General features: G+C 61.4%; 49 protein-coding genes and 7 pseudogenes. 31 read left to right on the top strand and 25 right to left on the bottom strand.

The window, feature by feature from the left end:
* From QN413_RS23170 to QN413_RS23095, 16 genes and pseudogenes are all read left to right on the top strand, one after another.
* Positions 1 to 237: integrase core domain-containing protein (locus tag QN413_RS23170; protein ID WP_323498946.1), on the top strand; the 237-nt coding region annotated here is incomplete at its 5' end.
* Positions 238 to 427: 190 nt separating this feature from the next.
* Positions 428 to 517 (top strand): annotated as a pseudogene (locus tag QN413_RS23165) (Crp/Fnr family transcriptional regulator); the annotation flags it as partial.
* A gap of 185 nt (positions 518 to 702) precedes the next feature.
* A complete protein-coding gene (locus tag QN413_RS23160; protein ID WP_323498945.1) occupies positions 703 to 999 on the top strand; it encodes a hypothetical protein in 297 nt (98 codons plus the stop codon).
* Complete coding sequence (locus QN413_RS23155) at positions 996 to 3,350, top strand: nitric-oxide reductase large subunit (RefSeq protein ID WP_323498944.1); 2,355 nt, start codon at positions 996 to 998, stop codon at positions 3,348 to 3,350. The genes QN413_RS23160 and QN413_RS23155 overlap by 4 nt, the downstream gene beginning before the upstream one ends.
* 72 nt (positions 3,351 to 3,422) lie before the next feature.
* On the top strand, positions 3,423 to 3,860 hold the full coding sequence (locus QN413_RS23150; protein ID WP_323498943.1) for a hypothetical protein: 438 nt from the start codon (positions 3,423 to 3,425) through the stop codon (positions 3,858 to 3,860).
* A 2-nt stretch (positions 3,861 to 3,862) separates the two neighbouring features.
* Positions 3,863 to 4,267 carry a CBS domain-containing protein gene (locus QN413_RS23145; protein ID WP_323498942.1) on the top strand — a complete coding sequence of 135 codons (405 nt, stop codon included), beginning with the start codon at positions 3,863 to 3,865 and terminating at the stop codon, positions 4,265 to 4,267.
* Positions 4,268 to 4,458: 191 nt separating this feature from the next.
* On the top strand, positions 4,459 to 4,668 hold the full coding sequence (locus QN413_RS23140) for an AraC family ligand binding domain-containing protein (RefSeq protein WP_323498941.1): 210 nt from the start codon (positions 4,459 to 4,461) through the stop codon (positions 4,666 to 4,668).
* A gap of 40 nt (positions 4,669 to 4,708) precedes the next feature.
* The gene (sdhC, locus tag QN413_RS23135) at positions 4,709 to 5,086 is read left to right on the top strand and encodes a succinate dehydrogenase, cytochrome b556 subunit (RefSeq protein WP_323498940.1); all 378 of its coding nucleotides are present in this window, start codon (positions 4,709 to 4,711) and stop codon (positions 5,084 to 5,086) included.
* Positions 5,086 to 5,436, top strand: a complete 351-nt coding sequence (sdhD, locus tag QN413_RS23130) for a succinate dehydrogenase, hydrophobic membrane anchor protein (RefSeq protein WP_323498939.1) — start codon at positions 5,086 to 5,088, stop codon at positions 5,434 to 5,436. Before sdhC ends, sdhD begins: the two co-directional genes overlap by 1 nt.
* A gap of 30 nt (positions 5,437 to 5,466) precedes the next feature.
* Positions 5,467 to 6,207, top strand: a complete 741-nt coding sequence (locus QN413_RS23125; RefSeq protein ID WP_323498937.1) for a succinate dehydrogenase iron-sulfur subunit — start codon at positions 5,467 to 5,469, stop codon at positions 6,205 to 6,207.
* Between the two features lie 606 nt (positions 6,208 to 6,813).
* Entirely contained in the window at positions 6,814 to 8,166 is a 1,353-nt protein-coding gene (locus tag QN413_RS23120) for a glucoamylase family protein (protein ID WP_323498936.1), read from the top strand.
* Complete coding sequence (locus tag QN413_RS23115; protein WP_323498934.1) at positions 8,163 to 8,555, top strand: hypothetical protein; 393 nt, start codon at positions 8,163 to 8,165, stop codon at positions 8,553 to 8,555. Before QN413_RS23120 ends, QN413_RS23115 begins: the two co-directional genes overlap by 4 nt.
* A 70-nt stretch (positions 8,556 to 8,625) precedes the next feature.
* Entirely contained in the window at positions 8,626 to 8,979 is a 354-nt protein-coding gene (locus QN413_RS23110; RefSeq protein ID WP_323498933.1) for a heavy-metal-associated domain-containing protein, read from the top strand.
* A complete protein-coding gene (locus tag QN413_RS23105) occupies positions 8,976 to 11,711 on the top strand; it encodes a heavy metal translocating P-type ATPase (protein WP_323498932.1) in 2,736 nt (911 codons plus the stop codon). Before QN413_RS23110 ends, QN413_RS23105 begins: the two co-directional genes overlap by 4 nt.
* Positions 11,712 to 11,865: 154 nt before the next feature.
* Positions 11,866 to 12,114 (top strand): heavy-metal-associated domain-containing protein, encoded by a 249-nt coding sequence (locus QN413_RS23100; RefSeq protein ID WP_323498931.1) that lies wholly within the window; start codon positions 11,866 to 11,868, stop codon positions 12,112 to 12,114.
* A 31-nt stretch (positions 12,115 to 12,145) separates the two neighbouring features.
* Positions 12,146 to 13,432 (top strand): MFS transporter, encoded by a 1,287-nt coding sequence (locus tag QN413_RS23095; protein ID WP_323498930.1) that lies wholly within the window; start codon positions 12,146 to 12,148, stop codon positions 13,430 to 13,432.
* Positions 13,433 to 13,548: 116 nt separating this feature from the next.
* On the opposite strand, the pseudogene QN413_RS23090 reads toward QN413_RS23095, so the two are convergent.
* From QN413_RS23090 to QN413_RS27410, 10 genes and pseudogenes are all read right to left on the bottom strand, one after another.
* A pseudogene (locus tag QN413_RS23090) lies at positions 13,549 to 13,839 on the bottom strand (histidine phosphatase family protein); the annotation flags it as partial.
* A 213-nt stretch (positions 13,840 to 14,052) separates the two neighbouring features.
* A complete protein-coding gene (locus QN413_RS23085; protein WP_323498928.1) occupies positions 14,053 to 14,598 on the bottom strand; it encodes a DUF411 domain-containing protein in 546 nt (181 codons plus the stop codon).
* 85 nt (positions 14,599 to 14,683) lie between these two features.
* Positions 14,684 to 15,133 (bottom strand): DUF305 domain-containing protein, encoded by a 450-nt coding sequence (locus tag QN413_RS23080; RefSeq protein ID WP_323498927.1) that lies wholly within the window; start codon positions 15,131 to 15,133, stop codon positions 14,684 to 14,686.
* A gap of 18 nt (positions 15,134 to 15,151) precedes the next feature.
* Positions 15,152 to 15,880 (bottom strand): cytochrome c, encoded by a 729-nt coding sequence (locus QN413_RS23075; protein ID WP_323498926.1) that lies wholly within the window; start codon positions 15,878 to 15,880, stop codon positions 15,152 to 15,154.
* Between the two features lie 10 nt (positions 15,881 to 15,890).
* Complete coding sequence (locus QN413_RS23070) at positions 15,891 to 16,544, bottom strand: copper resistance protein B (protein WP_323498925.1); 654 nt, start codon at positions 16,542 to 16,544, stop codon at positions 15,891 to 15,893.
* Positions 16,545 to 16,607: 63 nt separating this feature from the next.
* Complete coding sequence (locus QN413_RS23065; protein WP_323498924.1) at positions 16,608 to 17,219, bottom strand: hypothetical protein; 612 nt, start codon at positions 17,217 to 17,219, stop codon at positions 16,608 to 16,610.
* Positions 17,216 to 19,024, bottom strand: a complete 1,809-nt coding sequence (locus QN413_RS23060) for a copper resistance system multicopper oxidase (RefSeq protein ID WP_323498948.1) — start codon at positions 19,022 to 19,024, stop codon at positions 17,216 to 17,218. The genes QN413_RS23065 and QN413_RS23060 overlap by 4 nt, the downstream gene beginning before the upstream one ends.
* 114 nt (positions 19,025 to 19,138) lie before the next feature.
* On the bottom strand, positions 19,139 to 19,672 hold the full coding sequence (locus QN413_RS23055; RefSeq protein WP_323498923.1) for a hypothetical protein: 534 nt from the start codon (positions 19,670 to 19,672) through the stop codon (positions 19,139 to 19,141).
* A gap of 73 nt (positions 19,673 to 19,745) precedes the next feature.
* On the bottom strand, positions 19,746 to 20,450 hold the full coding sequence (locus tag QN413_RS23050) for a MauE/DoxX family redox-associated membrane protein (RefSeq protein WP_416352233.1): 705 nt from the start codon (positions 20,448 to 20,450) through the stop codon (positions 19,746 to 19,748).
* Between the two features lie 112 nt (positions 20,451 to 20,562).
* Entirely contained in the window at positions 20,563 to 20,730 is a 168-nt protein-coding gene (locus tag QN413_RS27410) for a metal-sensing transcriptional repressor (RefSeq protein ID WP_416352229.1), read from the bottom strand.
* 693 nt (positions 20,731 to 21,423) lie between these two features.
* Here QN413_RS27410 and QN413_RS23045 point away from each other — a divergent pair.
* Positions 21,424 to 22,559, top strand: a protein-coding gene (locus tag QN413_RS23045) for an IS3 family transposase (RefSeq protein ID WP_323498921.1) whose coding sequence is annotated in 2 segments (ribosomal slippage) — positions 21,424 to 21,685 and positions 21,685 to 22,559 — 1,137 coding nt in all. Because the reading frame shifts where the segments join, the coding sequence is not laid out codon by codon here.
* 49 nt (positions 22,560 to 22,608) lie between these two features.
* Here the strand turns inward: QN413_RS23045 and QN413_RS23040 are convergent.
* The 10 genes and pseudogenes from QN413_RS23040 to QN413_RS23000 form a co-directional block, all read right to left on the bottom strand.
* Positions 22,609 to 22,902 (bottom strand): annotated as a pseudogene (locus QN413_RS23040) (transposase); the annotation flags it as partial.
* Positions 22,903 to 23,552: 650 nt separating this feature from the next.
* A pseudogene (locus tag QN413_RS23035) lies at positions 23,553 to 25,974 on the bottom strand (heavy metal translocating P-type ATPase).
* Between the two features lie 107 nt (positions 25,975 to 26,081).
* Positions 26,082 to 26,201 (bottom strand): hypothetical protein, encoded by a 120-nt coding sequence (locus QN413_RS27405; RefSeq protein WP_416352232.1) that lies wholly within the window; start codon positions 26,199 to 26,201, stop codon positions 26,082 to 26,084.
* A gap of 241 nt (positions 26,202 to 26,442) precedes the next feature.
* Positions 26,443 to 27,270 (bottom strand): NAD(P)-dependent oxidoreductase, encoded by an 828-nt coding sequence (locus QN413_RS23030; RefSeq protein WP_323498920.1) that lies wholly within the window; start codon positions 27,268 to 27,270, stop codon positions 26,443 to 26,445.
* A gap of 101 nt (positions 27,271 to 27,371) precedes the next feature.
* Positions 27,372 to 27,608 carry an SHOCT domain-containing protein gene (locus QN413_RS23025; RefSeq protein WP_323498919.1) on the bottom strand — a complete coding sequence of 79 codons (237 nt, stop codon included), beginning with the start codon at positions 27,606 to 27,608 and terminating at the stop codon, positions 27,372 to 27,374.
* A 10-nt stretch (positions 27,609 to 27,618) separates the two neighbouring features.
* Complete coding sequence (locus QN413_RS23020; protein ID WP_323498918.1) at positions 27,619 to 28,077, bottom strand: DUF302 domain-containing protein; 459 nt, start codon at positions 28,075 to 28,077, stop codon at positions 27,619 to 27,621.
* A 7-nt stretch (positions 28,078 to 28,084) separates the two neighbouring features.
* Entirely contained in the window at positions 28,085 to 28,519 is a 435-nt protein-coding gene (locus QN413_RS23015; protein WP_323498917.1) for a hypothetical protein, read from the bottom strand.
* A 566-nt stretch (positions 28,520 to 29,085) separates the two neighbouring features.
* A pseudogene (locus tag QN413_RS23010) lies at positions 29,086 to 29,799 on the bottom strand (VIT family protein).
* Positions 29,800 to 29,802: 3 nt separating this feature from the next.
* Complete coding sequence (locus tag QN413_RS23005; RefSeq protein ID WP_323498915.1) at positions 29,803 to 31,632, bottom strand: N-acetylglutaminylglutamine amidotransferase; 1,830 nt, start codon at positions 31,630 to 31,632, stop codon at positions 29,803 to 29,805.
* A gap of 30 nt (positions 31,633 to 31,662) precedes the next feature.
* Positions 31,663 to 33,297: a hypothetical protein gene (locus QN413_RS23000; RefSeq protein ID WP_323498914.1), complete on the bottom strand. Its 1,635-nt coding sequence runs from the start codon at positions 33,295 to 33,297 to the stop codon at positions 31,663 to 31,665.
* 762 nt (positions 33,298 to 34,059) lie between these two features.
* On the opposite strand from QN413_RS23000, the pseudogene QN413_RS22995 reads away from it, so the two are divergent.
* Positions 34,060 to 34,310: pseudogene (locus QN413_RS22995) on the top strand (transposase); the annotation flags it as partial.
* A gap of 34 nt (positions 34,311 to 34,344) precedes the next feature.
* Here QN413_RS22995 and QN413_RS22990 read toward each other — a convergent pair.
* The gene (locus QN413_RS22990; protein WP_323498949.1) at positions 34,345 to 34,530 is read right to left on the bottom strand and encodes a hypothetical protein; all 186 of its coding nucleotides are present in this window, start codon (positions 34,528 to 34,530) and stop codon (positions 34,345 to 34,347) included.
* A gap of 122 nt (positions 34,531 to 34,652) precedes the next feature.
* Between QN413_RS22990 and QN413_RS27400 the strand changes: the two genes are divergently transcribed.
* A complete protein-coding gene (locus tag QN413_RS27400; RefSeq protein ID WP_416352228.1) occupies positions 34,653 to 34,913 on the top strand; it encodes a CBS domain-containing protein in 261 nt (86 codons plus the stop codon).
* A gap of 466 nt (positions 34,914 to 35,379) precedes the next feature.
* On the opposite strand, the gene QN413_RS22985 is transcribed toward QN413_RS27400, so the two are convergent.
* Positions 35,380 to 36,198 carry a PRC-barrel domain-containing protein gene (locus tag QN413_RS22985; RefSeq protein WP_323498913.1) on the bottom strand — a complete coding sequence of 273 codons (819 nt, stop codon included), beginning with the start codon at positions 36,196 to 36,198 and terminating at the stop codon, positions 35,380 to 35,382.
* Between the two features lie 266 nt (positions 36,199 to 36,464).
* Between QN413_RS22985 and QN413_RS22980 the strand changes: the two genes are divergently transcribed.
* Positions 36,465 to 36,665, top strand: coding sequence for a hypothetical protein (locus tag QN413_RS22980; protein ID WP_323498912.1), 201 nt, complete (start codon positions 36,465 to 36,467; stop codon positions 36,663 to 36,665).
* A 426-nt stretch (positions 36,666 to 37,091) separates the two neighbouring features.
* Here the strand turns inward: QN413_RS22980 and QN413_RS22975 are convergent, their stop codons facing one another.
* A complete protein-coding gene (locus QN413_RS22975) occupies positions 37,092 to 37,280 on the bottom strand; it encodes a hypothetical protein (protein ID WP_323498911.1) in 189 nt (62 codons plus the stop codon).
* Between the two features lie 11 nt (positions 37,281 to 37,291).
* On the opposite strand from QN413_RS22975, the gene speC reads away from it, so the two are divergent.
* Genes speC through QN413_RS22955 form a run of 4 tightly spaced genes read left to right on the top strand, consistent with a single transcriptional unit; the run spans position 37,292 to position 44,838 of the window.
* Positions 37,292 to 39,664: an ornithine decarboxylase gene (gene speC / locus QN413_RS22970; protein WP_323498910.1), complete on the top strand. Its 2,373-nt coding sequence runs from the start codon at positions 37,292 to 37,294 to the stop codon at positions 39,662 to 39,664.
* The gene (locus tag QN413_RS22965; protein ID WP_323498909.1) at positions 39,661 to 41,985 is read left to right on the top strand and encodes an Orn/Lys/Arg decarboxylase N-terminal domain-containing protein; all 2,325 of its coding nucleotides are present in this window, start codon (positions 39,661 to 39,663) and stop codon (positions 41,983 to 41,985) included. The genes speC and QN413_RS22965 overlap by 4 nt, the downstream gene beginning before the upstream one ends.
* A gap of 4 nt (positions 41,986 to 41,989) precedes the next feature.
* Entirely contained in the window at positions 41,990 to 43,516 is a 1,527-nt protein-coding gene (locus tag QN413_RS22960; RefSeq protein WP_323498908.1) for a basic amino acid/polyamine antiporter, read from the top strand.
* Between the two features lie 53 nt (positions 43,517 to 43,569).
* Positions 43,570 to 44,838 (top strand): DcaP family trimeric outer membrane transporter, encoded by a 1,269-nt coding sequence (locus QN413_RS22955; RefSeq protein WP_323498906.1) that lies wholly within the window; start codon positions 43,570 to 43,572, stop codon positions 44,836 to 44,838.
* 364 nt (positions 44,839 to 45,202) lie between these two features.
* Here the strand turns inward: QN413_RS22955 and QN413_RS22950 are convergent.
* A pseudogene (locus QN413_RS22950) lies at positions 45,203 to 45,493 on the bottom strand (transposase); the annotation flags it as partial.
* A gap of 789 nt (positions 45,494 to 46,282) precedes the next feature.
* Between QN413_RS22950 and QN413_RS22945 the strand changes: the two are divergent.
* The 7 genes from QN413_RS22945 to QN413_RS22920 all read left to right on the top strand — a co-directional run bounded on the left by QN413_RS22945 (position 46,283) and on the right by QN413_RS22920 (position 51,747).
* Positions 46,283 to 46,771, top strand: a complete 489-nt coding sequence (locus QN413_RS22945; RefSeq protein ID WP_323498905.1) for a hypothetical protein — start codon at positions 46,283 to 46,285, stop codon at positions 46,769 to 46,771.
* 420 nt (positions 46,772 to 47,191) lie between these two features.
* Positions 47,192 to 48,421, top strand: coding sequence for an arginine deiminase (locus tag QN413_RS22940; protein WP_323498904.1), 1,230 nt, complete (start codon positions 47,192 to 47,194; stop codon positions 48,419 to 48,421).
* A 49-nt stretch (positions 48,422 to 48,470) separates the two neighbouring features.
* Positions 48,471 to 49,469, top strand: a complete 999-nt coding sequence (gene argF / locus QN413_RS22935; protein WP_323498903.1) for an ornithine carbamoyltransferase — start codon at positions 48,471 to 48,473, stop codon at positions 49,467 to 49,469.
* Between the two features lie 13 nt (positions 49,470 to 49,482).
* Complete coding sequence (gene arcC, locus QN413_RS22930) at positions 49,483 to 50,406, top strand: carbamate kinase (RefSeq protein ID WP_323498902.1); 924 nt, start codon at positions 49,483 to 49,485, stop codon at positions 50,404 to 50,406.
* A gap of 59 nt (positions 50,407 to 50,465) precedes the next feature.
* A complete protein-coding gene (locus QN413_RS22925) occupies positions 50,466 to 50,843 on the top strand; it encodes a hypothetical protein (RefSeq protein WP_323498901.1) in 378 nt (125 codons plus the stop codon).
* Complete coding sequence (locus tag QN413_RS27395; RefSeq protein ID WP_416352231.1) at positions 50,840 to 51,025, top strand: cation:proton antiporter; 186 nt, start codon at positions 50,840 to 50,842, stop codon at positions 51,023 to 51,025. Before QN413_RS22925 ends, QN413_RS27395 begins: the two co-directional genes overlap by 4 nt.
* A complete protein-coding gene (locus tag QN413_RS22920; protein ID WP_416352230.1) occupies positions 51,022 to 51,747 on the top strand; it encodes a cation:proton antiporter in 726 nt (241 codons plus the stop codon). Before QN413_RS27395 ends, QN413_RS22920 begins: the two co-directional genes overlap by 4 nt.
* A gap of 278 nt (positions 51,748 to 52,025) precedes the next feature.
* On the opposite strand, the gene QN413_RS22915 is transcribed toward QN413_RS22920, so the two are convergent.
* Positions 52,026 to 52,118 (bottom strand): IS3 family transposase (locus QN413_RS22915; RefSeq protein ID WP_323498947.1); only part of this gene is annotated, 93 nt, incomplete at its 5' end.

Below are 52,118 nucleotides of genomic sequence, written 5' to 3'. Positions count from 1 at the left end.
TCGATGGACGGCAAGGGCTGCTGGCGAGACAACGTGTTCATCGAGCGGCTGTGGCGCTCGATCAAGTACGAGGAGGTGTACCTGCACGCCTACGAGAGCGTCGGCCAGGCCCGCACCGGAATCGGCCGGTACATTGAGTTCTACAACACCCGCCGGCCGCACTCGAGCTTGCAAGCCCGCACACCCGATGTGGTGTACTTCGACTCGCTGCCATGGCCTTCGGCCCAGGCAGCCTGACCCCGCAGGATCCACTTAAAAAGATTCGGAATCTGTTCAACCGAATGGGGCCAGCTCTCCCTGGACGCGGATCATCTGAACGACTTGCAGCTTGAAGCTCGCGTCAAAGACTCTTCGGGTTGATTTCGTCACGTTTACTGTCCAACTGATTTCCACCCATCCGAGTGTGCGAATTCATTTGACCAGGACACGGCCTGGGCTTGAAAAGCGCACCTGCGAGGGTTACGCAGTGGTCAAGAAAGAATATGACCGCCTTCTTCCTAAAGAACTGGCGGCATGAGGATGCGGCATAACAAGTGGTCATCCCCACTTGGGGAGGCAGTCCGTATCGGGTAAGGAAAATCGCCGTACGCAGCACTCCAATTCCGCCGATGAGGAAGGACACCTACAACTTCCTGGCTGCGTTCGATAGCGCACAGAAGCCTTCCGTCCTTGAGCGCAGGATGAGATGAGGAGCTTCAAGTCATGGCCATTCACTATTCACTGTCGGGCGAACTAATCGACATTCGGCCCGCTTGGCAGTGCACCCCCTGGCGCCCGCACCACCACGACGCCGGACAAAGCGCTGAATGTGCGGGTGTTTTTCGCGTAACTCTGCTCTCCGGCAAGGGGATACGCCGAGGTAGCAAGCGAATAATGTGCAAAAGCCTGGAGGGCGGCGCGCAGTTATACATCGGGACCGCGCGCGAAGTTGATGCGTTGATGCGGCCCAGCCACGCCCAGCGTCTCAACTGTCTGGCGATGCTGAAGGCGGCGCTGTGACTGATGCGGTCGCGAGCAAGCCTCCGGCCAAAGGCGTCGCCGCGCAGCCCGTCGCCAAGGACGACGGCTCGCTGTCGCCCTGGTGGATACGGGCTGTGCTGATCGTGATGGTGCTTGGCTTTTCGGGCCTGCTGCTAATAACCACCCTCTCGTATCGCAACGCGCCGCCGATTCCGGCACAGGTGGTGAATACACAGGGTGAGCTCCTGTTCACCGCAGAAGATGTCGGCGACGGACAGACCTTGTTTTTGCGCTACGGCCTGATGGCCAACGGCAGCATCTGGGGCCACGGTGCCTATCTCGGGCCCGACTATTCGGCCGCCGCACTGCACCGCATGGGACTGGTCACCGCCCAGGACATTGCGCAGGAGCAGTATGGCAAGCCGCTGGACGCGTTGACTCCAGGTCAGGCGGCAGCGGTCCAGGCCGAGACGAGCGTGTCGTTGAAAACGAACCGTTATGACGCGTCCACCGGGCTGCTGCAGTTCACCATAGGACAGACCGCCGCTTTTAAATCTGAGATCGCGCACTGGACCGATTATTTCCACGACCCGTCGCGCAACGGCGGCCTGAAGGCCGATCTGATCACCGATCCGACTGAGCTGCGCCAGTTCACGGCTTTCGTGACCTGGGCGGCCTGGGCGTCCGTCGCGGCCCGGCCGGGCGAAGTGCACTCCTACACCAACAACTTTCCGTATGACCCAAGCGTCGGAAATGTGCCGATCTCGGGCGCGCTGTTGTGGAGCGCGGTCAGCCTGCTGGTACTGCTCGCCGGCATATCGACCGTGCTGCTGGCCTTCGGCAAATTCGACTACCTCGGCTGGATCACCCGGGGCCACAACGTCAAGCCGCAGATGCTGCCTGGCCGTTCCAGTCCGGGGCAAAACGCGCTTGTGAAGTTCTTCGTCGTGGTTGCCGTGCTGTTTCTGGCACAAACGCTCGTGGGTGCCGCAACGGCCCATTGGCGCGCCGACCCGGGTAGCTTTTACGGTATACAGATAGAGCGCCTCTTCCCCAGCAATTTGACGCGCACCTGGCATCTCCAATTGGCGATCTTTTGGATCGCCACCGCATACGTGGCCGCCGCGTTGTTTCTGGGCAGGTCGCTCCGAACAGAGGAGCCGCGCTGGTTGCCGGCCTGCACCCATGGGCTGTTCGCTGCGTTTGCAGTGGTCATCTTCGGCAGTTTGCTGGGCGAATGGGCTGGCATCGCTCAGATGCTCGGACCCTTGTGGTTCTGGCTCGGCAACCAGGGGTGGGAGTATCTGGAGCTGGGTCGTGTCTGGCAGATATTGCTGGTCGCAGGCCTGTTCGGCTGGTTCGCGCTTCTGTGGTCGCTGGTGCGCCCGCAGACCTTGAGCGATCCTGCCGCAAGGCCAATCGTCAGGATGTTTCTGGTGGCGGCGCTGGCGATTCCCGCGTTCTATATCCCGGCGATGTTCTTCGGCGCGAGGACCAACTTCACCGTGGTCGACACCTGGCGCTTCTGGATCATCCATCTGTGGGTCGAAGGCTTCTTCGAGTTCTTCGCCACGACGATCGTGGCGCTGACCTTCTTCCAGCTCGGGCTGACCCGTCGCAACGTGGCGCTGCGGGTGATCTATCTGGACGCGATCCTGTACTTCCTCGGCGGCTTAATGGGCACCGGACACCATTGGTATTTCACAGGTCAGACCAACGTCAACATGGCGCTGTCGGCGTTGTTCTCGGCGCTGGAGGTGGTGCCGCTGACTTTGCTCACGCTCGACGCCTGGGACTTCGTTCGCACCACGCGCGGGGAGCGCGATGCGAAGGGCAAGCAGATGGTCATCCCGCACAAGTGGGCGTTCTATTTCCTGATGGCTGTGGGCTTCTGGAACTTTGTGGGCGCGGGCATGTTTGGGTTCCTGTTGAACTTGCCGATCGTCAGCTACTACGAAGTGGGCACCATGCTGACCCCAAACCATGCGCATGCGGCCCTGATGGGCGTGTTCGGCATGCTGGCAATTGCGCTGATGGTGTTCGTGCTGCGCCAGACAAGTGACGATGTGCACTGGCCGGGCATCGAGAAGTACTTGCGCTGCGCGTTCTGGGGCACCAACGCCGGCTTGGCCATGATGGTGGCGCTGAGCTTGTTCCCGGGTGGTCTGCTGCAGTTGTGGGACGTGCTGCAAAACGGTTACTGGCATGCGCGCAGCCTGGACTACACGGGCAGCGACCGATCGCACTGGATCGAGTGGATGAGCCTGCCGGGCCATGTCGTCTTGATCGTGTTCGGTGCCGTGCCGCTGGTGATCGCAACGATCAAGTGCTACTTCAACCTGCTTGCAGGGGCAAAGGACGACCAGGTTCGGCGTTTGCGTGCGGCCTGATCACCGGACGCTTTGATTTTGCGAAGCGTCATCTGCGTTATGCCCGCGTATCTTCGAAATTGGCACCATTACATGAACCCATTGTCTGATCAAGCGGCCGATTCACCGGAGCGAAGCCGTCTTCTCAACAAAGCGATCTCGAGGTGGGACAACGAGGGGGGAGCGGGTATCGAAGGAAATTACCCTGCAGCTTCGGTGGAGTTGTTAACCGATGCGCTGCCGTTGACAAATGCCGAGCTCGTACAGTTGCAGATTCGCGTTATCGCCTTGGAGAACATGCTGGCGGTTCTGATGGCCGACGCTTCCGATCGACAGCTGAAGCTCGTGCGGGAGATAGCCGATTGCATCACCCCGCAACCGGGCTTCACACCTCATCCCCTGACGATCCACGCGGCGGCCCGCATGCTGGGCTTCATTGAACGATCGGGTCACCTGCGCACGCTGCAGTTCGAAGATGCGAACGTTGGCGATTCGGCCAATGGTGGACTTGATGTGGGGTGCGCAAATTGAGCATGAATCGCGTCAGCAGCATCGCGGCTGCGACGCGCTCGCGGCTGGTTACGGTCCGATCCAACGCGCCGCTGCGGGAGGCGGCGCAGTTGCTATCGAGTACGCAAATCAGCCTGCTTGTGGTCTGCGATCCAGACGGAACAATGATCGGTGTGATCACCAAGTCGGACATCGTTATGCAGATCGGTCTCTGCCCGGGCATCACCTGCACCAACACGGTCGACAGTGTGATGAGGCGAGACGTGATCGCGTGTCGCTCATCCGATCCTTTGTCCGATGTGTCGTCGATGATGCAGGCGCGCGGACTGGTACATGTTCCGGTCATCGACGCAGAGGGCAAGCCGTCAGGCGTTGTGAATGCACGAGACGCACTGCGTGAGTTGATGCTCGAAGGTCAGTACGAATAGGCTCTGCTGCGCGACTACTTGATGGAGGTGGGCTATCGATGAATTCCGACCAATACACAAACGAGGAAATGGCATGACCTCACCTGTTGCGGAATCCGGCCGATTGATCGGGCTCTACCCGTATGGCGACCAGTTGGCGCAGGCGACATCGTCGACATTGATCAAAACCGAGGCGATACAGGTCATCACGCATGGTGCTGCCCGCAGGCAAGAAGATCCCGCTGCATCAGACGCCGAGTGCGATCACCGTCCAGTGCCTGGAGGGGGCTGTCGAGTTCGAATCTCATGGGCGCGCCCGGCTCATGCGCCCGGGGGTCATGTTGTTTCTGGCACCTGCGGACCCACACGCGCTCGAAGCGCTGGAAGATTCCTCGGTCCTTGTCAGCAAGCTGGCGCGGTGAGCAGCGCTCCTTACGCAGCGTTTAAAACAGAGGTTTTTTCGTGAAACGTTCGGCCCGCCCCGTCTTCTTGAACTTGGCGCAGATTCAAATGCCGGTGGGCGCATTGACTTCGATCGGTCATCGGATCAGCGGCGTCGTTCTCGCGGTAAGCGTTCCTGTGGGTGTCTATCTGTTCGCATTGTCGCTGCGCGACGATGCCGGCTTCGCGCAGGTGATGGCGCTGACCGGGAGTCTCCCTTTTAAAGCGGCGGTAGTGATAACGGTCTGGGCGCTCGCGCATCACCTGCTCGGGGGTGTTCGGCATCTTTTGAGCGACTTCAACATCGGATCGCCGCTGCGCTCGGCGCGGCGCAGCGCCTGGTTCGTCAACATTTCTGGCGTTGTCGTGGCCCTTGTCGCGGCCGCGGTCGTGTCGTGATGAACCCGCAACCGGGCATCCGGTTCACCGGCCTGCGGGCCTGGTGGGTGCAGCGAGTAAGCGCCGTGGGCATGCTGCTCTTCGTCTTTTTCTTGCTCTACTCGTTCCGTGTGCACCCCCCGCAGACCCATTCGCAGTGGCGAGAGTGGGTGGCCCAACCTGCCATTTCGCTGGCTTTCGGGCTCTTTTTCGCGGCCTTGCTGGCGCACATGTGGGTGGGCATTCGCGATGTTCTGCTCGACTATGCGCGGCCCGCCAGCATACGCAGCGCTTGTCTTGCTCTGGTCGCCGTGGGCCTGCTGATTTTGGCAATCTGGCTGCTCCGGGTCCTGCTGCACTTGCAGGCCTGAGCCGAAATCACACCACTGAAAAGCACCACCATGAAATTCTCGATTTCCCGCTTCGATCCCGATCGCGACGAACAGCCCTGGATGCAGGATTTCGACATCGAGCGCATTGCGTCCGACCACATGTTGCTCGACGTGCTGATGCGTCTGAAAGCGATGGATAACTCGCTGTCGTTCCGCAAATCGTGCCGCGAAGGGGTTTGCGGGTCCGACGCGATGAACATCAATGGCCGCAATGGACTGGCTTGCATCACGCCAACAGCCACGCTGCGCGAGCCAGTTGTTATACGGCCTCTACCGGGTTTTCCGATCATTCGCGATCTGATCGTCGACATGACGCAGTTCTTCAAGCAGTACCACTCGATCACGCCATACCTGGTCAACGAGGAGCCGCCGCCTGAGCGTGAGCGCTTGCAGTCGCCGGCCGAGCGTGACAAGCTGAACGGCGCCTACGAATGCATTCTCTGCGCCTGCTGCACGAGCCAGTGTCCATCGTACTGGTGGAACCCTGAGAAGTTCGTCGGCCCGGCCGGGCTGATCCAGGCGTATCGCTTTATCTTTGACAGCCGCGATCGCGCGACGCAGCAGCGACTCTATGATCTCGGCAACGATCCCTACCGGCTCTTCCGATGCCGCACCATCATGAATTGCGCCGAGGTGTGCCCTAAAGGGCTCGAACCGGTGAATGCGATCGAGCAGATCCGCCTGAAGATCGCCGGCATCAGCAAGCATGCCGGCGGACTCGACGTCCATTCGCCGACCAAGCCACGTTAGTGCGCCAGCCGCGGCCTTCGCGTTGGCTCAGCGGCTCATCCCTCGCTCGTGACTCCGCTGCGCCGCCTTCATAGCCCCTCGGCCACCATCAGGCTGAAGCCCAAGCGCGAGTGACCGTCGATCGCCACGTGCGTGCAGAGCCTGCCAACCTAGGAAAGTTGCTACGTTCCAGAGGCATATGGGTGTTTCAGCGGCCAGTGGGAAGCAATGAATTGCAAGAGGCTCGTCGCACCGTGCGCTGCCGCACGGACAGAGTCGTGCGATGTACTTTAGCCTGAACTCGGCAAAGCGAACGCTACCGGCCACAGGTATGGAAACACCAACTCCCCACCTGTTACTTCCTCGAGACGAAGGCTCTCCGCATGCAGCGCGTGGTTTCGCCAGGGCGCGCGTACCGGCTGCATTCGCATCCTTGGCAGGCACGCGCCTGCAGTTGAAAGGTACGCCATTGGTCACAGCAGGCCCCGGTGCGCTGACCATCAGAATGATGAGTGCGACCAACGCTGGGCTTCCCTCTGACTTCAGTTGGGGACCTTTCACCAGCGGGCATGTCACGGGTGACGGGCCAGCCCATTCCCATCAGTCGCTGACACAGGCATCAGCATCATGAAGTTCGCCGTCGATCCAGAGTTGGAAACGCTTCAGCGCCAGACCTTCGGCTACTTCCTGCACGAAACTAATCCTAACAACGGCCTGGTGGTCGACAAGACCGAGCCCGGCTGGCCTGCAAGCATTGCCGCCACCGGCCTGGCACTGGCCTGCTACCCGGTGGCCGTGGAACGCGGCTTCATGTCGCGCGCCGCTGCGGTCGAGCGCACGCTGGCCACGCTGCGATTTTTCTCGCGCAGCCCGCATGGCCCCCAGCCCGACGCCACCGGATACCAGGGGTTTTACTACCACTTTCTGGACATGCAGACTGGACGCCGTGCCTGGCAATGCGAACTGTCCACCGTGGACACGACGTTCCTACTTGCAGGTGCACTGGTTGCGGCCATGTACTTCGACGCCGACAGTGCCGACGAAGCTGAACTTCGCACCCTGGCAGACGCTCTGTACCGCCGTGCCAATTGGCAGTGGGCGCAAGACGGGGGCAGCACCGTGACGCATGGCTGGAAGCCCGAAACCGGTTTTCTACGTTACCGCTGGGAAGGCTACGACGAAGCGCTATTGCTGTACGTGCTCGGCCTGGGTTCGCCGACTTGGCCGCTAACGCAGCAAAGCTATAAAGCGTGGGTCTCTACCTACCGCTGGGAGCACTGCTACGGGCAGGACTATCTGTATGCCGGCTCGCTCTTCACGCACCAGTTGTCGCATGTGTGGATCGACTTTCGCGGCATTCAGGATGCGTTCATGCGCGGCAAAGGCATCGACTATTTCGAGAACAGCCGCCGCGCGACATTGGTGCAGCAACGCTACGCCGTCGACAACCCGCTTGAGTTCAAGAGTTACGGCAGCCATTGCTGGGGCATTACCGCCAGTGAAGGCCCGGGCCCGGGGCGCATCACGGTCAACGGCAATGAACGCGAGTTGTTCGACTACGTGGCGCGCGGTGCGCCCTTTGGGCCCGACGACGGCACGCTCGCACCGTGGGCCGTGGCTGCGTCGCTGCCATTCGCACCCGAGATCGTGTTGCCCACCATCGACTACTGCACTTACCAGGCCAAGCTGACCCAATTCAATTCCTACGGATTCAAGGCGTCCTTCAACCCATCGCATCCGGGCGAGCCCGGCAACCCTTATGGATGGTGGGTCTCGCCGTGGCACTTTGGACTGAACCAGGGGCCGATCGTTTTGATGATCGAAAACCACCGCTCCGGCCTGGTGTGGCGATTGATGCGCGATTGCGTGCCTATCACCACGGGCCTGCTACGAGCCGGTTTCACCGGCGGCTGGCTTCAAGACAAAGTGGCAACTGACCCGGCCACATCCAATGGGTCGCTACGCAGGAGAACTACATGACGGTTATCAGTATTTCAAGAATCAGCGCATCCGGGCTGCCGCCCACGCTGAGAGCCGCCCAGGCCGCCATGCAGATGCCCGAGGTGCAGGACATGCTGCGCAGGCTGTCTACTTTCAAGCTAGGCATCTTCATGCCGCACCAGCATGATGAAGTCACAGGTGAATTTCTGCCATTGCACGGCGACGTGATGCAAGTGGAGTCGGGCCTGGCCGTGAGCTTCCAGCGCCCAGATGAGATCGCAAATCGGGCTGCGTCATTCCTACCCGTCGGTTGGTTCTGGCGCGCCGGTGCGTCGACGGTGGCTGCGGCATGCGAGATGGCGGGCACCGGGGGGCCTGACGGCGAGGCGGAACAGGGCGTCAAGCACAAGATGATTCAGGACAACTGATCGCGGGTTCACCATCCCGCTAACGGGTCGGTGGCGCAGGGATCGGCCGACAGACAACCAAGGAAAGACGATGAAAACGAGTGTGATGGACGTGCGCGACATGCTGTCGGTACTGAGCGTGGTGGGCGTCGAGCAACGGATCGGTGAGGTGCCGGGTGTGGAGAGCGTGACGGTGGACTTTGCGGCAGCCAAGGCCACGGTGCGCTTCGACGAGACGCGGCTGGCCCTGGCCGACATCAAGTCGGATATTCGCCAGCGCGGCTCCGACGCCGACGCCGAGCCCAAAGCGCCGATGCCGGACGGTCACGAAGGCCACGCAGCGCCCGCTGCGCAAAAGGGCGATGCCTCCGAACCGGCGACGCCGAAGATGCCACCGGCCAGCCCCGCAAAGACCGTGGCGGTCAAGCCGGTCGACTCGCCATGAAAACGAGCGTCATTGACGTGCACGACATGCTGTCGGTGCTCAGTGTGCAGGGCGTCGAAGAGCGCATCGGCGAGGTGCCGGGTGTCGAAAGCGTCACCGTCAATCACGCTGCGTCGTCGGCCACTGTGCGCTATGACGAAACACGCCTGCATGTCTCCGATATTAAGTCGGACGTTCGCCAACGTGGGCATGCGCTGGCAAGCGAACCGGCGTCGAAGTTCGACCACGGCACCGGGCCCGAGTCCGAGGAGCAGGCGCCGCCACCTCCATCTCCGGCGCCCTCGGTCGCTCAGAAGGACGCCGAGAACGTAGCCCCAAACGCGCCCCAGAAAGGCTCCCTGCGGGCCGCAGAGCCCACCATCACCGACGCCGCTGCGACGCCGGCGGCCACGTTGATCGCGGGCACTGACAGCCAAGCAGACGGGCCCATCGAGAAGGCCACCGCCTGGGTGCGAGAGGCATTGGCGGGCGACGACAAGGACAAGCCCGGAGCGCCTTCCCCGTCACCAGTAGCCGCTCAGCCCAAGGCATCTTCACCGTCATCTGCGGCCAGCGCGCCTGCCACCGGCCACGCCGATCATCAGGACCATAAAGACCATCAGGGCCACGCCGCACCCGGTGCGGCGCCCGCCATGTCGGACGACATGGCGCATGAAATGGGCCACAGCGGCAGTGACCTGGGCGCGATGGTGCGCGACATGCGCAACCGCTTCTGGATCTGCCTGGCCTTCACGTTGCCGATCCTCGTCTATGCGCCGATGGGCGGCATGTGGAAAGCGCCGACGCCGCCGTTCGGATTGGACGTGAATCTATGGCTGTTCTTTTTCGCCAGCGCGGCCATCGTCTATCCGAGCTGGCCCTTCTTCGTCTCAGCCTGGCGGGCACTCAAAAAAGGCACCTTGGGCATGGCCGCACTCATCGTGCTCAGCGTGGGCACGGGGTACCTTTTCAGTGTTGGTACCACCTTCTTCTTCAAGGGTGACGGGCAATTCTTCGAGGCCGTCGCCATGCTGCTGGTATTCATCCTGCTGGGGCACTGGCTCGAGATGCGTGCGCGTGCCGGCGCATCGTCGGCCATCCAGTCGCTGATGAAGTTGACGCCGACGACGGCCAACGTCATCCGCAACGGCGCCGAGGTCGAGGTTCCGACGGCAGAGGTGCTGGCCGGCGAGATCGTTGTCATACGGCCTGGCAACAAGATTCCGGTGGACGGCACCATCGAGAGCGGCGAATCGCAGGTGGACGAGTCGATGCTGACCGGTGAGTCAATGCCCGTGAAGAAGGGGCCGGGCGCCACCGTTGTGGGCGCCAGCATCAACAAAAGCGGCAGTTTCCGATACAAGGCCACCAAGGTCGGTGCCGACTCCGCGCTGGCGCAGATCGTCAAGCTGGTGCAAGAGGCTCAGAACTCCAAGGCGCCAGCGCAGTTGCTGGCCGACAGGGCCGCGCAATGGTTGGTGTACGCCGCCATCGCGACCGGCCTGATCACCTTCTCGGTGTGGTTCTGGGTCATCGGCGAGCCGCTGCTGCTGGCGGTGACGTTGACCATCACGGTCTTCGTGATCGCCTGCCCGGACGCATTGGGGCTGGCCACGCCGATGGCTGTGATGGTGAGTACGGGGCTCGGCGCTGCGAACGGCATCCTGTTCAAGAACGCTTCGGCCCTGGAGGACGCCACCAAACTCGACGTCATCGTCTTCGACAAGACTGGCACGCTGACCGTGGGCCACCCCGAGGTGGTCGAGATCATCACGGCCGACGGTGTATCCGAGGAGGTGCTGCTGAGGGCTGCCGCGGCCGTGGAGCAGGGCTCGGATCATCCGCTGGCGCAGGCGATCCTGCGCCGTGCGGCCAAGCTCGCGGCCGCTGCGGATGCGGCCGCGCCGACCGGCTTCGAGAGTCTCGACGGCATGGGCGCGCGCGCCGAGACGCCCACCGGCACGGTGTATCTTGGCAACCGCCTGCTAATGGACAAGCAAAAGCTCGCGCTCGGAGCCTTGGAGGCGCCAGCCAAGCGCCTGCAGGGCGAGGGCCGTACGGTGGTCCACGTGGCGCTTGCGGGCAGTGTCATCGGCCTCCTCGCCATCGCCGACGCGATCCGGCCCACGTCTAAGGCGGCCATCGCCAAGCTGCGAGAAAACAAGATCGAAGTGGTGATGCTCACTGGCGACAACTTGGCCACTGCAAAGAGCATTGCAGCCGAACTGGGCATCGCCAAGGTGCTGGCCGACGTGCTGCCCGCTCAGAAGGCCGAGAATGTCAAGGCCTTGCAGGCCACAGGCAAGAAGGTCGGCATGGTCGGCGATGGTGTCAACGACGCGCCGGCGCTGACCCAGGCAGACGTGGGCTTTGCCATCGGCGCCGGCACCGACGTGGCGATGGAGAGCGCCGACGTGGTGCTGATGAAGAGCGACCCCTACGACATCGTCGGCGCGATCGAATTGTCGCGAGCCACCGTGCGCAAGATGCACCAAAACCTGGCATGGGCGGTGGCCTACAACGCCATCGCCTTCCCGCTCGCCGCCGGCGTGCTGTACCCGTTCGTGCTGAGTCCGCAGGTCGCGGCAATTTCCATGTCAGGCAGCACCCTGATCGTCGCGATCAACGCACTGATGTTGAAGCGCACGAAGCTGGCGGGCATCCGCCGGCCTGGCATGGGGGCTGCCAAGCCCGGCGACGCCAGTGCGCCTGCGGCCTCGGGCAGTGCGCAACCCAAGGAGAAGGCCGCGTGACCGATCTGTACTGCACCTCGGATTCGGATGTGTCCGCCGTCACCCCCTTGCGTAATCCTCCGCCGGCCACATCACACCTGAATGACGCAGTCAATTTGTGGACATGCCGACCTCAGCTTCAACGTCATATTCACTCCACCATGAAAGAACGACCATGCAAACAGAAACAATGAACGTCACCGGTATGTCCTGCGGCGGATGCGTCAGCAAGGTGACGCAGGCACTGACAGCGCTACCAGGCGTTGCGCACGTGGACGTATCGCTTCCTGCAAGCGCTCGCGTCGACTTCGACGAAAAGCTGACCTCTCGGGAGCGCCTGCAATCGGCCGTCGAGGGTGCGGGCTTCGGGGTCGCGGGCGAAGACACGACTGCGAGTCGGAGCAAGGGCGGATGCTGCGGCTGAACTGTTGAACGGCGCCGCCCTGTTTGATCCTGTGACAAGAGTCACGCCGAGTGTGCCGATACTGGCGCTGCGACCTTGGCAGCTTGTCTGGCTGGCGGCCGCTATCTTCGTCGTTTCCGCAGGCTATGGGGCGCTGCTGCCGCAATGGCAAGGATGGCTGGCCGTTCTCGACCCGGGTGCGACCGCGACGGCCGTTTCCCGCCACATCGGCTTTATAAGCGGCATGTACACGGCAGGCGTGCTGGTGGGTGCGCCACTGTGGGGAATGCTGGCGGATCGCATCGGTCTGGGTCGCGTTCTGATCATCGGGCTGGTCGGCTATGTGGCCAGTCTGCTGCTGATGCTGGTTCCCGAGTTTGCAACTCTGAGGGCCATCTATGCCTTGCGCGCGGCGACTGGCTTTTTCGTGGCCGCCGTCGTGCCAGTGGTCTCGGCACTGGTCGCGAAGCACACGCCAGAACATCGTCGTGCTCGTCGTTTCGCTTGGTTGGGCGCCATGTCGCTGCTGGGGTTTCTGTTCGGGCCGGCCGTAAACGTCGTCGCCCGATGGGTGGGGCCGTGGGTGGACGGCGGCTCGACCTCTGCTGCCCTCACTGCGCAGGCTGTCATCGTGCTGTCGGCGGTCCTCGGCTCGACGATGATGTTGGGGCTGGCCCGAACACTGCCTGAACGAATCGTCGTATTGGTCGGCGACCCCAAGGTGCCGCCCTCGGTCACGCAGGGTTACATCGCGCTCCTTTGGCTTAGCGCAGCTGTCACCTTCGTGCTGTCGGCCTTCGAGTTGGGCATCGTGCTGCAGGGCCAACTCCATATCGGCACATCGCGGCGCGAAGTGGCGATGATGTTCGCAGAATGCGCGCTTGCAATGTTGATCGTGAACGCTGTGCTCTTCTTCACGGCTCTGCTGGACAAGGTGCCCGCGCGCCGAGTCGTCGTAACCGGCCTGGCATTGGCAGTTATGGGACTGACGGTTCTCGCATTGCATCACTCCGACGCCTGGATGTACGCGGGAATCAGCTTCACTTCAGTCGGCACCGGGCTCATCTTGCCAGTGATCGCCTACCGCGCTGCAGGTGCCTCGCGCAGCAGCCTCGGTACCACCATGGGTGGCTTGGCCGCGGCCGCAGGCCTAGGCCAGACGCTGGGGGCGGCTGCAGGCGGCTGGCTGTTCGGTGCCGTGGCGCAGGCCAGTTTCGCGTGGTTGGCTGCTCCGTTGGTCGGGATTGTCGTCATCCTCCTTGCTCGGCCGGCATGGGGGTCGACCGTTCCGGATGGATCCGGGTCTCGCTCCCTCACGAAGGCGAGCGCGCATGGATAGAAACGTGGGTAGCGCGAATGCTTGGAGGCTACCCGCTGGGCGCCAGCCGCCTGCTCGACGGCGGCCTCAGGCGTTCGTTCCACAGTTCGATGACGTGCCGATCCGGGTGGTGGTCGTCAGTACCCAGCAGGCTGACGGACGCCGGATGCAGGGGGAAAGTGCTGCCCCTCGATCAGCGCAAGTCCGATCCAACTCGCCGCAAGCGCCTCGCCGAACTGGCCGTGCGAGAAAACCGCAATGACACCATTCATCGTCGACAGCCTGGCGATAAGGCGGTCAGCCCTTGTGACGATGTCGGCCGTCGATTCGCCGCCTGGGCAGCCGTCGCGCCAGATGTTCCAGTCCGGCCTGTCCTTGCGAATGTCCACGGAGTGTCGGCCTTCGAACTCGCCATAGTCCTGTCCGCGCCAACAATCAGTCGCCTTGTGCGCTCAACGCTCGTCCCGAGAAGCGCGTGCGCAGCGGCAGGCTGGGATTGGGTGCGGGTAATTGCAGCCACGCGGCGGCGCCGGCCAAACCAGCTCCAGGTGGTGCCATGGCGACATGTCTCGTCCCTGACATCGTGTGAAGGTCAAGCGTTGGCCGAACAAGACCCTTGGTAATGCTGGTCATTCATGCCGTCACCTCGCAGCGGATGGCATGAAGGCGGCGTGCCTGACGGTCCGGCGGCCCGTTGGAGGAAGTAAGCCGTGTGCTTGAAAGACTGTTCCACTTCCATCCTTGCCAATGAGCATCACGGCATACGGATCACGGCGGCCGCCATAAGCCGGACCATCCATTCCTGGGGACCCCACCGGCATGCCGGGCACCGCAAGGCCGATGGCGACAGGGCGCTGCTGCAACAGCCGCTGGATGTCTCCTGCCGGTACGTGGCCCTCAATGGCGTAGCCGTCGATCTTTCCCGTGTGGCAACTCCCGAACTTTTCGGGAATGCCCAACCCAGTTCGCATCGCAGCATTGCCCGTTTCGTAGACCTTGGTCTTGAAGCCGTTGGCTTCGAGGTGGGCGACCCAATCCTTGCAGCAGCCGCATTCCGGACTCTTCCAGATCTCGACCACTCGCTGCTCGGTGCGCGAGAACGCCGTGCGGGACAGGGGCCATGACAGCGCTGCCACCGAAAGTTGCAGCGCCTGTCGGCGTGTCGCTTGGTTCTTGATTACTTGCATAGTGTTCTCAAAAAAATTTGATCGATCCATTGGCTTTGAAGCTGTGCGCCGCTCGCGCGCCAGCGATTCGTCGGTTTCGACCGGGTCACTTCGATTCCAGATCCTTGATCAGCGCCTTCATCTCGCCGATCTCACGACGTTGTGCCTCGATGATCCCGTCAGCGAGCTTGCGCACACGCGAATCGGAAATGTGCGCGCGCTCGCTGGTGAGGATCGCGATCGAGTGGTGCGGGATCATCGCTTTCATCCACGACACCTCGTCCACGGTGGCCTGGCTGCGGACAAGCCAAAGCGCTGCAGCAAACACCACCACACTGCCAATCAGGATCGCCGCGTTGGCGGCGCGATTGGCATACATGCCCAGCATGAAAACCAGCATGATCACGGCCATCGTCGCGCCCATGACCAGTGCCATGTAGGCACGGGTTTCGCTGAAATAGATGTGATCGAGCTGGTACGTGTTGAGGTACATCAGGCCGAACATGACGATCGTCGAGGTGATGGTCATCGCGAAGAACTTTGGGTACTTGCTCATCTTTTGGTCCTGGTTTTGTTAAGGGTGAGAGGCAGGCGCGCCCGCCGAGGCTGGTCGGCTTTGGTTCATCGAAGGGGCTGGGGCGTGGGTGTGCACCTTGCCATTGGCATGCGTCTGGGCCTGGATTGCGGTTCGTGCCTCTTCGGAATGCATTGGCCCTTCCATGACGTGCCCTTCAGTGCCGTGTCCGGCATCCTGGCCGCCCGTTTCATGCCCGCCAGCATGGGAATGCCCGCCGCTGCTGCCGACGGCCTGGTCGTATTGCGGATCGTCCATCTGCGGCAGCTTCTGCAAGAAGGCGACCAGATTCCAGATCGACTCGTCGTCCATGCTCCTGCCCCAGGCCGGCATGCCCGACGCCTTCACGCCGTGCTTGATGACCCAGAACGCATGCGCAGCGTCGACCTTGTCTTTGCTCAGGTTTGGCGGCTGCGGATACAGGCCCCTGCTCAGTTCGCTGCTCTCTGAACCAGGTGCCAGATGGCAACTGGCACACATGGCTGCGTAATTGCCGGCGCCTTGAACGACGCGGCCTGGCTCGCTCAGGTCGGGCACGACGAGCTTGGCGGCACGCGTCTCGATCGATCGTTCGCGCATTGTTTCCAGCGTCGCGCTGACCCACGGAAAATGAGGCTCATCGGCGGCAATGTTGTAGAGGCCGGAAACTGCGAAGAGCCCAGCGCCCGCCGCTGCGGTCAGGCAGACGGCCACGGCGGTTGTTACGGCGATCTTTGTTGTGGAGCTCATGAGTTGTTACTCAGAACCAAACCCGCACACCGGCAACCACCTGCGTCTCGCGCACCGCGTGACCAGCCTCCCTCGCATAGTCGGCGGTCTGGCCGAACTTGCCCTTCCAGACGACGCCGATGTAGGGTGCGAACTTGCGCGAGACCTCGTATCGCAACCTGAGCCCCGCCTCGACTTCCGACAGGCCAGAGCCGATGCCACGCTCGGGGTCATTCCTGCCGTAGAAGCTTGCTTTTACGTTCGGCTGAAGGATCAGCCGCTGCGTGAAGAGGATGTCGTACTCGGCCTCCACTCGCGCCGCGGTTCTGCCACCTTGGCCCACGTAAGCAGTGGCTTGAACGTCGAACCAGTAGGGAGAGAGGCCTTGGACGCCGATGGCGGCCCATGTTCTTCCGGGACCACCGCCGAAATCGTGACGCAAGCCGGTTTGCAGACCCCAGTAAGGCGCAATCGCATGGTTCCAGAGCGCCTCGGTGCGCGTGGCGCCGAGTTTTCCGTTGGAGCGCTCGCCATCCACCTTGAGCCAAAGCTTGTTGAGATCCGTGCCGTACCAGGCCTGCGCATCGAGGGCCTGTCCGTTGCCGTCGTTCGAATGCGTCGCCTCCAGGCGGTCAATCAGCACCTGACCGTACCGGTCGTTGTCCGCCATGTCCATGCCGTTCATGGGACCCATGGACAAGCCGTTCGAATAGGCATCGGGGTCCCGGGCGTCGCTCGGGGGCGAGCCTCACTGCATCGCTCCCATTTGCATCGCTTCCGGCTTCATGCCGGGCATGCTGCCGTGGTCCATGGCAGGCATCTTTGAGTGCTCCATGGGCGCCGCTTCCGGCTTCATGCCAGGCATGCTGCTGTGGTCCATACCGGGCATCTTCGAATGGTCCATGGGCGCCGCTTTCGGCTTGACGCCGGGCATGCTGCCGTGATCCATGCCAGGCATCTTCGAGTGGTCCATGGGCATCGCTTCCGGTTTCATACCGGGCATGCTGCCGCGGTCCATACCGGGCATCTTCGAAGGGTCCATGGGCGCCGCTTTCGGCTTAACGCCGGGCATGCTGCCGTGATCCATGCCAGGCATCTTCGAGTGGTCCATGGGCATCGCTTCCGGCTTCTTACCGGGCATGCTGCCGTGGTCCATGCCGGGCATCTTTGAGTGATCCATGGCTGCCGCTGCCTCGGATTTGTTCGAGTTCGACATCCCTTGTTGATCCGTCGCCGACATGCTTGATTGCGCGAAGGCTGCGACCGGTACGAGCAGAGCAGTCGCCAAGGTCAGCAAGCGGCGCGACGCTCCTGTCTTATCCGCAAAAATGACCCCAAGAGGATTGAGATTTTTGTTCACGACACCACCACCTTTCTGAACATGCCCGCTTCCATGTGATACAGCAGGTGGCAGTGGTAGGCCCAGTTTCCGAGGGCATCTGCATTCACGAGGTAGCTGACGCGCTGAGCAGGCTGGACCATGATGGTGTGCTTGCGCACCTGGAACTTTCCGTCCGGGCTCTCCAACTCGCTCCACAGGCCGTGCAGGTGGATCGGGTGCGGCATCATGGTGTCGTTCACGAGGATGATGCGCAGTCGCTCGCCATGCCTGAAGTGAAGTGGTTTCGAATCTGAGAACTTTTGCCCGTCGAACGACCACATGTATCGTTCCATGTTGCCGGTCAAGTGCAGCTCGATTTCTCGCCCCGGCCCTCGTTTGTCGAGGGGGCCACCGATGGTGTGCAGGTCGGCATAGGTCAGCACGCGGCGGCCGTTGTCGCGCAGCCCGATGCCAGGGTCATCGATGTTGTCGCGTGGCATGTCCACGCGCATGTCGACCCCCGGGCCGTACTCCGTGCGCGCATGTTTCGCCATCCGGGTTGCAGGCATTTTCATGCCCGCTTTGTCTGCGCCCATGGCCATTGGCATCTTCATTGCCCCGTGGCCCATGGCGCCGTGATCCATCGTCCCGTGGTCCATACCGGCCATGTCGCCGCCCATCGCCATGCTGCCCATCATGTCGGTCATCGTGAGCCACTGCGGCTTGTCCATGGCGGGGACCTCGGCCTGCATCCCCGCGCGCGGCGCGAGCGTCGCCCGCGCGAATCCCATCCTGTCGATCGATTGGGCAAAGATGGTGAATGCGCGGTCGTCCTTCGGCTCGACGATCACGTCGTAGATCTCGGCGGTCGCGATCCTGAACTCATCGACGGTCACGGGCTCGACATCCTGGCCATCGGCGGCTACCACCTGCATCTTCAAGCCCGGAATGCGCAGGTCGAAAATGCTCTGCGACGATCCGTTGATGACTCGCAAACGGACCTTCTCGCCGGGCTTGAACAAGCCGGTCCAGTTGCCGTCTGGCGATTCCCCGTTGACAAGATAGGTGTAGTGGTGACCGGTGACATCCGACAGGTCCGTCGGACTCATGCGCATCTGGTTCCACATCTTCCGTTTGGCGAGCGCCTGCTGGACGCCCATGCTTGAAGCGTCACGAGCGAAATCAACCGCCGTCGGCTCGTTGAAGTTGTAAAAGTCGCTCATCTTCTTCAGGTTGGCCATCACCGTCTCGGGGTCGTCGTCGGACCAGTCGGAGAGCATGAGGACGTAGTCGCGTTCGGCGCGGTGGCGCTCGCCGTTGCGGGGTTCGACCACGATGGAGCCGTAGACCCCCGTTTGTTCCTGGAAGCGCGAATGGCTGTGGTACCAGTACGTACCGCTTTGCTTGACGTCGAAGCGATAGGTAAAGGTTTCGCCCGGCCCAACACCTGCAAACGACAGGCCGGGCACGCCGTCCATTTGAAATGGAAGCAGGATGCCGTGCCAGTGGATCGAGGTGGTGGTTGCCATGCGGTTGGCCACCCGCAGCGTGACGGTTTCGCCTTCCCTCCAGCGCAACACCGGCGCTGGCACCGAGCCGTTGACGGCGGTGGCCATGCTGGCACGACCAGTGATGTTGACCGGCGTGTTGTCGATCGTCAGGTCGAACTGGGTGCCCGTCAGAACGTTCGGATTGCCGGACGCACCGGGAACGTTGGCTGCGTCGCTGCGGCGCGCCCAGGAACCGAAGCTGGCCAGAGCGCCTGCCGCCGCAATACCGGTGATGAATTTGCGCCTCGAGGGCGTCGCTGATCCGTCTTGCAGACGGGACAAATCAAAGGACATGATGACTCCGAAAATTGAGCTGAGGCTTGGCCGGCACAGCGCCGCCCGCCACGGTCGTCGCCTCAAGACAGGGTGAAGAGACGTGCGGTTTCCTGACGCCAACGGCGCCAAAGCTCAAACGATCGGAGGTTCGATGGGAGGTGCCAAAGCCGGCGATGCGTAGATCACCTGCGCGGCATCACTCAGTGACCGATAAAAGCGTCTGGCCTGGCCTCTGATGAATGAAGCCAGCCCAAGCGGTGCGCTGTGTGCGCTGAGGCAGGACGCTGCGCAAGCCATGCGCTTGCAGCAGTCGCGCTTCAAGTCCTTGTCGGCAGCATGATCGGTGATGTGCCAATGATCGGCTGTTGAAACATCCATGCGCAGCGTTTCATCGCAATGCGCCGGCATCAAATGGGCGGGCATCGACAGCAGTTCGACGGCGCCGGCCGACGTCCAACCATTGGCGAAAAGTCCAAAACAAACGGCAAGCTGCACAAACGTAGCTACAAAAGTGCGCAGACGCGATATGTTGAACAACTGCCACTTTTCACGCGCCGATTCGGCGGCGCATTCTGCGATTCCGCTGCGCGCCCCGCTCACAACTTTTCCTTGATGCCGGCCCGAATTAGCCACCATTTCACCGGATAAACCGAAACGGATCCGCATAGCATGCGAGCTGCATTGCACTTGGGCGTATTCACTTCGGATGGCTCAAATTGAAATGTGCTGGTTCGGCTCGTCAGGTGAAAACCATCCAAACGGCCATTGCAATCATCATCAAATTCTCTGTCAACGATACGAAGCCTAGCGGGACATTCGAATTGCCGCCGGCACATGCACATTTAAGCTCGCGCTTCTGTGTGTATACGGCGTAAAACACCGACACCGCGCCTATTGTGCCAATCAACAGTGCGACTGGTACCGATATCCAGTTGAGAGCCCGCGCGATCACCAGCACGCCGGCCAGCAACTCACCAAACGGATAGATCCACGCATAAGGCACCCAACGTTGCGCTAGCAGGTCATAACCCAAGAACATGGTGGCGAAGCTGTCAATGTCCTGTAGTTTTTGCACTGCCAGGATGCACATAGAGAACGCGATGAACCATTCGGCCGCCCGCACAGTGAACACGTTGCCAAGCAGCGCCCAACTAACGGCCAGAGCCATGAGCGCGGCAGTCGCAAAGATTGCAAGCACCGGCGTATAGCTCGTGGCATCTTTGTGTTTGACCTCCTTGCCGAGAAAGCGGCGAGTCTCGTCGTGGCCGCCCACACGCTTGCCGTCGATAAAGGTCTGCGGTGTGGTTTTGACTTCCTGTTCGGCTTTAAACGCATCGGTTTCCTTGCGCGTTTTCAGCCAACGATCTTCCACTACGTAGCTTTCGTGCTCGAGCAAGTACTTGACTTTGAGGCCATAGGGGCAAATGTGCTTTTCCATCACCATGCGGTAAAGCAGGGCCTTTTTTGAGCTAGACGAATTTATTGCGGTTGGCTGCGACATCGCGGGGTTTGCCGACTTGCTTGTTCCTAACGCTTGACCTTCTCGAACAGGTCAATCAGTTCGTTAAATTTCTTTTGTTGCTCCCCCACACGGAGGCGATGGCATGGGCAACGCAATGGGCCGCGTGGTCTTTTAGGATGCTGCTCTCCGCCTTGGCCACAGCGGCCTTGACCGCTTGAACTTGGTTGAGGATGTCGATGCAGTATCGGTCGTCACTCGCCATTTGCGCGACGCCGCGCACCTGGCCTTAAATCCGCGCCAAGCGGTTGAGAGTCTGCGTGAGATTTTTTGCCACGACCAATGCTGACGACCATTGATGCCCCATAGCGGTATAGGATATCTTCACGGATAAATAGAAAGCGGAGTTGCTTTCCGCACGAGCTGGCTTCTCACCGCCTCATTCCCCTCCCGCCCCCGTTCGGCCGCCTTCATCGTGCGCCCTTGTCCATCTGACCGCGAGTTTCAATCTTTGGGTTGAAGCTGTCCAGCGGCACCAGCTGCCGTCGAAGTTGCACTCTTGCCCAGTGACGCGCCATCATTAATGCGCCTCTTCGGATGTTCTTCCACTGAAGTATCCTTCACGCGAAGCTCGGGTCCGAACCTGGCTGTGGATTGGATGGGACGACCTGTTGAGAGCTCATTTTTTGTATTAGTCACGTTTCAGTATTCGGTCGTTATCGGTCTCTTACGCGTAGGCGAGGATCGTTCATGAGCGTAGTCAGCGCCCCACTGCGCACGCAGATTACAAAGGCGCAGCCCTAACAGGGTGTGAAAATACTCCTCTTTAAATCGAGTCATTTTTTCCGGCAAGACTCGCTTTTCACATAGAGAGCTGGCCCCGGAAATCTGAACAACCCGATAAGTGTGGAAACTGCTCCTGAAGGCGAGGATCTCGCCTGTGAAGACTGGGGCAAAGATGAGCAGAAGACCCCGCCGCACACACTCAACGGCATTCAAAGCCAAAGTGGCACTGGCCGCAGTTCGAGGCGACAAGACGCCGGCCGAGCTGGCGCAGCCGCATGACGTACACCCCAACCAGATCACCGACTGGAAGAACCAGCTGCTCAGCCGAGCGGCCGACGTGTTCGGCGGCGAGCAGGCGACAGCGGAACCTGCGATCGATCTGAAGGCACTGCACGCGAAGATCGGCCAGCTGGCGCTGGAGAATGACTTTTTGGAAGGCGCGCTCATCAAGGCCGGCATGCTGAGCGCAAAGCGATGATCGACCGAGGCCACGATCTGCCAATCCGGCGCCAGGCCGCACTGGTGAACATCAGCCGCGGCTCGGCGTACTACACGGCCAGGCCGGTGAGCGATGACGACCTGAAGCGGATGCGCCGCATTGACGGGTTGCACCTTGAACTGCCGTTCGCCGGAGCGCGCATGCTGCGCGATCTGCTGGGAGGAGAAGGCATCGCTGCGGGCCGCAAGCGCATGACCACGCTGATGCGGCGCATGGGAATCACGGCGCTCTACAGGAAGCCCAACACCAGCAAGAAGACACCCGGGTGCACGATCTACCCGTACCTGCTGTGCACGCTGCCAGCCTCCCGCGCCAATCAGGTCTGGGCGATGGACATCAGCTACATCCCGATGGCCAGGGGCTTCGTCTACCTAGCGGCGGTGATCGACTGGTACAGCCGCCGGGTGCTGGCCTGGAAGTTGTCGATCTCGATGGACACCGAGTTCTGCACGGATGCTGTCGAGGAGGCGATCATCCGGTACGGCACGCCGGAAATCTTCAATACCGACCAGGGCAGCCAATTTACGACTGCGGCCTTCACCGGCTTGCTCACCGACCACGGCATCCGCATCTCGATGGACGGCAAGGGCTGCTGGCGAGACAACGTGTTCATCGAGCGGCTGTGGCGCTCGATCAAGTACGAGGAGGTGTACCTGCATGCCTATGAGAGCGTGAGCCAGGCGCGCAACGGAATCGGCCGGTACATCGAGTTCTACAACACCCGCAGGCCGCATTCGAGCCTGCAGGCCCGCACGCCCGATGTGGTGTACTTCGACTCGTTGCCACGGCCTTCGGCCGAGGCAGCCTGACCCCGCAGGATCCACTTATAAATCTTCGGAATCTGTTCAGATCAACGGGGCCAGCTCTCCAGCGATACAGAAGGTTGTATTGGGTCTGCTCCATGAGCTGGCGCTCCGAGCGCACGCTGAAGAAGACCTACAGCAGCATCGCGCGCAGCAGCTTCTCTGGAGCGATGCTGGGGCGCCCACCCTTGATGTCAGCCTCGTACATGCCGGCGGACAAGTCATCCATCTTGATCAGCGCTTCGTTGACCATCGTGCGGATCGGGTGCAGCGGATGGTCTGCCGGCACAAAGTCCTCGAGCTTGCGCATGGTGAACAGACTCTCGGTGAAGGTATCGGCGCCGCGCATGGTCTGGGGTTTGTTCTCAATTGAGGAAACGATCACTGATCAACGTTCGAGGAGCGGATGTCGACAGCGGTCGGGGAGTATTTCAGCAGGCTGTTAGGCGGGCTCAGCTTTGGTTGAATGAGAATTTCTCGACCGCATCGAGTGGCATCAGGTGTTGCCGCCGGTCCTACGACCCTGTCGCCATCGCACTTCATGGTTAGTCCATCTGTTTGGTCCACTTCCAGCTTGCCGCCATCGCTCCGGTATTCAGTGATCCCGATCGCCCGGAGAGAGTGGCATCCGACGCGCGTTGCCGCCGATGCTGCAGCCGCCCAGCGCCCGATCATTCGGTAAACACGGCCTGCCGGATCGTGGAGCATCGGACCGTTCAGCGGCTGAAGAGGGGAAGCTCATGCTTTTGCGAAAGCCATGGCGGATGATCCGCGCTCAATATTCTTGGCCGAGCGTAGTAAAAATGGCCGTTGCTCTTCCTTTTTTTTGGCCTACCAATGCGATCGATTGCACCATTCAACGACAGGACATCTGGCGAACGACTTTTCTACGGTCCGGCTTTATCGTCCACTTCGTCGCGACGGACATTGAAACGCATTGGCCTCAGATGTCCTGTGCCTGTCGTGCTGGTGCGCGGTGCATGGAGTGGCTGCAGTCGGTCAGGATCGTGTTCCCTTCCAGCGCCGAAGCAATAGCGCATTGCTGACAACACTGACACTGCTGAAGGCCATTGCCGCTCCAGCGATCACCGGATTCAGCAGGCCGAAAGCAGCCAGCGGAATGCCCACCACGTTGTAGAAGAAAGCCCAGAACAGGTTCTGCCGGATCTTGGCGTAGGTACGGCATGAGATGTCGATGGCGTCAGCGACCAGCGCCGGGTCGCCGCGCATCAGCGTGATGCCGGCCGTGTGCATCGCCACGTCGGTGCCGGTGGACATGGCGATGCCGACATCGGCGATCGCGAGCGCAGGCGCGTCGTTGATCCCATCGCCAACCATCGCGACACGCTCGCCGTCGGCTTTCAGCTGTGAAACGAGGGAGGCCTTGCTTTCAGGAAGCACGTCGGCATGAACGTCGGTAATGCCGAGCACCTTGGCCACACCCCGCGCGCTGCCGGCGTTGTCGCCTGTGATGAGCACCGAGCGCACGCCCATCTTCTGCAAAGCGAGCACGGCTGAAGCGGCTCCGGGTTTGGGCGCATCGCCGAATACCAGCAGACCGAGCAGGCGGGGGCTTGCCGACACGTCGGCGAGCCATGACACCGTGCAGCCGCGCGCCTGCCATGCCGCGGCGTCGTCGTCGAGCGACGAGATGTCGACCTTCAGTTTGCCCATGAAGCGGGCGCTTCCGAGCCGCAGCTCATGGCCTAACACGAGTGCCGCCACCCCGCGACCCGCCACCGCGCGCACCCCCGTCGCGGATGCCACGACGAGTCCCTCATTCTTTGCCGCGGTCATCACTGCGGACGCCAGTGGATGTTCGCTTCCCGCTTGCACCGCCGCGCTGGCTGCCAGCAGCGCGGCGCGGTCTGTGTCAGAGTGCACCGCGGGAACAGCAGCAACGAGTTCAGGCTTGCCTACCGTGAGCGTGCCGGTCTTGTCGAAAGCCACCACCGTAACGCCATGAGCCACCTCCAGTGCTTCGGCGTCCTTGATCAGAATGCCGAGCTTGGCCGTCGCGCCGGTACCGACCATGATGGCCGTCGGCGTGGCCAGGCCGAGCGCGCAGGGGCAGGCAATCACAAGCACCGCGACCGCGTTGAGGATGGCGGACTCCCAATTGCCGGTGCTCAGCCCCCAAGCCAGCACGGTGACCAACGCAATGCCGATGACTACCGGCACGAAGACGGCACTCACTCGATCCACCAGCCGTTGGATCGGGGCCTTCTTCGCCTGCGCTGATTCGACGAGGCGCACGATGCGGGCCAGCGTCGACTCGACGCCGACGGCGGTGGTCTGGACGATCAACAGACCTTCGCCGTTCAGCGCGCCGCCGGTGACTTTGTCGGCCAGTTGCTTGGCAACCGGCAGGCTCTCGCCGGTAATGAGCGACTCATCGACGTCGCTGCTGCCATCGAGCACCTGGCCGTCCACGGGCAGCCGCTCACCCGGCCGCACTATCACGAGGTCGCCGACGTGAACTTGCGACACGGGGACTTCGGTGTCGCTTCCGTTGCGACGCACGCCGGCCGTCTCGGGCCGCAACGCATTCAGCGCCCGGATTGCCTTAGTGGTCTGCCGTTTGGCTCGCGTCTCCATCCACTTGCCGAGCAGCACCAGTGTGATGACCACCGCAGAGGCTTCGAAGTACAGATGCGGCATGCTCTCGCTGCCATAGCGCAAGAGTTGCACCAGGCTCAGGCCGTAGCCGGCGCTGGTGCCCAGGGCCACCAGTAAGTCCATGTTGCCGCTGCCCGCTTTGACGGCCTTCCAGCCCGCGCGGTAGAAACGGGCGCCGAGCCAGAACTGCACCGGCGTTGCCAGCGCCAGCTGGATCCAGCCCGGGAGCATCCAGTGCTGGCCGAACAACAGGCCGATCATGGGCAGCACCAGGGGCGCCGAGAGTGCGGCTGCTATGGCCACGGGCCACCAATCGGATGCTCGTCGCGGCGTGGTCTCTGTCCCCCCCTCGGCGTCAGGATGACGAGGCCGCGCCAAGTAGCCCGCCCGCTCCACGGCGGTGACGAGCGCTGCCTCGTCGATGTGGCGAGTGGACGCCGTCACAGTCGCTGACTCGGTCGCCAGGTTGATCTCGGCCCGGACCACGCCCGGAACGCGCATGAGCGCCTTCTCGACGCGCGACACGCACGAGGCGCAGTTCATTCCATCGATGGCCAGCGACACGCTGCTCTCGCCAACCGTGTAGCCGGCCTTCTCGACAGCCGATTGCAGGGCTGCGAGACTGACACTTGCGTCTGCATGGACGCTGGCCGATTCCGTCGCCAGGTTCACCGTGGCTTCGGCGACGCCCGGCAGCTTTTGCAACGCGCGCGACGCAGGATGCGCAGGTGATGCCTTCGATAGGCAGGGTCCAGTCGAGCAGGTTGCCCGCATTCGGAACAGGTGGTGCGACAGCGTTCATGGTGAACGTTATTTGATCGCGGCCCGACTTCGTGGCCGCAGTTTCAATGTGCAGTCAGTTTGAAGCTTGCCATCGAGGGGAATGTCAAGGGGGCGCACCGCCAGCACTCAAAACAAGACGCGACTTCGGATGGTGCCCGGCACCTCGGCGAGTTTGACCAAAGCCAAGTCGGAGTGCGCCGCGTCGATGTCGATCACCACGTAGCCAATGGCATTGTTCGTCTGCAGGTACTGCGGCGCGATGTTGATGCGGTTGTCGGCGAAGACCTTGTTGATTACCTACAGCACGCCCGGCACGTTGCGGCGGATGTGCAGCAGCGGTGCTTGCCGGGGTGGGCAGGAAGCGCCACTTCGGGGAAGTTGACAGACGACGTCGACGTGTCGTTGTCGCTGTACTTCACCAGCTTTTCGGCGACTTCAACGCCGAAGTTCTCTTGTGCCTCGATCGTCGAACCGCCAACGTGCGGCGTCAGGATTGACGTTGTTGAACTCCCGCAATGGCGACTCGAACACGTCCTTGTTGCTGCGTGGCTCGGACGGAAAAACGTCGAGCGCCGCACCCAGCAGCTCCTTCTGACGCAAGGCCGCTAGACGAATTGATCAACATGCTGCTCGATTTCATGGCCGCAATCTGCGCTTCGTCGATCATCCGCTGGGTGGCCTGAGTCTCGGGCACGTGCAGGCTGATCACGTCGGACTGCGCCAGCAGATCAAGCAGCTCTGGCACCTGCTGTGCATTGCCCAACGGACAGCTTGGATACCACGTCAAAGAAGACGACGTACATGCCCAGCGCCTCGGCCAGCACTTGCCGATCGAGCCGTAGCCGACGATCCCCAAGGTCTTGCCGCGAATCTCGTACGCGTCATCGGCCGACCTGAGCCAGCTGCCGCGGTGCGCTGCGGCATTTTTTGCGGGCACGCCACGCAACAGCAGGATGGCATCGGCCAGCACCAGTTCCGCCACCGACCGTGTATTGGAAAACGGTGCGTTGAACACCACGATGCCGCGCTCGCGAGCCGCCTGCAGGTCCGCCTGGTTGGTTCCGATGAAAAAGCAACCCACTGCCGCCAGCTTGGGTGCATGGGAAAACACATCCGCAGTCAGTTGGGTGCGCGAACGGATGCCGACGAATTGCACGTCGTCGATCCTGGCGTTGAGTTCGTCGCCCGCCACCGCGCCTCTCAGGTTCTCGATCTGGGTGTAGCCCGCCGCCTCCAGCAGCTTGACGGCAGAAGGATAAATGCCCTCCAGCAAGAGAGACTTGATCCTGGCCTTGTCGATCGACGTTTTGACCATGCGCACCCGACGTGAGTAGGCAATTGCGAACGTTACCGGTCACGCAGGTTGAAATCCGTGGCCGTGGCCGTCGCGGGTCGAGTGTGGTGCATGTCATGCCCTTACGATTTCCTGACAGCATCCCGATCGATCAACGCCTTTCGCTCTTCGTAATCTTTCGGCGTGATCTCGCCGCTGGCCAGCCGCCTGTGCAAGACCTCTTGGGGAGTTTCGCGCAGTCGCTCGCTGCGCCGACGTGGTTGCCCCCAGCCGTAGAAGAGAAACACCCCGATCATCAGCAGCCAGAACAGCCACCAGGCACCGTGCATGCCGCCCACATAGTTTCCGTCGTGGAACATACTGCATCCTTCAGTTCACTTCGGCGCCGACGGGCCGTTCGATCAACGCCGACCGCACTCGGTCCAGCCTTTGGCGCACCTCGTGCGCGACGCGGCCGATCTCGGGATCAGTGGCCATTTGTAGAACTGCGACCGGGTCCATGAACCCAACGACAAGACCGCCGTCGCCTTCTTCGCGCACCACCACGTTGCACGGCAGCAGCAAGCCGATGTCGGGCTCGGCGAGAAGGGCGCGGTGCGCCAGTGGCGGATTGCAGGCGCCGAGAATCCGGTACGGCCGTCCGTCTATTCCGAGCTTGGCCTTCATCGTGGCCTGCACATCGATATCGGTCAGGATGCCGAAGCCTTCTGCCTTCAGCGCGTCGGTCACTGTCGCGATTGCCTGCGGAAAGGTCATACCTTCCAGCCTGCAGTTGAAACCGTAGCTGGGACCCTTCGGAGAGACCGCGACTGGTGGTGGGTGATTCATGGTCGGCTCACTGCTTCATGGACGCTGGCGGCATCCGGTCCATCATCATCTCCATCATCATTTGCATCATGCTCATGCGCTGTTCCATCATCTTGTGATGTTTGGCCATGTCGGCTGTCATGCCCTTGGCATCGGCCATCGCGCCCATCCCCTCCATGGACCCTTTTCCGTCCATGGCGCCCATGCCCTTCATCATGCTCATGCCGCCCTGCATGGCCTTCATGTGATCGGCCATCAGCGCGCTGCGCTCCTCGGGGGTCTTAGCGTTCATCATCTTCTGGTGCATCTCCTGCATCACCTTCATGCCGGGTTCCATAGGTGCCGCCGCGCTGGTGTCCGTGACGCCTGACGAAGGCGGCGGCGCGTTGACCGAGCCAGGGCTTGCGCAGGCGCCGGCGAGTGCGGCAACGGACAGTGCAACGAGGGTACGTGCGGGGGTCATGGTGAATTCCTGGGTTGTGGGTCCTGTGCGGACTAAGAAAGTGAGGGACCAATGGGGATATTTCGCGGGTCATCGAGACGACTGCATGAAAACCATAAAGAGGTTCGGAAATTCTATGCATCGATTGCAAGGTGGAACTTGAGCAGGATCAACAAGTTGCGCGATGACATCTCGATACGCACCGAGAATTGCGAGGCGCAGCTCGGGACGCGCGGAAAGCGTTCACTCGGGTCACTTTCGCCTTCCTTTGATGAACCATGCCACGTAGCCAACGGCCAATATGGCAATCAGGATTGGCACGCATATGCCGTCACCACCCATCCAACCGATGCCCCACATGCCACCATTCATCATGTTTTCGTGCTCCGAAGGAATAGGAAAGCCCGCAGCCAAATGCGCTGGACACGCCGAGGAACGTCTGCAATCTGGGCCACCAGATTCAAGCTACGCCGACACCATGCGTCAGTCTGTGCGACAACGCACGCACGCAATCTGCGGTTACTGTTCGACCAGCAATCGGGCAAGGCGAGAAGGGGAACGATGCGATCAGGCCGCAGAGCCGAGCATCAAACGGCGGCACCGAACAGCCTGCCCACACCTGCGGTGATCGCCATTGCGAGCGCACCCCAGAAGGTCACCCGCTAGCACCCACCAGAACGCCGGCGCCACCGACTCTGGCTGACGGGCCACCCCAAGGCTGCCAAGAAGGCGATCGACGTGACCGACACCCAGCGAATCAGGCTCTTGCCCGGTACCAGCGCCGTCACGGCTAGCGGCAGCACCGCACCGATTGCGAAACTCGGCGGCCGATGCCAACGCGGCCTGAACCGGCTGCGCGCGGAGGGCCTCCGAAATACCGAGTTCGTCACGCGCGTGCGCACCCAGGGCGTCATGCGCCATCAGTGCTCGGCCACCTGCTGTGCCAGATCGGGCACGAGGCCTCCTGAGAAATAGATGGCCGTGAGTGCGCGCCGTTCGGCTGCGGGATCCGTTTCCAACTCGGTCCGCTCGCGCGACAGATCCCCCATCTCGGTGTCGGCTTGCGAACGGACCGAGACATATTCGCCGGCAGCCATCGACATCGCACCGCCCATCAACCCTGCAACGCTGGTGATCAGAATGTTGTCGTGGCTGGCGCTGGCAGCTGCCACGCCGACCACGAGACTGGGGGTCGACACGATGCCGTCGTTGGTACCGAGCACGGCAGCGCGCAACCAGCCGATGCGATCGGTGCGGTGCCGTTCAGGGTGCGTGGTGCGCGACACGGGATTCCTTGCCACCGTTCATCCAGGATGGGCTTCGCTTGCTGCGCTGGTTCTTTCCACCACACCGTCCACATGGATCTGCAGCCACCATTCCAGCAGCGCCAGATGCCACAGCTTGCTGCCCTGGATGCGGGTGAAGTACTTCTCCGGGTCGGCCAGCAACTTGTCGACGTAGGCGCGTTGGTAGAGCCCGCGACTGATACAGGCGTCCGACTGAAGGATGCCGCGCATCAGCTCAAGGAACGGGCCGCTAACGTGCTTCAGCGCCGGTACCGGGAAATATCCCTTTGGCCGGTCGATCACCGCGTCGGGAATCACGCCACGTGAGATCGCTTTGAGTGGGAACTTGCCACCTTCCTTGAGCTTGAGTTCTGGCGGCATCCGGGCGGCCAGTTCGACCAGTTCATGGTCAAGGAAGGGCACCCGTACTTCCAGGCCCCAGGCCATCGGCATGTTGTCCACGCGCTTGACCGGATCGTCGACGATGAGTGTGGTGGCGTCGAAGCGCCAGACCTCGTCGAGAAAGGTGTCGGCCTGCGGCTTGGCCAGCTCGCGCGCGACAAGCTCCGTCGTCACGTCGGGAACGTGCCAGGCCGGCGCGATCATCTCCAGGTACTCGGCGTGGTCGCGGTCGAAATAGTGCCGGCTGAACCGTTCAACCGGCGGACCGGTTTCGGCGTCCATCAACGGGTACCAGAAGTAGCCGCCGAAGACCTCGTCGGCGCCTTGCCCCGCAAGCACGACTTTCACTTCCGGCGCCACCCGTTCGCTCAGAAGGTAGAAAGCAATGACGTCGTGACTCATCATCGGTTCGGTCATTGCCGCAACGGCCTCTGGCAGCCGCGCCAGCACCTCGCTGTTGGGAATAAGGTGTTTGTGGTGGCGAGTCTTGAAATTCGCCGCGATCAGGTCCGAGTATTCGAACTCGTCGGCTTTCTCTGTACCGGCGCCTACGCTCTCAAAACCGATCGAAAACGTCAAAAGATCGTTTACGTGATCCGCCAGCAGTCCGACCAGCAGGCTCGAATCCAATCCGCCGGATAAGAGCACCCCCACGGGCACGTCGGCCGCCAGGCGGTGGCGGTCGAGCGATCGCACCAGAACCTCGCGGGTTTGCGCCAACCACTCGTGCTCGGATAGAGCTTGGGCTGGCCGCGTGGCGTCTAGGGTCCAGTAGACGCTCTGCGAGACTCGCCCGTCTGTATCCACCGTCATCGTCGTTGCGGGCGGCAGCTTGCGCACACCGCTGAGCACAGTGCGCGGTGCCGGCACTACCGTGTGCAACGTGAAGTGGTGGTGAAGCGCGACCGGATCGAGACGGGTGTCAATGCCTCCGCTGGCGAGCAGCGCCGGTAGGCTCGACGCGAAGCGCAACCTTCGATCGTCTTGGGTCAGATAGAGCGGCTTGATTCCGAATCGGTCGCGCGCGATGAACAGGCTGGTGTCGCCGGCGTCTCGCATATCCCAAATGGCGAATGCGAACATGCCGTAGAAGCGTTGCACGCATTGTTCGCCCCAGGCGTGATAGGCCTTCAGGATCACTTCGCTGTCGCCCTCGGAGAAGAACGTGTACCCCGCCGCGATCAGTTCGGCACGCAGCTCGCGGTAGTTGTAGATCGTGCCGTTGAACACCAGGGCCAACTTCAGCTCCGGATCCACCATCGGCTGATCAGCACTCGCCGACAGGTCGATGATCGCCAGGCGTCGGTGGCCGAAGGCCAGCGGGCCATCGGAGAAAGTGCCCGCATGGTCGGGCCCACGACGCGCCAGACGCTCGGACATTCGGTCGACCACCGCCATGTCTGGCGATGTGGCGTCGAATCTCAGTTCACCACAGATTCCGCACACGGGAAGCCTCGCTGGGACTGGATGTCACGTTCAGCGACACGGGGGCTTGCTTGTACCAGGCGACCGTTTCGAGCAATACGATGGTGTTTCCGCGCTTGGCGCCGGCGACGACGGGGGGCTCGTTAACTCGGTCCCTTTAGCGGCTCCGAACAGCAACTCCAGCATACGCTCGCGCTCCGCGGAAGTCGGCCAGCCCGCATCTTCTGGCGCGGTCTTCACGTCGGTTCGATCGGGGTGCGAAGCCGCTGTGGTCGTCCAATCGACACGCCCTTGCGCGTCGAAGCGGACCATGCTGTAGGTTTCGTTGGCGATGGTGTCGGGTGCTTTATCCTTCAGGCGCACATACCAGTCGGCCAAACGCAAGGTTTGACCAGAGAGCGCCGGCGCCGTTGCCTGGCCGCGTGCCAGCGCGACGTACAAAGCGTGGGGGACCGGGTGGACTCCGCTGCCTTCGTCGAGCAAGAACACATAGGAAGCATGCTCGACGTTTTCGGCTCTGCTGTCGGTGCAGACCTTCAATGTTCGCCCCGACGCATCGACGGCGCTGTAAACCGGCGCGAAGCCGCCTCCCGGGGTGCGGAAGTTGGTGGTTTGTCCCTGATACAGGCGAGCCGCCACCCACTGCACTGCGCCGTCGTAGGTGTAGGCGCGAAGGTCGAACTTCATCGCCTTACCGGAGTTTTCACCGTTCGCGGCGTCGGGATGGTCGACCATCCGCTCTCCCGGCGTGACGATGGCCTGCGCGACATAGTCTGCGGCTAGGATGTCTTGCCAGACTCGCTTCGTCAGCTTGTCGCCCCGGTAGGCCGCACGGCTGCCGAAGCCCGCCACAGGTTTGAAAAACAGGCTGCGCCGTGCGTCCCACAGGCGCTGCGCGTCGGCGGCGTCGACCACCTCGGTGCGCGGCACGTGCTCCAACAGGATTTGCTGTGTGGCGACGGGAACGCCTAGCGTCTGCAGTCGCGCCGCGTTGCTGAACAATGCCAGGTGGCGCTTGTCGGCATACAGGGCATGCGCTTGGGGGTGCGGCGTCAGCACGATCGCTCGCTGCAGATAAGCTTCGCGGAGCGCCGCGCTGCTTTGCTGCTCCAGGTAGAAGTCGGTCAGCCGGTTGTAGACCAAGTCGATGGCGAGCTCGCCGTGCCACAACACGCCGTCGTGCCATTCGAGCGCGCCTGGGTCGGCGATGACCGCGCACAGCCCGTCCCGCTCGAACAACTCCTGGAACAGCAGGAACTCGGGATAGAGGTACTGTTCCTCGGGAGCGCCGTCGACGATCGCGATGCTCGCCAGCGGCCGAGTCCGGCCGGACAGTTGCCATTCGTGGCGAAACATGTCGACGATGCCCTGCTCGAAGACAGCCACGCTCGCCAGCGTGGGCGCCATTCCTTCAAGCGCCGAGCATGATGCCCGCTGTGCCCGCGCCAGCACCGCGTTGAGCATGGCGCCGCCGGCGTTGGTGTTGACCTCAATCAGCCCGAGTCGGCCTTCATCGAGGTGAAAGTCATAGCCGAAGAACACCCCCAGCGGTCCGACGGTGCCGAGCCGGGCGATCTCCGGCGCGGCAGCCAACACCGCGTCGCGAAAGGCCGGCAGGGCGACGACCGACTCGATGGCGCGCATCACCTGCGCCATGCGCCGCACCTGGGGCACCGCGACGAACACGGGAAGCGCCGCGAACAGAAAGGGGCAGCGCAGTCGAACCATCTCGGAGAGGCCAGGCTCGCCGAGTTCAGAGTCGAGTGCTCGTGCCAGTGCGCCCTTGTCGAGACTCAAGCAAAAGCACTCGCGGTTGAGCGTTTCGGTGACGCTCAGCGGATGACCGGGATGCGGTGGCGGCGAGTCAGTGTTCATGCGAGTTGCGGAGGTGCTTGCGAGCTTCTCAAAGGACTTGGGATGGTGCCGTGTTCGACCACGTGCCGGGCAGAGAATGACCTTGGATTGCCGCCGCATCGATTGCGAACACGCTATCGGAAGCAGGACTGTGCTCCAAGAACGTTCCCGGCGCAAAGTTACTGGCGACGCTCGTCGTAGTCTGTGCGCTGGAGCACTGAACTCGGAGCCGTTTGCGGATCGTCAAATTCGTCTGTAGCAACTTCTCACGCGATGGTCTTCGATATCAACGATTTGCATCGATGAACTGTGAATATCGCTATCGGATTCACGTGCCGTCGTCGCTGCGAGAGATTCTTCAGCTTACAAAGCGATCCATGTAGATCATCGCGACGTGGTGCGTGTGCTACCGCAAAGACGAAGTAAGCATGGGCGCGCAACCTGCGGAGGGAGAATGCGTATTGCTCCTCAGTAATACCTTTTTTAGAGAAACGTTAGCAGATGTGTCCGCTTTCTCGCGCCGCAGTTCGGACGCACATTGTTGACATAGAGAAGGTCTGCAAAAAAGACCCGACCTTTGTATGAGCTGAAGCCATGATTTCCAAACGCGTGACACCCCCGAATCAGTTTGACCTGGGTCTTAACCTGTCGACAAAGAAGACGCGCAAGCGCGAGTTTCTCGACGAGATGGATCGAGTCGTACCGTGGAACGCAATGGTGCAGATCGTCCAGCCGCATGCACCTCGGGCCAAGACCGGTCGCCCGCTGTATGCCATCAAACCATGCTTCGAATTCACTACCTTCAACGGTGGTTCGGCCTGAGCGACCCAGCCATGGAAGAGTCTCGCGCTGCCGCTGACCAATGCCGAGCTTGTGCAGTTACAGAATCGGGTCATCGCCCTCGTGAATTTGCTGGCGGTATCGCTGGCCGATGACTCCGATCCGAAACTGGATCTTGCGCGTGAAATAGCCGAATACATTGCCCCGCACCCGGGCTTCACACCGCATCGCCTGACGATCCACGCGGCGGCCCAGATGACGAGTCTCATCGAAAGAGCCGGTCACTTGCGCAGATTGCCGTTCGCTGCATCAAACGTCGGCGATCCGCCGGTCGGCGGACCCGTTAGCAGTATTGGGGGCGTAAACTGAGCACGAAGCTGGTCAGCAGCATCGCCGTCGAGGCACGTTTGCGGCTGCGCGCAGTCCGAGCCGACGTGCCCCTGCGGGACGTGGCGCGGTTGCTGTCGAGCACCCAGATCAGCCTAGTCGTGATCTGTGATCAGCAAGGGGTGATGGTCGGCGTGGTCAGGAAGTCAGACATCGTGCGGCGGATGGGGCACTACATGGGACGCACTTGCACCGACACTGCCGACGTCATCATGACGAGGCAAGTGACCTCGTGTCGCGCCACCGTACTGCCGCGTCAACCTGACAGCATCTGCTTATGAAAAGGTGATGAAGGAGAGCATGGCCTCTGAGAAGACCAACCAATGAAGCAAGCTTGACGCTTCTGAACGGGGTCGCATGGGCGCGCCCCGAATTCGGCATCGCTACGGGACGCCAAGCATCGGCAACATCGCGCCTGGATCTCTTAGAGGCAGTCATTGAGCCGGACAACTGCCCCTGTCGGCCCTAGCAGCCAAGCGCCCGGTTGCAGCGCTTGAAAACTATCAGCATCAGCGGAATGGTCGCCACAATTCCGATCGCGACCAGACTCATGCGACGACGCGACTCTGATACGAATCCATGTGAGCGGCCAGCAGCAAGCCGAGTCCTCTGCCCAGCAGTCCCCGCGTGTTGACGATCAGCGCCACTCCGGGAAGGGGAATTCGGTCGTAAACATGGGTCAGACCCATCCGGGACGCAGGACGGCTGCGCTTTCTAACGAGTTTCGCAAAGGAGTGCGAGCCCGATTCAACCGAATGGCGCCTTCTCGATCAGCTTCCTGTGATCTGTGCGGCCATAGTGTTCAAACAGACCACGTTCGTTTTCAGCGGTCAGCAGCGCGCTTTCTTGGTAGGTCGGCGCGTCCCGCATCGCCTGCCGCGTCAGATCAACCGACACGGTCGCGTTGAGCCAGTCGATGTAGATGATCCAAGGCGGCGCGACCAACATCCGGTGACCCAGCCACCAGTCGCTTGTATTCACGAGGAGGTATCGAATCGTCCAGGTCTCGTCGTCAATCAACAAAGATTCGAGGTGGCCGATGTCGCCGTCTGTGGCGTGCACGTGGTAATGCTCGATCGCCCGGAAGCTTCGCAGGTTCGGGTCGTCGCCTCGCGCGCGGTGCAGCGCTAACTGGGTGTCGACATAAGTCGCCGTCGCAGTTGGGCCTGCGGGCAAATGTTCACTGCCATAACCCGTCAGGCTCATGCCGGGTTTCGGTCCGCCTCCCCACAGTTGCAATTCGCCCCAATAGTAGGGGTAGCCGTAGTACCCGAACTGTTCGGTTTCATGCTGCCTCGACACCGGTCTGCTGGTGTCGACGTCGGGGCTGCTTGCCACCTGGGCTCGCGTGATCGAGGCCGATAACGTCTTGCCGCCCCAATCGGAAGCGTGAATGGCGATGGGCGAGATCAAGACCTTCCGGCCACCGAGCCAAGCCCCGGTTTCGACGAGGAAGAAGCGAATCGTCCAAGTGAGATCGTCGAAATGGCAGTCACGGATTTCTCCGATCGAGCCATCGCTTGCGGCCACCGTGAAGCCGAGAATTTTGTTGAAGTTGCGAAGCATGGAGGGATACCTCAAAAGGGAAAAGATGGAAAAACCTGGCGAACCGAAACAATTTGGCGCGTGGAGGCAGTCTTGTCTGTCTGACAGCGCACATGCCATTGCGAGCGACACGTCACCGAGCTGCTCTAAATAGAAAGGCGGCTAGATCGGTGTGTTACCGCGCAGATAAAGCGAATGTCGATGCTTATGCTTGCTGCATGACTCATGGATCCGGCGGCTCCCCGATGTCGCTCATGTTGGTGGCCCGCCACTCTCAAGGAGACGCGATGAAAAATACCCGAGCCAAAGGTGCCCTGAAGAAAGCTGAGATCGCTCTGAATGAAGCCGTTGACAAGATAGTCGGCAACGAAGAGCTCAACGTAAATGGCGAAGCGGGCAGAGCTGCAGATACCATGCGAAAAGAGGTCGGAGCCCTAACGAGTTCCGCTAGTAATTGGCGCCAAGAAGCCTTGATGAGGGGACATTAAATGTCTGCGCTGCCAGCCTGGGTTTCGCCTGCGTTATACGTGTCAAAAATTGACACTAAAGCACGGAGATCGGTCTTTGTGGAATGCGATTTTCAAAGCCTGCATGTGCACATGACCACTTGTGCGAGCCGTCGAAGGGGGCTCGCCGCCCTGCGCCGTGTGTATGAAGCTACGCGAGCATTGATGCTGCTTCGCATTGTGACCAGCGTGCTCTGCGCAGTCGCCCTTGGATTGATTTCAGGGAGCGTCCTCAGGCTGATCTTTCCTGTCTAGCCGAGGACCGCTCGTTCTCATCGCGGAAAGCCGGTCTCAACGTAGATGAGGTAGCGCCCTCAAGCAGACGATCTCATGGACTGAGAACAAGCGGCCGTTCTATTTGAGTAGCAGGCCCCAGGGCCTTTGCGCGAATCCGGACCAGCCGGCGACTCAGCGGACAACGCCTTCCGGATCGATGTTGATCACTGTGCAGTCGGCGTCTTCGATCACCCAGAGGACGCCTTGCCTCGCCAATTGGCAAGCCTTCGTGCGCTGGCGAACAGACTCAAACAGCTTCGGGAAATAGAACTGCGCTTCGCCCTTATGCGAAGCAATGTTGCACTTGCCAAACGACCACAAAGGAATTTCCCTTGTCTGTTCCCTATTCCGCTCTCTTCCACCTGCTGCTCTACAGCCCGGTTTTTTCGGAGGCACCAGACAGCAACGAGGCGCGACTGATGCAACGGCTGCTCGACACACTCGCATCAGACGACTACCGCACCGACGTCGTGCCGACCTTGACCGGCGCCAAAGTCGCCGCCGAAAGCGACATGGCGATCGGCTGCTTCTTGCTCGCCATCGATGGGCCGAACGAGGTCGAAGTTCAGGCCCTCATCCATACCATCCGGCACGAGCGCGGTCTGGACACGCCGATCTACCTCGTCAGCGAATTGAAAGGTGTGGAGACGCTATCACTCGGTCCAATGGGTGAGGTCACGGGATACATCTACCTCGACCATGAGACGCCGGCCTTTTCAGCCAAGGAGGCGCTCTTTGCGCTCGAGCGATACGCCACCAACTTGCGCCCCCCGTTCTTCGGCGCTCTCATGGACTATGCCTACGAAGGCAATCAGATGTGGACGTGCCCTGGTCACCAGGGGGGAGCATTCTATCGCCGCAGCCCGGCAGGGCGCCTCTTCGTAGAGCATCTCGGCGAAGCCGTATTTCGCAACGACATCGACAATTCAGTACCGGAACTCGGAGACCTGCTGACACACGTTGGCCCAGCACTGGCCGCACAGAAGGAAGCCGCCAAAGTCTTCGGCGCCGACCGCACGTATTTCATCTTGAATGGCACTTCGACCTCGAACAAGGTCGTGACGGCGGCGCTTCTCAAGCGTGGTGACCTCGTGCTATTCGATCGCAACAACCACAAGTCGAACCATCAGGGCGCACTCCAACTGGCGGGCGCGATCCCGATCTACGTCGAGACGGATCGCAACCCGCAAGGACTGATCGGCCCGATTGATTTCGAGGCGCTGGACGAAAAAAAGCTGCGCGAGCAAATCCGCAACCACCCGCTCGTCACGGACAAGGAGGCCTGGAAACGCGAGCGCCCATTCAGACTGGCCATCGTCGAGCAGTGCAGCTACGACGGCACAATCTATAACGCTGGCCGCCTAATCGAGCGCATTGGCCATCTGTGCGACTACGTGCACTTTGACGAAGCCTGGGCTGGATTCATGAAGTTCCATCCGCTCTTCGAAGGTCACTTCGCGATGGGACTCGACAACCTGGGGCCGGCGAGCCCTGGAATTGTCGCCACGCAGTCGACACACAAGCAGCTCGCCGGTTTCTCGCAGGCTTCGCAAGTCCACGTGCTCGACGGCCACATAAAGGGGCAATCGCGACGCACCGAGCACCGGCGCTTCAACGAAATGTTCATGCTGCACTGCTCGACTTCGCCCTTTTACCCTTTGTTTGCCAGCCTCGACGTCGACGCTCAGATGCACAAGGGGCGAAACGGACTAGCGCTTTGGGACGATGCGATCCGCGTTGGCATCGAGACGCGCAAAAAGATACGCGCACTCCATGCGCAATTCGTCTCGACCGCCAAGGAAGCGGGCAGCGCATGGTTCTTTGATCCGTTCGTGCCCGACGTGCTGACGATCGAGGACTCGAAGTACACGGCTCCACTGGATCGCGTCAAGTGGGAAGACGTCCCGACCGATGTCCTCGCACGTGAGTCGGCTTGTTGGGAACTGACGCCGCAGGCACGCTGGCACGGCTTCCCGCACGCCTCGCCCGGCTGGGCGATGACGGACCCGAACAAGCTCACGCTCATCACGCCGGGTTTCGACCGCCAGACAGGCGAGTATGCCGAGACCGGGATCCCTGCGACGCTGCTTGCGGCGTATCTGCGAGAGAACAACATCGTTCCCGAGAAGTGCGATCTCAACAGCATTCTTTTCTTGCTGACGCCCGCCGTCGAAGCAGGCAAGTGCGCTTCGTTGATCTCGCGGTTGGTGGCGTTCAAGCAACTGTATGACGGCGATGCCTTGTTGCAGGATGTGCTGCCGACGACGCTCGCGCGTTATCCGTTGTGTTATGCGGGCTATACGCTGCGGCGCCTCTGCGACGAGATGCATGACTTCTACCGCAAGCACAACATCGCCTCGTTGCAGCGGCTGTGTTTTCGCGGGGCGCATTTTCCGGAACAGGCCATGTCGGTGCAGGAGGCTACCGAAGCCTTCGTTGGCAATCGGGTCGACTATCTCCCGCTCTCCCAATGCAAAGGACGCATCTCAGCAACGCTGGCGCTGATCTATCCGCCCGGGATCGGCATCGTCGTTCCTGGTGAACGCTATGACGAGAGATCGCAACCGATGCTCGACTACTTTCTTGTGTTCGAAGAGGCGTTCAACCTTTTCCCCGGTTTCGAGTTCGAAGTGCAGGGCGTCTACGCAGACGACGTTGATGGCCGGGTCGTTTTCCACACTTACGTCGTCCAGGAGACCAAATGACTTCAGTCAGCGCGACCGTCCCCCAAGCTATTCCGGGCATCCTTTACCGACGTCGTGTCCTTGTCGTGCACAACGGTTTGGATGCGGCCAGTGCCAGCGGGCGCGCGACTGCGACGCTGATCTCCGCCCTGCGAGATCGTGACATCGATGTACTCGACGCAGCATCAGCGAACGAGGCCCGCGCCCAGATCGCCATGCACTCGTTGCTGCAGGCGGTACTGATCGATTGGGACCTGGCCGGTCCGAAAGGCCACCACGGCGCCCGGGACATCATCTCAGAGGTGCGTGGACACGCCGCGCGAATGCCGATCTTCCTGCTTGCCGCAAGCGGCGCCGTCGGCGAGATGTCGGCCGACGTTCTGTCCGAGGTGAACGACTACGTATGGCTTTACGAGGACACGCCCGACTTCATCGGTGGCCGCGTCATGGCCGCGATCGATCGCTACCGGGCAACCTTGCTACCACCGATGTTCAAGGCACTCGCCAACTTCGCGCACCGGTACGAGTACTCCTGGCACACGCCCGGGCACGCGGGGGGCACCGCCTTCATGAAGCATCCGGCCGGACGCGCATTCGTCGAATTCTTCGGTGAGGAACTGTTTCGCTCCGATCTCTCGATTTCGGTAGGTGAGGTGGGGTCGTTGCTTGACCATTCAGGCCCGATCGGTGAAGCCGAACACAACGCGGCACGGGTATTCGGCGCCAACCGCACCTACTTCGTGACCAACGGCTCGTCCACTTCGAACCGAGTCATCCTGATGGCTAGCGTGACGCGTGACCAGATTGCGCTGTGCGACCGGAATTGCCACAAGTCGGTCGAACACGCGATGACGCTGTCAGGGGCGATCCCAACCTACATGATGCCCTCGCGAAACTACCTTGGGCTGATTGGCCCAATACCGCCGCAACGGCTCGATCCATCAGCGGTCGCCAAGAGCATTGTGGCCAACCCACTTGTCACGCAGGACATCGACCCCGCCGCCGTGCATGCAGTGATCACCAATTCGACGTACGACGGTCTTTGCTACGACGTCGAACGCGTCGAGTCTCTGATCGGTCAGTCGGTCGATCGACTGCACTTCGATGAAGCCTGGTACGGATACGCCCGCTTCAATCCGCTCTATGCAGGGCGTTTCGCGATGCGTGGCGACCCGTCGGCAACCCGGGCAGACGGCCCAACACTCTTTGCAACCCAGTCGACGCACAAATTGCTTGCCGCGCTCTCGCAGGCCTCGTACATCCACATTCGCGATGGACGCCGGCCGATCGCACACGCGCGCTTCAACGAGGCGTTCATGATGCACGCGTCGACTTCCCCACAATACGCGATCATCGCGTCGAACGACATCGCCGCCGCGATGATGGATGGCCCCTCGGGGGAGGCACTCACAGGGGAATCCATCGGCGAGGCGATTGCATTTCGTCAGACCCTGGCGCGCCTGAGAGCCAAGTTCGAGGCGAAGGGTGAGTGGTTCTTCAGCGCCTGGCAGCCCGACACTGTCGACGGAGGCAAAGGGCATCGCAAGACGAAATTTTACCTGGCCGATCCGCATCACCTGGCGCGTGACCCGAAGGCGTGGGTCTTGCGTCCGGGCGAGGATTGGCACGGCTTTGCCGATCTCGATGACAACTACTGCATGCTCGACCCCATCAAGGTGTCGGTCGTCACGCCGGGCATGGGGCGCGATGGAAAGCTGGAGCCCATGGGCATTCCAGCACCGCTGCTGGCGGCCTACCTCGATGCCCAGGGGATCGTCGTCGAGAAGACTACTGATTTCACCTGCCTCTTTCTGTTCTCGATGGGCATCACGCGTGGCAAGTGGGGAACACTCGTCAACGCATTGCTCGGATTCCGGCGCGACGTGATGGCAAACACACCACTTGAGCGTTGCGTTCCCGCGTTGGTCGCAGCCCATTCGGCTGCGTACGGTTCTATCGGTCTGGGTGACTTGGCTACATCGATGTTCTCGGCGATGAGAAAACACCGAACCAACGAGTTCATGTCAGCGGCGTTTGGCGTTCTCCCCGTCCCGGTACTATCGCCGGTTGCAGCCTACGAAAAACTCGTCAACGGACGTGTTGAGCCCTTGCCGCTCGAACAGCTGGCAGGCCGCACTGTTGCGACCGGCGTTGTGCCGTACCCGCCAGGCATTCCCTTAATGATGCCGGGCGAAAACGCCGGAGAGGCGAGCGGACCATTGCTCGGTTACTTGAAGGCTCTAGAGAGTTTCGATGCCGAGACGCCGGGCTTCGCGCACGACATACACGGCGTCGAAGTCGTCGATGGTCGCTACCAGATCCTTTGCATCACCGAGGAATGAAATCATGACAACAACCATTGCAGATCCAGTTGGTGTCTCGAAACCAGGGGCCGCCGCCAGCTCGGCAACTCAAAAAGACTCCAAGAAGCTCGGCATCGTCGCCATGACGTTGCTGGTCATCGGCGCCATGGTTGGGGGTGGCGCATTCAATCTGCCCCAGAACATGGCTCAACATGCCGGTCTGGGAGCCGTCATCATCGCGTGGGTGATTTCTGGGCTGGGCGTCTTCTTTCTGGCGAGGACGTTTCAGGTGCTCGCCGACATCAAGCCCGACATCACTGCTGGTATTTACATGTACTCCAGGCAAGGCTTCGGAAAGTACGCCGGATTCCAGGTCGCGTGGGGTTACTGGCTGTCTTCGGCCTTCGGCAATGTCGGCTTCGCCGTGCTGCTGATGGACACGCTCAATTACTTCTTCCCACCCTACTTCAAAGGCGGCAATACCTGGCTTGCGGTGCTCCTCGGTTCGTTGGTGTTCTGGGGCATGAACTGGTTGGTGCTCCGCGGCGTCAAGAGCGCTTCGGCACTCAACGTGATCGGCACCATTGCCAAGTTCGTGCCTATCGCCGTCTTCATCGGGGTCATCGCAATCTCGATGAAGGCCGGGCTCTTCACGGCCGACTTTTGGGGGCACGTGAGCGACAATGTCGCGGGTGCAAAACCGCTTGGTAACCTGCTCGAGCAAATCAAGAGCACGATGCTGGTGACGCTGTGGGTTTTTATCGGCATCGAGGGCGCTGTGGTCATGTCTGAAAAGTCGGATGCCAAGACCGTTAGCCGCGCCACGCTGTTGGGTTTCCTCGTCACAGTACTGCTGTACGTGCTCATCTCGGTTCTGCCTTTCGGTGTGATGAGCCAAGCACAGCTCTCGGTCATTGCACCGCCGTCGATGGCAGCGATCCTGGGATCGATCGTCGGCAAATGGGGAGAGTACTTCGTCAACGCCGGCGTCCTCGTTTCCGTCCTTGCCTGCTGGCTTGTCTGGACCATGCTGGTGGCCGAACTGCCTTGGGCAGGGGCAAAGGATGGTACCTATCCGAAAGTGTTCGCCACGACCAACAAAAATGGCTCGGCATCCGTTTCGCTGTGGGTGTCCACTGCGGTCATGCAGGCAATGATGATCCTGGTTTACTTTTCGAACAACGCCTGGAACGTGATGTTATCGATCACGGGGGTGATGATTCTGCCTGCCTACCTCGGTGCGACCGGATTCCTTTGGAAGCTGATGGCCACAGGCCAGTATCCAGCGAAGGCCAAGATGGGCAAGACGACAGCACTGGTCTGCAGCGTGCTCGGAACAGTGTACGGAGTTTGGCTGGTGTACGCAGCTGGGCTTCAGTACATGCTGGCAGGCGCCGTATTTTTTGCGCTCGGCAACCTCGTCTTCATCTGGGCGCGCAAGGAGCACTCCCCGAATGAACCGATGTTTTCGAAAATCGAACTGGGTGTCGCCATGCTTCTGGTGGTCCTCGGTGTGCTGGCCATCTGGATGCTTTTCAGCGGTCACCTAGCTCAGGTGTATCGCCCGTGAGCGCGGCGTATAGGCCCTGTTGGGCGGGCTTGCGAGGTCACGGGCCGACGACCTTGCACCCAATTTTCATGGTGGCGCTTTGTTTCACACTCCTCTTCAATGCAATGCCCGTGCATGCGCAGACGATGGATGAAATGCGGGTCGAACTGAAGCAACTTCGCGAGGAACTTGATTCGCTCAAGGCCCGCAAAGCGGCGGCGATAGATCAGCCTGCTTCTGTTGCTTTGCCCAGACCGCTTCCGGCCCTGCAGGGTACGACAGCGATCGCAGCGCCTGAAAGCGCCATTCCCGGCGGCATTCTCATTCCCGGAACGAGCACTTCGCTGCACATCTATGGTTACGGCGAGACGCATGCGATCCATGATTTCGGGCAGACCAGTTCGCCCGACGTCTTCACAGACCTCACGTATCAGCCATTGAACGGTTCGGGCGGCCAGAAGGGCAAGACGCAGTTCACGGCTGAAACATCCCGACTTGGTTTTGAAACCTCAACGCCCGAGGTGAATGGACCTCTCAAGACCAAAGTCGAGGTCGACTTCTATTCCTACGGCGCCGATCACCGCAACTTCGCTCGCCTGCGCCATGCATACGGTGAATACAACGGTTGGTTGATCGGACAGACCTGGTCGACGTTCATGGACGTCGACGATCTTCCCGAAACCGTCGACTTCAACGGCCCGATCGGCGCACCCTTCTCCCGACGTGCCATGGTTCGTTATGCCTTCGGCGATGCCAAGGCAGCTGTACGTGTCACGCTGGCCGCCGAGGATCCCGCCGACCTCGCAGGTGGCCCCAGCACAGGGAACAAGGTTCCCCAGCTAGTTGCGCGGCTCGACAAAACATTCGACTGGGGAGCAATCAACTTGCGGGCCATGACTCACACCAAGCGTTCTGAGTCAGAAGTCAAGCGTGGGTATGGTTTCGGTATCGGCGGCAACTACAAGTTGGGAGACAAAGATTCGCTAATGGGGCAGTACACCCGTGTCGATGGCGACGTCGACGCGCTTTACGGCTCCAACGGCTATGCCGTCGCCAGCGCCACAGGGACCATCACTTTCGATCACAACCAGGGCGTCGTGCTCGGCTACGCCCACGTCTTCAGCGACCAGCTCCGGGCCAATGTTGCGATGGGCTTCAACCGGGGGCAGACAGCACAAGGGGTAGACAACCAAACGCTAAAGGAAGTCTTCCTGAATCTCATCTACTCGCCGATCAAGAATATTGACGTCGGCGCAGAGTGGATTTGGGGTCAACGCAGAACGTTTGTCGGCCAAGTGGGTGGGCTTTCGCGACTCGATCTGATGGCTCGCTACAGCTTTTAGGGAGGCGCTTATATGTGCGCCTCCCGGCTTGCAAGAACTCGTGCGTGTGACGATTCAGGAGGCAGGCTGCAGTCTTATATCCGTACATGGACGCCCCGGTTTGCCAAGTTCTCAATCATGACGACGCAAAGATAAAGATTGCCCCTGCATATTCGGACTTTTGATTGCGACCTCGCGGCCGCTGTCCCTTATGGGATTTGCTGGTTGGCGCCCCTATCGGCAATGACGCACTTTGTGTGCTCCGGATATATCGGGCTTTGCCAACCACGGTCTTACTTGTCTTGCCATCACTTCATGATCACCTGAGCAATCGGTTGATTTGATCTCCTTCTCTGTTCGTCGTCCCACTTCGTCGATGTGCCAGCTATGCGGCTGCGGCTTCGGTCGTGTAGCTGGATCGGAACTCGCGGTTTCGCGCCAACAGCGCCCACACAATTCTGGCGTTCTTGTTCGCCAGCGCAACCGCTGCCACATTCAGATTTCGCCGCGCTAGCAGTCTGCTCAACCAATCATCGGTTTTCCGCGTCTTGCGTTGAGCGGCGTAGATGACTGCTCTCGCGTCGTGGATCAGCAGTGTGCGGAGATAGGAATCGCCGCGCTTGCTGATGCCCAGAAACGTCGACCTGCCGCCGCTTGAATGCTGTTTTGACACTAACAGGATGTGGAAATACTCCTCTCTAAAGAAAGTCATCGCCGATGAGACTGACGCGTTTTGGAGAGGAGTATTTCCGCATCCTGCTAGGTTGAAATAGCCGTTGACGTCGCCCAGCGGCTCGAGCGACAGCGTCTCGATGCCCTTCAGCTCGCTGACGACATAGATCGGCGTGTCGAGGCCGCGCTCGTGTCGGATCGTGTGGATGAGCGCCTCCACCCCGGCCGCGCTTGGGCCGACGATGTCCAGCAGGAAGCAGCCGATCACCATTTCGCTTTCTGCTGTGAGCTTGGCGCACCTCAATGTCGGGACCACATCGGTTCGGTAGTCGCAGCCCGCAAGGGCGTCGAGCAGGCGCTGCAACAGCCGAGCCTCGTTGCCCTCGGGGGACTGGGGGAAGATGGGGCTGGAGAGCACCAGTTGGAAGAGCTTGAGATAGGGGATGCCCATGTGCAGGTCCGATGAAAGCGAGTCGAGCCGTGGGTAGGCCGCAGCTCCGGTTGAAGCTCTAAGGTCTCGAGCCCGGTTTTCAGTCGCGAGGTGACCTCACGTCTGTGCGGCGACGCACACACCTGTGCGCGTCGCCGCTTCACTGTTCGAAGTTCAGAACTGACGAACGTGAAGACATTGCCATGCGGCGTTGAACCGAGCCGCCGGAGACTACTTGCTCAGGCTCGGCGATCGGACCGACGGCGACCCGAACATCGTCGAAGGTCAGTCGATACTGACTCTGGTCGCTGTAGCGCCGCAAGCCGCACGGCCCCATTCGTCGCAGTGCTCGAGAATCAACGCATGAACGGCCGTTTAATGAAATTTCTCGACACGACGACGTGGCTGCCCGAGTTCAACGTCCTAGTCTTCGCAGTCTTGTTGAATTTCCCTTGGGAACTCCTGCAGGTGCCGATGTTCGAGAAAATGGCGGATGCGCCACACTGGGAGACAGTCAAGACCTGCGCCTGCGCGACCTTGGGCGACGCGATCATCATGCTCGCGGCTTACGAGTGCGTGACCGTCGTCGCCGGCACGCGGCGCTGGATCGTAGAACCAGACAAGGCGGTGATCACTGGATTCGTATCAGTCGGGCTCTCTATCACCGTTGTCCTCGAGCGGCTCGTGCTCAAGGGGCTTTGGATCACCCACTGGTCGTACTCACCGTTGATGCCCGTGGTCCCCGGCCCCAAGGTCGGCTTGACGCCGGTGTTGCAGTGGCTCTTGCTGCCCCCACTGATCGTCTGGTTCGTGCGCAGTCAACTCGGGCTTGTTCACACGCTTCGGCGATGAGTGCCTTGAGAAGGTATCGTCAAAGGTGATACCGCCAGTCCAGGAGCTTAAAAGGAATAGCACCTCCCTTTCCTTTTGGACACGGCACTCGGCAGCAACCCTGTCTCCGGTTGGTGTCGGGAACAGGTCGGCCCGCAAGTCATGAGAGCGAGCCTTGACTTCCGTGCAGTGCTGCATCGGACGACCGGCGATCGCCAACGCCGGTTGCACTCACGTTTGGAAAAGACGTCGGTCGGGCAACGCACCCGCGCGCGCGTACTCCTCAGTCGGGACGCTCGGTCGACTGCGAACCTCGAACCAATTCCTTGCTTGCCTCGGCTTGGCTTGGCGAGAGTCGCTCATTGAAAGCTGTGTTATTCAACGCACAGACCGTTCGGCGGCAGACTTCTATCGTTTCGACTCTTCCACCTCTCGAATCGGATGACCATGACGATCACCAGTGGCGTGCACTCGGAAATTGGCCGCCTGCGCAAAGTGCTCGTGTGCCGGCCGGGTTTGGCACAGAAGCGCCTGACGCCCGGCAATTGCCGCGAGTTGCTCTTCGACGACGTGCTGTGGGTCGCCCAGGCTCGCAACGACCATGACGCTTTCACTTCGGCCATGGTGGAACGGGACGTCGAAGTTCTCGAGTTGAACGACCTGCTTGCAAGCACTATTACCGACCCCACGGCACGTGCGTGGTTGCTTGACCGCAAGCTGGCCCCCGACTATGTCGACCCGGAAACGGCAGCGCTACTGCGCCCCTGGCTCGAGGACTTGCCTGCGGCAAAGCTCGCGGAGCGCCTGATCGGCGGAGTCACGAAAGCAGAGCTTTCTTTCGAAGACAAAGGCCTGATGGCTCGCTGCGCCGACCCGTCAGGTCTACTCCTGCCACCGCTGCCGAACACGCTTTTCTCGCGGGACAGTACCTGCTGGATTGGTGATGGCGTGGTGCTCTGTCCGATGTTCTGGCCGGCCCGCCGGCAGGAGACGTTGCTCACCACCGCTGTATACCGCTTCCACCCGATGTTCGCCGGCAAGGTACATGAATGGTGGGGAGACCCGGATGAGCACCACGGGCTGGCTTCATTGGAGGGCGGAGACGTAATGGCCCTCGGCGCGGGCATCGTGCTTATCGGCATGGGTGAGCGAACCTCGCCCCAGGCCGTAAGCCAACTGGCACGACGCCTGTTCGCTGCCGGTGCGGCGACACGTGTTCTGGCGGCGCAGATGCCGAAGTCGCGCGGCGCCATGCACCTGGACACGGTTTTCACATTCTGCAATGTCGACCTGGTGTCGGTCTATGCAGAGGTCGTTGACCAGATCGTTGTTCACAGCCTGCGCCCAGGTGAGGCCCACGGTGCCCTGGACATCCGCACCGAGCCGAAACGGTTTGTCGAGGTTGTCGGCGAAGCCATCGGACAGCCTAAGTTGCGTGTGGTCGCCACTGGCGGTGACGCCTTCGAATCGGAACGCGAGCAGTGGGATGACGGCAACAACCTTCTCGCGCTGGCGCCTGGCTTGGTGATGGCCTACGACCGCAACAGCTACAGCAACACCTTGTTGAGGAAGGCCGGCGTCGAGGTGATTACCATGCCCAGCAGCGAGATCGGGCGCGGCCGCGGCGGAAGCCACTGCATGTCCTGCCCGGTGCAACGCGACGCGATCTGACGCCAGCTTCGACCTTTCAGTTCCACCTCCCATTTCGCAAGGACTCATCATGGGCTTCAACCTGCGCAATCGCAGCTTTCTGACCTTGCAGGATTTCGACCCGCGCGACATCCGCTACCTGCTCGACCTGGCGTCCGAATTGAAGCGTTCGAAGGCCGCCGGAACCGAGCATCCCCGGCTGAAAGGCAAGAACGTTGCGCTGATCTTCGAGAAGTCCTCGACGCGAACTCGCTGTGCCTTCGAGGTCGCAATGCACGACCAGGGCGGCCACGTGACCTACCTCGACGCTGCCGGCTCGCACATCGGGCGCACCGAGTCGCTCAAAGACACGGCGCGGGTGCTGGGTCGCCTCTTCGATGGCATCGAATACCGCGGCTTTCACCAGGCCGCGGTGGAAGAGCTGGCGCGTTTCTCGCACGTCCCGATCTGGAACGGTCTCACCGACGAGTCGCATCCGACCCAGATCCTCGCCGACCTTTTGACGATGGGAGAATTTGGCGAAAGACCGCTGCACGAATTGTCGTTCTGCTACCTCGGCGATGCCCGTTTCAACATGGGTTCCTCGCTGCTGATCGGCGGCACGAAAATGGGCATGGATGTGCGCATCGCTGCGCCGTCCGCGCTGCAGCCGCCAGACACCTTGGTGTCAGAGATGCGCGAGCTCGCGAAGCGGACCGGCGCTCGCATCACCATCGAGACCGATCCGCTCAAGGCGGTGGCCGGTGCCGACTTTCTCTACACGGACGTGTGGGTGTCGATGGGCGAACCAGACGAGGTCTGGAAGCAGCGCATCGACCAACTGCTCCCCTACCGGGTGACGAGCGCCTTGATGCATGCGACTGGCAAGCCACGCACTCGGTTCATGCACTGTCTGCCGTCGTTTCACAACCTCGATACCGAGGTCGGCCGCCAGCTACACCAGCAATACGGCCTGGCGGAGGGGGAGGTCACCGACGAGGTGTTCGAGTCCGACGCGTCGGTCGTCTTCACGCAGGCCGAGAACAGGATGCACACGATCAAGGCAGTTCTCGTGGCCACGTTGGCATGAGCGGCTCAGAGCGATGAAGGTCCTCGTCGCCCTTGGAGGCAATGCGTTGCTCCACCGCGGCCAAGCGCTGAGCGCCAACAACCAGTTGGCGAATATTCGCGTCGCCGCGGCGCAGCTGACACGGGTGGCGGCGGGGAACGATCTTGTGGTCACGCACGGCAACGGTCCGCAGATCGGGCTGCTGGCACTCCAGTCGGCAGCTTACGACGCCACCGACGTGTATCCACTCGACACGCTCGGCGCCCAGACCGACGGCATGATCGGCTACCTGCTCGAGCAGGAGTTGACGAACCGGTTGCCGGCGTCTCGCGCGGTGGCCACCTTGCTGACCCGCGTCGAGGTCGATCCGCGGGACCCTGCCTTCGCGAAGCCGAGCAAACCGATCGGTCCGATGTACAGCGAGACGGAAGCGAATCGCTTGGCCGAGCAGCGGCACTGGACGGTCGGGCCTGATGGAAAGGACATGCGCCGTCTTGTGGCCTCACCACAGCCGCAACGAGTTCTCGGCCTCGACCCTATTCGCTGGCTGCTCGAGCACGGCGCCGTGGTTATCGCCGCCGGCGGCGGTGGTATCCCGGTCGCGCTTTCGAGCGACGGCCACAGCCTGCACGGCGTCGACGCCGTCATCGACAAGGACGCCTGCAGCGCGCTGCTGGCGCGGCAGCTCGGCGTCGACTGCTTTGTGATCGCCACCGATGTGTCCGCGGTGTTCCTGGACTGGAGCACGCCCCAACAGCGCGAGATCCGAAAGATCGCGCCGCAGGCGCTGGCGCGACACGCGTTCGCCGCCGGCTCCATGGGCCCCAAGGTAAGGGCCGCTTCTGCCTTCGTCCTCGCCACCGGCCGGCGGGCGGTCATCGGCTCGCTTGACAAGATCGAAGACATGCTTGCTGGCAAGGCCGGGACCCAGGTGAGTGTCGACGGTTCCGACGACTGAGGTCGGGGCACCGTAGACCGCGCGCCCTCCGCGGAGTCTCATGAGAATGGTCTTCTCGCATGAGAACCTTCCAGGTCGTCAGCATGGTCGTGTGCCTGGTCGCCGTCTTTGGCTACCAGAACCATCGATTCGTGCGGCTGCCGGACGCGATCAGCATCACCGCAATCGGTGTCGTGGTCTCGATCGGCGCGGTCGTCCTAGCGCGTTTCGATGCTGCCGTCGCGACCGAGATGCGCGTTGCCGTCGCACGAATCGATTTTCCGGCCGTCCTGCTGCTCGGTGTGCTCGGCCTGTTGCTCTTTGCCGGCAGCCCTGCACATCGACAACCGCGACGTAGCCATAGAGAAATGGCTGATGATCCTGTTGCTGGCGACGTTCGGCGACGTTCGGCGTCGTCGCATCGACGGCATTGGTCGGCGCCGGCTTCTTCGCAGTGACCCGCGCGATGGGCCTGGCGATTCCGTGGCCCTACTGCCTGCTGTTTGGAGTGTTGATCTCGCCGACCGACCCCATCGCCGTGCTCGCGGTGCTCCAGCGGGTCGGCGTGCCGAAGAGCCTGAAACGCGCTTCACGGGTGAGAGCCTCTTCAACGACGGCACCGCAGTCGCCGTCTTCCTGACCCTGCTCGCGCTGGCCGGCGGCGACGTCGAGGTGAGCGTCGGCTCGACCGCGCTGCTCTTCGCCACGGAGGTGTTCGGTGGCGTGCTGTTCGGCATCGCGGCCGGCTATCTGGGCTACTTCATGCTACGCGGCGTCGATAGCTATCCGGTCGAGATTCTCATCACGCTGGCGCTGGCCAACGCCGGGTATGCTGCGGCCGAGAAGCTCGACGTGTCGGCGCTGCTCGCGGTCGTGCTGATGGGCCTGATCGTCGGCAACCGGGGGCGGAAGGACGCGATGTCAGAGGAAACGCTGAAGCGCCTGTTCGGCTTCTGGGAGGTGCTCGACGAGCTGATGAATCTGGTGCTGTTCGCCTTCATCGGGCTCAAGATGATGAAGCTCACCTTTTCGGTTGATCAGGTGATCGTCGCTGCGGCCGGCATCGTGATGGTCCTTTTGGCAAGGCTCGTCAGCGTCGGCGTACCTCTCCTGGTCAAACCGCGCCTGCGCGAGTTCAGGCGCGCAGCAATCACCATCATGACCTGGGCGGATTGCGCGGGGCATCTCGATCGCACTGGCGCTCTCGCTGCCGACGTTCGAGGGGCGCGACGTGGTGATCCCGACGGCCTACGCGGTGTCATCTTTAGCAACCTCGTTCAGGCGACTACCCTGCACAAGGTGATCAAGGCGGTGCTCTCGGCCAAGGACGGCACCGAAAATCCGGCTCCGCCCGGGGTGTGAGGAGAGCCGACGCCCACGCAAGCTGGGCGTAGTGATGCGCTGGGTCAGTCTCTTCACATCCACTTGCGCACCGTCCAGCCGATGCCCTCCAGGAAGCGTCCGGCCCATCGCTCGGCAGTGACCTCCCGCGATTCGAAAAGAACGGCCTGAAAGCTTTGCTCTATCCGCATGCAGAAGCTTCGCTTTCGCGTCGTGAAGACGAGCTCGTAGTTGAGGAAGAAATGAATCGCCCCGGGATTGAACTGACCCCCAGAAGTTGGACATTGTGATCCCGCCGATCAGGCGGTGTTTCTTAACCGGTATTGAACCGGGCTAAGCCCTTTCAATCGCAGCTTGATGCGCTCGTGGTTGTAGTAGTGGATGTATTCATT

The organism is Variovorax sp. LG9.2 (assembly GCF_035018885.1).
GTDB lineage: Bacteria > Pseudomonadota > Gammaproteobacteria > Burkholderiales > Burkholderiaceae_C > Variovorax.
This window is presented reverse-complemented; position numbering and strand designations above follow the sequence as displayed.

Bases quoted from the DNA above. Each gene is read 5' to 3' on its own strand.
- QN413_RS23160 (WP_323498945.1), top strand. From the start codon at position 703: ATGGCCATTCACTATTCACTGTCGGGCGAACTAATCGACATTCGGCCC.
- QN413_RS23150 (WP_323498943.1), top strand. From the start codon at position 3,423: ATGAACCCATTGTCTGATCAAGCGGCCGATTCACCGGAGCGAAGCCGT.
- QN413_RS23145 (WP_323498942.1), top strand. From the start codon at position 3,863: ATGAATCGCGTCAGCAGCATCGCGGCTGCGACGCGCTCGCGGCTGGTT.
- QN413_RS23140 (WP_323498941.1), top strand. From the start codon at position 4,459: ATGGTGCTGCCCGCAGGCAAGAAGATCCCGCTGCATCAGACGCCGAGT.
- sdhD (WP_323498939.1), top strand. From the start codon at position 5,086: ATGAACCCGCAACCGGGCATCCGGTTCACCGGCCTGCGGGCCTGGTGG.
- QN413_RS23125 (WP_323498937.1), top strand. From the start codon at position 5,467: ATGAAATTCTCGATTTCCCGCTTCGATCCCGATCGCGACGAACAGCCC.
- QN413_RS23120 (WP_323498936.1), top strand. From the start codon at position 6,814: ATGAAGTTCGCCGTCGATCCAGAGTTGGAAACGCTTCAGCGCCAGACC.
- QN413_RS23115 (WP_323498934.1), top strand. From the start codon at position 8,163: ATGACGGTTATCAGTATTTCAAGAATCAGCGCATCCGGGCTGCCGCCC.
- QN413_RS23110 (WP_323498933.1), top strand. From the start codon at position 8,626: ATGAAAACGAGTGTGATGGACGTGCGCGACATGCTGTCGGTACTGAGC.
- QN413_RS23105 (WP_323498932.1), top strand. From the start codon at position 8,976: ATGAAAACGAGCGTCATTGACGTGCACGACATGCTGTCGGTGCTCAGT.
- QN413_RS23100 (WP_323498931.1), top strand. From the start codon at position 11,866: ATGCAAACAGAAACAATGAACGTCACCGGTATGTCCTGCGGCGGATGC.
- QN413_RS23085 (WP_323498928.1), bottom strand. From the start codon at position 14,598: ATGCAAGTAATCAAGAACCAAGCGACACGCCGACAGGCGCTGCAACTT.
- QN413_RS23080 (WP_323498927.1), bottom strand. From the start codon at position 15,133: ATGAGCAAGTACCCAAAGTTCTTCGCGATGACCATCACCTCGACGATC.
- QN413_RS23075 (WP_323498926.1), bottom strand. From the start codon at position 15,880: ATGAGCTCCACAACAAAGATCGCCGTAACAACCGCCGTGGCCGTCTGC.
- QN413_RS23070 (WP_323498925.1), bottom strand. From the start codon at position 16,544: ATGAACGGCATGGACATGGCGGACAACGACCGGTACGGTCAGGTGCTG.
- QN413_RS23060 (WP_323498948.1), bottom strand. From the start codon at position 19,024: ATGTCCTTTGATTTGTCCCGTCTGCAAGACGGATCAGCGACGCCCTCG.
- QN413_RS23055 (WP_323498923.1), bottom strand. From the start codon at position 19,672: ATGCGGATCCGTTTCGGTTTATCCGGTGAAATGGTGGCTAATTCGGGC.
- QN413_RS23050 (WP_416352233.1), bottom strand. From the start codon at position 20,450: ATGGTGATGGAAAAGCACATTTGCCCCTATGGCCTCAAAGTCAAGTAC.
- QN413_RS27410 (WP_416352229.1), bottom strand. From the start codon at position 20,730: ATGGCGAGTGACGACCGATACTGCATCGACATCCTCAACCAAGTTCAA.
- QN413_RS23030 (WP_323498920.1), bottom strand. From the start codon at position 27,270: ATGGTCAAAACGTCGATCGACAAGGCCAGGATCAAGTCTCTCTTGCTG.
- QN413_RS23025 (WP_323498919.1), bottom strand. From the start codon at position 27,608: ATGTTCCACGACGGAAACTATGTGGGCGGCATGCACGGTGCCTGGTGG.
- QN413_RS23020 (WP_323498918.1), bottom strand. From the start codon at position 28,077: ATGAATCACCCACCACCAGTCGCGGTCTCTCCGAAGGGTCCCAGCTAC.
- QN413_RS23015 (WP_323498917.1), bottom strand. From the start codon at position 28,519: ATGACCCCCGCACGTACCCTCGTTGCACTGTCCGTTGCCGCACTCGCC.
- QN413_RS22985 (WP_323498913.1), bottom strand. From the start codon at position 36,198: ATGCTTCGCAACTTCAACAAAATTCTCGGCTTCACGGTGGCCGCAAGC.
- QN413_RS22980 (WP_323498912.1), top strand. From the start codon at position 36,465: ATGAAAAATACCCGAGCCAAAGGTGCCCTGAAGAAAGCTGAGATCGCT.
- QN413_RS22965 (WP_323498909.1), top strand. From the start codon at position 39,661: ATGACTTCAGTCAGCGCGACCGTCCCCCAAGCTATTCCGGGCATCCTT.
- QN413_RS22960 (WP_323498908.1), top strand. From the start codon at position 41,990: ATGACAACAACCATTGCAGATCCAGTTGGTGTCTCGAAACCAGGGGCC.
- QN413_RS22945 (WP_323498905.1), top strand. From the start codon at position 46,283: ATGAACGGCCGTTTAATGAAATTTCTCGACACGACGACGTGGCTGCCC.
- QN413_RS22940 (WP_323498904.1), top strand. From the start codon at position 47,192: ATGACCATGACGATCACCAGTGGCGTGCACTCGGAAATTGGCCGCCTG.
- argF (WP_323498903.1), top strand. From the start codon at position 48,471: ATGGGCTTCAACCTGCGCAATCGCAGCTTTCTGACCTTGCAGGATTTC.
- arcC (WP_323498902.1), top strand. From the start codon at position 49,483: ATGAAGGTCCTCGTCGCCCTTGGAGGCAATGCGTTGCTCCACCGCGGC.
- QN413_RS22925 (WP_323498901.1), top strand. From the start codon at position 50,466: ATGAGAACCTTCCAGGTCGTCAGCATGGTCGTGTGCCTGGTCGCCGTC.